Source organism: Tumidithrix elongata BACA0141, assembly GCF_036349135.1.
Classification (GTDB): Bacteria; Cyanobacteriota; Cyanobacteriia; order Pseudanabaenales; family Pseudanabaenaceae; genus Tumidithrix; species Tumidithrix elongata.
Map to the genome: position 1 here is coordinate 1 of NZ_JAZBJZ010000001.1, position 57,671 is coordinate 57,671.

General features: G+C 47.2%; 46 protein-coding genes (1 of these 46 running past the window's edge). 24 read left to right on the forward strand and 22 right to left on the reverse strand.

Features of this window, described 5'->3' with window-relative positions; genetic code table 11:
- Window positions 1–235 precede the first annotated feature (235 nt).
- The 5 genes from murB to V2H45_RS00025 all read right to left on the reverse strand — a co-directional run bounded on the left by murB (window position 236) and on the right by V2H45_RS00025 (window position 4,538).
- Window positions 236–1,159, reverse strand: coding sequence for a UDP-N-acetylmuramate dehydrogenase (murB, locus tag V2H45_RS00005; protein ID WP_330481541.1), 924 nt, complete (start codon window positions 1,157–1,159; stop codon window positions 236–238).
- 42 nt (window positions 1,160–1,201) lie between these two features.
- Window positions 1,202–2,584, reverse strand: coding sequence for a UDP-N-acetylmuramate--L-alanine ligase (gene murC, locus V2H45_RS00010; protein WP_330481542.1), 1,383 nt, complete (start codon window positions 2,582–2,584; stop codon window positions 1,202–1,204).
- Window positions 2,585–2,705: 121 nt separating this feature from the next.
- Window positions 2,706–3,401 (reverse strand): Crp/Fnr family transcriptional regulator, encoded by a 696-nt coding sequence (locus V2H45_RS00015; RefSeq protein ID WP_330481543.1) that lies wholly within the window; start codon window positions 3,399–3,401, stop codon window positions 2,706–2,708.
- Window position 3,402: 1 nt separating this feature from the next.
- Window positions 3,403–3,888, reverse strand: a complete 486-nt coding sequence (locus V2H45_RS00020) for a tellurite resistance TerB family protein (protein ID WP_330481544.1) — start codon at window positions 3,886–3,888, stop codon at window positions 3,403–3,405.
- A gap of 122 nt (window positions 3,889–4,010) precedes the next feature.
- Window positions 4,011–4,538 (reverse strand): hypothetical protein, encoded by a 528-nt coding sequence (locus V2H45_RS00025; protein ID WP_330481545.1) that lies wholly within the window; start codon window positions 4,536–4,538, stop codon window positions 4,011–4,013.
- 95 nt (window positions 4,539–4,633) lie between these two features.
- On the opposite strand from V2H45_RS00025, the gene tatA reads away from it, so the two are divergent.
- Window positions 4,634–4,858: a twin-arginine translocase TatA/TatE family subunit gene (gene tatA / locus V2H45_RS00030; protein WP_330481546.1), complete on the forward strand. Its 225-nt coding sequence runs from the start codon at window positions 4,634–4,636 to the stop codon at window positions 4,856–4,858.
- On the opposite strand, the gene tsaE is transcribed toward tatA, so the two are convergent.
- Window positions 4,824–5,438 carry a tRNA (adenosine(37)-N6)-threonylcarbamoyltransferase complex ATPase subunit type 1 TsaE gene (gene tsaE / locus V2H45_RS00035; protein ID WP_330481547.1) on the reverse strand — a complete coding sequence of 205 codons (615 nt, stop codon included), beginning with the start codon at window positions 5,436–5,438 and terminating at the stop codon, window positions 4,824–4,826. The genes tatA and tsaE overlap by 35 nt on opposite strands.
- A gap of 147 nt (window positions 5,439–5,585) precedes the next feature.
- On the opposite strand from tsaE, the gene moaC reads away from it, so the two are divergent.
- Complete coding sequence (gene moaC / locus V2H45_RS00040; RefSeq protein WP_330481548.1) at window positions 5,586–6,071, forward strand: cyclic pyranopterin monophosphate synthase MoaC; 486 nt, start codon at window positions 5,586–5,588, stop codon at window positions 6,069–6,071.
- Between the two features lie 75 nt (window positions 6,072–6,146).
- Here the strand turns inward: moaC and V2H45_RS00045 are convergent, their stop codons facing one another.
- The 5 genes from V2H45_RS00045 to V2H45_RS00065 all read right to left on the reverse strand — a co-directional run bounded on the left by V2H45_RS00045 (window position 6,147) and on the right by V2H45_RS00065 (window position 21,257).
- A complete protein-coding gene (locus V2H45_RS00045; RefSeq protein WP_330481549.1) occupies window positions 6,147–7,760 on the reverse strand; it encodes a DHA2 family efflux MFS transporter permease subunit in 1,614 nt (537 codons plus the stop codon).
- A 51-nt stretch (window positions 7,761–7,811) separates the two neighbouring features.
- On the reverse strand, window positions 7,812–9,254 hold the full coding sequence (locus V2H45_RS00050) for an HlyD family secretion protein (RefSeq protein ID WP_330481550.1): 1,443 nt from the start codon (window positions 9,252–9,254) through the stop codon (window positions 7,812–7,814).
- A gap of 81 nt (window positions 9,255–9,335) precedes the next feature.
- Window positions 9,336–9,977, reverse strand: a complete 642-nt coding sequence (locus V2H45_RS00055) for a TetR/AcrR family transcriptional regulator (RefSeq protein ID WP_330481551.1) — start codon at window positions 9,975–9,977, stop codon at window positions 9,336–9,338.
- A gap of 75 nt (window positions 9,978–10,052) precedes the next feature.
- A complete protein-coding gene (locus V2H45_RS00060; RefSeq protein ID WP_330481552.1) occupies window positions 10,053–10,784 on the reverse strand; it encodes a peptidylprolyl isomerase in 732 nt (243 codons plus the stop codon).
- Between the two features lie 216 nt (window positions 10,785–11,000).
- On the reverse strand, window positions 11,001–21,257 hold the full coding sequence (locus V2H45_RS00065; RefSeq protein WP_330481553.1) for an esterase-like activity of phytase family protein: 10,257 nt from the start codon (window positions 21,255–21,257) through the stop codon (window positions 11,001–11,003).
- Between the two features lie 1,070 nt (window positions 21,258–22,327).
- Between V2H45_RS00065 and V2H45_RS00070 the strand changes: the two genes are divergently transcribed.
- Both V2H45_RS00070 and V2H45_RS00075 read left to right on the forward strand, forming a co-directional pair.
- Entirely contained in the window at window positions 22,328–25,276 is a 2,949-nt protein-coding gene (locus V2H45_RS00070; RefSeq protein ID WP_330481554.1) for a peptidase domain-containing ABC transporter, read from the forward strand.
- A 73-nt stretch (window positions 25,277–25,349) separates the two neighbouring features.
- Window positions 25,350–26,945: an HlyD family efflux transporter periplasmic adaptor subunit gene (locus V2H45_RS00075; protein ID WP_330481555.1), complete on the forward strand. Its 1,596-nt coding sequence runs from the start codon at window positions 25,350–25,352 to the stop codon at window positions 26,943–26,945.
- Window positions 26,946–27,008: 63 nt separating this feature from the next.
- Here the strand turns inward: V2H45_RS00075 and scpB are convergent, their stop codons facing one another.
- Complete coding sequence (gene scpB, locus V2H45_RS00080) at window positions 27,009–27,485, reverse strand: SMC-Scp complex subunit ScpB (protein ID WP_330481556.1); 477 nt, start codon at window positions 27,483–27,485, stop codon at window positions 27,009–27,011.
- Window positions 27,486–27,535: 50 nt separating this feature from the next.
- Between scpB and V2H45_RS00085 the strand changes: the two genes are divergently transcribed.
- The 3 genes from V2H45_RS00085 to lhgO all read left to right on the forward strand — a co-directional run bounded on the left by V2H45_RS00085 (window position 27,536) and on the right by lhgO (window position 29,593).
- Window positions 27,536–27,793, forward strand: a complete 258-nt coding sequence (locus V2H45_RS00085; RefSeq protein WP_330481557.1) for a chlororespiratory reduction protein 7 — start codon at window positions 27,536–27,538, stop codon at window positions 27,791–27,793.
- Between the two features lie 121 nt (window positions 27,794–27,914).
- Window positions 27,915–28,370 carry a fasciclin domain-containing protein gene (locus V2H45_RS00090; protein ID WP_330481558.1) on the forward strand — a complete coding sequence of 152 codons (456 nt, stop codon included), beginning with the start codon at window positions 27,915–27,917 and terminating at the stop codon, window positions 28,368–28,370.
- A gap of 29 nt (window positions 28,371–28,399) precedes the next feature.
- Window positions 28,400–29,593, forward strand: coding sequence for an L-2-hydroxyglutarate oxidase (gene lhgO / locus V2H45_RS00095; protein ID WP_330481559.1), 1,194 nt, complete (start codon window positions 28,400–28,402; stop codon window positions 29,591–29,593).
- Between the two features lie 10 nt (window positions 29,594–29,603).
- Here lhgO and V2H45_RS00100 read toward each other — a convergent pair whose 3' ends face one another.
- Together V2H45_RS00100 and V2H45_RS00105 are read right to left on the reverse strand one after the other, a co-directional pair.
- Window positions 29,604–30,455 carry a DNA-formamidopyrimidine glycosylase gene (locus tag V2H45_RS00100; RefSeq protein WP_330481560.1) on the reverse strand — a complete coding sequence of 284 codons (852 nt, stop codon included), beginning with the start codon at window positions 30,453–30,455 and terminating at the stop codon, window positions 29,604–29,606.
- A 41-nt stretch (window positions 30,456–30,496) separates the two neighbouring features.
- Window positions 30,497–30,688: a photosystem I reaction center subunit IV gene (locus V2H45_RS00105; protein WP_330481561.1), complete on the reverse strand. Its 192-nt coding sequence runs from the start codon at window positions 30,686–30,688 to the stop codon at window positions 30,497–30,499.
- Window positions 30,689–30,880: 192 nt separating this feature from the next.
- Between V2H45_RS00105 and nth the strand changes: the two genes are divergently transcribed.
- A complete protein-coding gene (nth, locus tag V2H45_RS00110) occupies window positions 30,881–31,579 on the forward strand; it encodes an endonuclease III (RefSeq protein WP_330481562.1) in 699 nt (232 codons plus the stop codon).
- Window positions 31,580–31,743: 164 nt separating this feature from the next.
- Entirely contained in the window at window positions 31,744–32,205 is a 462-nt protein-coding gene (locus V2H45_RS00115) for a transcriptional repressor (RefSeq protein WP_330481563.1), read from the forward strand.
- Window positions 32,206–32,252: 47 nt separating this feature from the next.
- Here the strand turns inward: V2H45_RS00115 and V2H45_RS00120 are convergent, their stop codons facing one another.
- Genes V2H45_RS00120 through ileS form a run of 3 tightly spaced genes read right to left on the reverse strand, consistent with a single transcriptional unit; the run spans window position 32,253 to window position 36,985 of the window.
- Window positions 32,253–33,023, reverse strand: a complete 771-nt coding sequence (locus tag V2H45_RS00120) for a WecB/TagA/CpsF family glycosyltransferase (protein WP_330481564.1) — start codon at window positions 33,021–33,023, stop codon at window positions 32,253–32,255.
- On the reverse strand, window positions 33,020–34,078 hold the full coding sequence (locus V2H45_RS00125; protein ID WP_330481565.1) for a TAXI family TRAP transporter solute-binding subunit: 1,059 nt from the start codon (window positions 34,076–34,078) through the stop codon (window positions 33,020–33,022). The genes V2H45_RS00120 and V2H45_RS00125 overlap by 4 nt, the downstream gene beginning before the upstream one ends.
- 12 nt (window positions 34,079–34,090) lie before the next feature.
- Window positions 34,091–36,985 (reverse strand): isoleucine--tRNA ligase, encoded by a 2,895-nt coding sequence (gene ileS / locus V2H45_RS00130; protein WP_330481566.1) that lies wholly within the window; start codon window positions 36,983–36,985, stop codon window positions 34,091–34,093.
- Between the two features lie 424 nt (window positions 36,986–37,409).
- On the opposite strand from ileS, the gene gcvP reads away from it, so the two are divergent.
- The 4 genes from gcvP (at window position 37,410) to V2H45_RS00150 (ending at window position 45,211) form a co-directional block, all read left to right on the forward strand.
- Complete coding sequence (gene gcvP, locus V2H45_RS00135) at window positions 37,410–40,490, forward strand: aminomethyl-transferring glycine dehydrogenase (RefSeq protein WP_330481567.1); 3,081 nt, start codon at window positions 37,410–37,412, stop codon at window positions 40,488–40,490.
- 170 nt (window positions 40,491–40,660) lie between these two features.
- Window positions 40,661–42,688 carry a GspE/PulE family protein gene (locus tag V2H45_RS00140; protein WP_330481568.1) on the forward strand — a complete coding sequence of 676 codons (2,028 nt, stop codon included), beginning with the start codon at window positions 40,661–40,663 and terminating at the stop codon, window positions 42,686–42,688.
- Window positions 42,689–42,759: 71 nt separating this feature from the next.
- Window positions 42,760–43,911 (forward strand): type IV pilus twitching motility protein PilT, encoded by a 1,152-nt coding sequence (locus tag V2H45_RS00145; RefSeq protein ID WP_408648684.1) that lies wholly within the window; start codon window positions 42,760–42,762, stop codon window positions 43,909–43,911.
- Window positions 43,912–43,996: 85 nt separating this feature from the next.
- Entirely contained in the window at window positions 43,997–45,211 is a 1,215-nt protein-coding gene (locus tag V2H45_RS00150; protein WP_330481570.1) for a type II secretion system F family protein, read from the forward strand.
- Here the strand turns inward: V2H45_RS00150 and miaA are convergent.
- From miaA to rplI, 3 genes are read right to left on the reverse strand one after another with little or no spacing between them, the layout of a single operon-like run.
- Complete coding sequence (gene miaA / locus V2H45_RS00155; protein WP_330481571.1) at window positions 45,176–46,105, reverse strand: tRNA (adenosine(37)-N6)-dimethylallyltransferase MiaA; 930 nt, start codon at window positions 46,103–46,105, stop codon at window positions 45,176–45,178. The genes V2H45_RS00150 and miaA overlap by 36 nt on opposite strands.
- A 36-nt stretch (window positions 46,106–46,141) precedes the next feature.
- Complete coding sequence (locus V2H45_RS00160; protein ID WP_330481572.1) at window positions 46,142–46,267, reverse strand: hypothetical protein; 126 nt, start codon at window positions 46,265–46,267, stop codon at window positions 46,142–46,144.
- A gap of 8 nt (window positions 46,268–46,275) precedes the next feature.
- On the reverse strand, window positions 46,276–46,737 hold the full coding sequence (gene rplI, locus V2H45_RS00165; protein ID WP_330481573.1) for a 50S ribosomal protein L9: 462 nt from the start codon (window positions 46,735–46,737) through the stop codon (window positions 46,276–46,278).
- Window positions 46,738–46,954: 217 nt separating this feature from the next.
- Here rplI and V2H45_RS00170 point away from each other — a divergent pair, with 217 nt between their 5' ends.
- The 3 genes from V2H45_RS00170 to V2H45_RS00180 all read left to right on the forward strand — a co-directional run bounded on the left by V2H45_RS00170 (window position 46,955) and on the right by V2H45_RS00180 (window position 49,889).
- On the forward strand, window positions 46,955–48,040 hold the full coding sequence (locus V2H45_RS00170) for a FecR family protein (RefSeq protein ID WP_330481574.1): 1,086 nt from the start codon (window positions 46,955–46,957) through the stop codon (window positions 48,038–48,040).
- A 142-nt stretch (window positions 48,041–48,182) separates the two neighbouring features.
- On the forward strand, window positions 48,183–49,310 hold the full coding sequence (locus tag V2H45_RS00175; RefSeq protein WP_330481575.1) for a ligand-binding sensor domain-containing protein: 1,128 nt from the start codon (window positions 48,183–48,185) through the stop codon (window positions 49,308–49,310).
- A 66-nt stretch (window positions 49,311–49,376) separates the two neighbouring features.
- Entirely contained in the window at window positions 49,377–49,889 is a 513-nt protein-coding gene (locus V2H45_RS00180) for a Tic20 family protein (RefSeq protein WP_330481576.1), read from the forward strand.
- Between the two features lie 70 nt (window positions 49,890–49,959).
- Here V2H45_RS00180 and V2H45_RS00185 read toward each other — a convergent pair whose 3' ends face one another.
- Window positions 49,960–50,643: a hypothetical protein gene (locus V2H45_RS00185; protein WP_330481577.1), complete on the reverse strand. Its 684-nt coding sequence runs from the start codon at window positions 50,641–50,643 to the stop codon at window positions 49,960–49,962.
- A 150-nt stretch (window positions 50,644–50,793) separates the two neighbouring features.
- Here V2H45_RS00185 and V2H45_RS00190 point away from each other — a divergent pair, with 150 nt between their 5' ends.
- Window positions 50,794–52,473: a S8 family serine peptidase gene (locus V2H45_RS00190; RefSeq protein WP_330481578.1), complete on the forward strand. Its 1,680-nt coding sequence runs from the start codon at window positions 50,794–50,796 to the stop codon at window positions 52,471–52,473.
- A gap of 81 nt (window positions 52,474–52,554) precedes the next feature.
- Here the strand turns inward: V2H45_RS00190 and V2H45_RS00195 are convergent, their stop codons facing one another.
- On the reverse strand, window positions 52,555–53,067 hold the full coding sequence (locus tag V2H45_RS00195; RefSeq protein ID WP_408648685.1) for a hypothetical protein: 513 nt from the start codon (window positions 53,065–53,067) through the stop codon (window positions 52,555–52,557).
- Between the two features lie 518 nt (window positions 53,068–53,585).
- On the opposite strand from V2H45_RS00195, the gene V2H45_RS00200 reads away from it, so the two are divergent.
- The 7 genes from V2H45_RS00200 to atpA all read left to right on the forward strand — a co-directional run.
- Complete coding sequence (locus tag V2H45_RS00200; RefSeq protein WP_330481580.1) at window positions 53,586–54,026, forward strand: ATP synthase subunit I; 441 nt, start codon at window positions 53,586–53,588, stop codon at window positions 54,024–54,026.
- Between the two features lie 49 nt (window positions 54,027–54,075).
- Window positions 54,076–54,831: a F0F1 ATP synthase subunit A gene (gene atpB / locus V2H45_RS00205; RefSeq protein WP_330481581.1), complete on the forward strand. Its 756-nt coding sequence runs from the start codon at window positions 54,076–54,078 to the stop codon at window positions 54,829–54,831.
- An 85-nt stretch (window positions 54,832–54,916) separates the two neighbouring features.
- A complete protein-coding gene (gene atpE, locus V2H45_RS00210; protein ID WP_330481582.1) occupies window positions 54,917–55,165 on the forward strand; it encodes an ATP synthase F0 subunit C in 249 nt (82 codons plus the stop codon).
- A gap of 72 nt (window positions 55,166–55,237) precedes the next feature.
- Window positions 55,238–55,723, forward strand: coding sequence for a F0F1 ATP synthase subunit B' (locus V2H45_RS00215; protein WP_330481583.1), 486 nt, complete (start codon window positions 55,238–55,240; stop codon window positions 55,721–55,723).
- Between the two features lie 43 nt (window positions 55,724–55,766).
- Window positions 55,767–56,300, forward strand: a complete 534-nt coding sequence (locus tag V2H45_RS00220) for a F0F1 ATP synthase subunit B (protein WP_330481584.1) — start codon at window positions 55,767–55,769, stop codon at window positions 56,298–56,300.
- Window positions 56,301–56,330: 30 nt separating this feature from the next.
- Complete coding sequence (gene atpH / locus V2H45_RS00225) at window positions 56,331–56,888, forward strand: ATP synthase F1 subunit delta (RefSeq protein ID WP_330481585.1); 558 nt, start codon at window positions 56,331–56,333, stop codon at window positions 56,886–56,888.
- Window positions 56,889–56,969: 81 nt separating this feature from the next.
- A protein-coding gene (gene atpA / locus V2H45_RS00230; protein ID WP_330481586.1) for a F0F1 ATP synthase subunit alpha crosses the window boundary here: on the forward strand, window positions 56,970–57,671 show its start. The gene runs 816 nt beyond the window's last position; the window shows 702 of its 1,518 coding nt (coding positions 1–702); it begins with the start codon at window positions 56,970–56,972; the stop codon falls past the right edge of the window.

The following is a 57,671-nucleotide window of genomic DNA, read 5'->3' on the forward strand; positions in this document are numbered from 1 at the left end:
TGCAGAACTGATCCCACAGACTAACGCTTTCGCGTCTTTGTACTGTAGTGGTCATGTTGAATGATTCCTAATGAATTAAGTATTTATCTGGGCTTTTACCCTACCTACTAAGGTAGAGGATCTAAGGATTTTTGTAAATACATCCAATCAATCTATCTCTATCGGTCGATCCCCATCCGATTTGTCAAGTAGGGTAAATATATCAATAAAAATTTAAAGCCTGCGGAGATCGCGTTTAGAAATGCCCTAGCATCTTGACTTCAGTTTCTAGATCTACCGACCATTGCTGCTTTACCTTGGCTTTGACGTATTGAATTAATTGAAAAATATCATTGGCTGTAGCACCACCGCGATTAAGGATGAAATTGGCATGGAGTTGCGCCACTTGAGCGTTACCAATTTGATATCCCTTTAAACCCGCTTGCTCGATCAGTCTTGCCGCTGCATGGGGATAGGGATTTCGAAACACGCTGCCGCAACTCGGTAAGTTATAAGGTTGGGTTGTATGCCTATATTTAAGGTGGTCAGAGGTTACTGCTGTAACTTTTTCAGGATCGTAGCCAGGGGTAAGTTGAATCGTTGCCCCAGTGACAATTCGCATGATTTTACCCGCGATCGCATCTTGGTCGCTGTATTGCAATGACGAACTACGGTAGCTAAAGTTCAAATCATCGGGGGTGAGTTGCTCGATCTGCCCAGTCGTATCAACCGTCTCGGTGCCGATCACGCAGTCCGCTGCACAGCCACCCTGTGCCCCGGCATTCATAATCACTAAACCGCCCACCGTACCGGGAATGCCCACTGCCCACTCAAAACCTGCCCAGCCCTTTGCTGCCGCCTGCCAAGCCAGCCTTGCGACGGGTTCACCCGCCGCAGCGGTTAATTTCCCAGTTTCCTCGTCAAGCTCAAATCCTCTCAGGTAGCGCGTGCAAATCACTAAACCGGGTAAGCCGCGATCGCTGATCAAGAGGTTACTACCCGCACCAATCAGCGTAATGGGCAAATTCTTTTCCCTTGCCCAGACCAAACTTGCTGCCAGTTCCGCTGTGTTACGAGGTGAGATAAACCATTCGGCGGAACCACCGACGCGCATCGATGTCAGACTGGCTAGGGTTACATCGGCTGAGATTTTAAGATCGGTTGGCAAATCGGTAATCATACCCAGGGCTAAATTGATGGATTGGAGATAGGTTTGGGTGTTTTATTTTGAGGGACAGTAAGCCGCCATTGCTTGAATTGTGGGGGCAATGATTTGGTTGAGATTGCCTGCGCCCAGAAAAATTGCCAGATCGCCTGCTTTTAGATTTTTGACTAAAAAAGATTGGACTGCACTCAGGGAATCTTGATAATGCACATCAGGATGAAAAGTCGCGATCGCATCGGCTACTTCTCGCCCCGTGATATTGGTTTCATTGCGCTCGCCCGCCGCATAAATATCCGTGACGATAACGCGATCGGCATCCCCAAATGCCTGACTAAACTCAGTTAAAAACCTCGTGGTGCGGCTATAACGGTGCGGTTGAAAAATAGCTATAACCTTGCTTTGACTCTGCCGCTTTGCCGAAGCTAGCGTGGCAAGAATTTCACTGGGATGGTGCGCGTAGTCATCCACAAAGATAATGCCATCCTGTCTGCCTTTTACCTCAAACCGACGATTTGCCCCAATAAACTCTGGCAGTGCTGCCTCTATATCTGCCCACTCAATACCGACATAACGCGCCACCGCGATCGCGGCGAGGGCATTACTCAAATTATGCTGACCTAAAATTTGTAGCGAAATCTGACCGAGAGGCTTGCCTTTTTCTAAGACAACGGCTTTGGTATTGCCAGCTAGGTATTCCACCTCTGTCACCGTATAGTCTGCCTTTGGATCGGACAGGCTATAGGTAATATCCGATTGAATGTGCGATCGCACGTTGGGACAATCAAGACAACCGACTACAACCTGACATCGTTGGGCGAATTCTTGAAAAATCGCAATCACCTGCTCGACACTATCGTAATGATCGGGATGGTCGAGTTCGATATTTGTGATCACACCAACATGGGGCGCGAACTTAACCAGTGAGCCATCGGACTCATCGGCTTCAGCAACCAGATAGGCTCCCAGTCCTAGTCGGGCATTGCCTTGCCAAGCACCCACTTCTCCACCCACGATGATGGTTGGGTCGAGGTTGGCTTTTAAAAATAGATAGCTAACCAAACTGCTGGTCGTGGTTTTACCATGCGTGCCAGCGACAGCAATACTTTTATATCGACCGATCAGAGCAGCTAGTAAGTCCGAGCGATGTAAAATCGGCAATCCTAGCAAGGTCGCTGCTTGAAACTCAGGATTTTGCTGGCCGATCGCCGTCGAGCAAACCACTTGAGGCGGGTGTTTGGGATCGATGTTTTGAGCGTGATGTCCCTGAAAAATATTTACGCCTAGTTCCTGTAATTGTGCCGTGACTCGATTTGTATTTAAGTCTGATCCAGATACTGAAAAACCCTGTTTCACTAAGATATGAGCGATCGCAGACATCCCGATGCCACCAATACCAATAAAGTGAAACGGTCTACCGCTGAAATCAACTGGACTCAGCATTTATACTCCTCGTACACCAACAACGTGCTACATCATAACAAGAATTTTTACATACAGCCATTTTGCGGTTGATTTCACCCGCAGTGAGACGATGAATCAGTAAAAGCCTAGCGATAACAACCTAGACCATCAAAGCTTCTAAGCCTTTGGGATTAACAATGCAGAGTACATCCCGATGGGGATCGCGTTGAATTAAATTTTTGCGCTCTAGCTTTCCCAAAACCCTTGTGACGGTTTCTCTAGCTAGACCACTGAGGCTACTCAGCTCTCGATGGGGCAAGTTCGGGATTTCTAAAAAACCTGCGCTATCTCTAATGCCTTGACCTTCAGCCAGAAAGAGTAAGACATCGGCAACCCGTGAGGTACTGTCGGCTTCCCGCAACCGCAGACGACGATTTACCTGTCTCAGCCGTTTTGCCATTAACCGAGCCAGATGGATCCCTGCGATCGGTTCTGTCTCGATCAGACGCACAAAGTCAGAAGCAGGCAAACTACCAATCGTGGAGGGCGTTAGTGTGATTACATCTGTAGAACGGGGCACTTGATCGAGAGGAGCCATCTCACCAAACATTTCACCAAATCCCAGAATATTGAGGGTAACCTCTTTGCCATCAAGGTTATAGGTGCGAATTTTAACCCAACCACTCAAAATGAAATAGACGGAGTTGCCCCAATCATTTTCTAAGAGAATTACCTGATCGGCGGGATGAGATCTTGCCACCATTTGAGCTGTAGCACGGGCTGAAGCTGCCTCTGGTAAACCTAAAAAGAAAGGTGCAGAAAGAAGTTTTTGCTGAGAATCAGGAAAATCGGGCATACTAGCTACTGATTAAATTGTGCAATCTTGCCGCTAAGGCTTTAATGATGCCTGTAGAGTGAACTTCATCTGTAGGAATTACAGATGCCTCAATATCTGCCACATCATCGGCGGGTAAGTTCAACATCCGTACAAGCCTTTGGTATGCCGCAGCTTCGTCTAGATTAACTCTAGGTTCGTCAGGACGACGGCGACTTGCCTGAATGACCTGATAAGCAAGTCGAAGCACTAGTTTACGATCTTCGACTCGTTTAATTTGAGGAATTATTTCCTCTAAGGGCAGGTTTTGATCGAAATATTCTCGCAAACTTTGTTTTAAGGTGGGCTTTTCAGCCTCTGATTTCGCAAATAAAACCACAAACTCATCTAACATGAGTCTAATTTCATCAGGTTCTAACTGTCCATCTGCCCAAGCCATTGCTGCCACGGCACGGAGGATATCCATCTGGCGAGGGTTAATCGGAGGGGGTAATGGTTGGGTTGGCATAATACAGCTTTAACTCCTTAGAACCTGCAACTAAGTGAAATCATAAGCTAAACCGAGGTTGAAGATTCATTAAAGAATCTCTAACTTAAACAAAATATGTAATGTAGTCTACATCGAACAGGTTAGCTATTTTGTGTCAGCTTTTGCTGTAAAAGTGCTAGGTTTGCTGCATCTAGATTGATTTTCACATCTAGCCTTTGGCGATCGTCTCGGAATAAAATCACGGCATTACCATTCGGTGCGGTCACACAACCAAATTGAGGATTGTTTAGCTCGATCGCTTGGTAGACAATTTTCGGTAGGGTCAGCCGAATTTGATAGTTATTGCCTGACGCAGGAAATACATCTAGCTGTTGGTTAAATAGATCGAGCTCGAGTTTCGAGACAGTAATGTTACGTTCCTCTTCAGCCGTGGGCTTACGCCAGTAAAGCGTGATCCCTCGCAGTTGTGGTGTCTGGATCGCAAAGGTTTCATCAAATTTTTGCTGATCCCAACTAATGTCTTGGGGATTACTACTTGCAGGAATTGGACGTTGTTTCCAGATAATTTCTTGCCCTGCTAAATCTGACCACCACTGAGCAATGCGTGCCAGATTGGTTTCAGTGTCGGGGGAAGTACTACCAAGTGCCCAAGTAATGACTGACTCCATAGGAACAAAATAAAAACTAAGTTTACTAAATTCATTTTGCGTAGAGAATAGAGAGCATAGCAGATCTCAATGTTGCATGAAGAGGGGTATATCACATGTTTGGTATTGGCTGGCCAGAAGTTGCAGTGATTTCAGTGGTGGCGATCGCCATTTTTGGGGCGAAGAAATTACCAGAGCTTGGGCAAAGCTTAGGAAAAACCGTACAGGGGTTTCGAGAAGAGTTTAAGCAAAGCTCCGATAAAAAAGTAGAAACAGTTGAGCCATTAACGCGTTCTGCGGATGCGCTTAAGTCTGCTGCGTTGAAAGAGGATGTGGAGTAGCTAATGAGCTGACATATTGTTGAATTGGATCGTACTGACTGCCGCAAATTGTAAATGTCATCTGACGGCAGCTTTGCGGTTCGAGATCGATTTCAACATCTGTTTTAGCATCTTCCTCAGAATTGGTTAAGCTTGCTGGCTTTGTCTGGGGAACTGTCGCAGGCTCGATCGCTAGCTCAATTTTTATATAATGTTTGGGTAATTGGGGGAGTCGATTTGACCATTCGATCGCCACCACACCCAAGGGAAAATCATGACCGCGCCAATATTCTTGGAGGTGGAGATGGTGAATTTGTTCGCCCTCAAGACGGTAGAGATCGATATGATAAAGGGGGATACGCCCGCAGTCATATTCGTCGATGAGCGTGAATGTGGGGCTAGTAATCGGTATTTGAATGCCTAAACCTTTGCCTAGTGCCTGAACAAAAGTGGTTTTCCCGCTACCGAGATTGCCTTCTAGCAATAGGATTGTGCCAGGCTGGAGTAAGTTGGCAAGTTGCTGGGCGATCGCTTGGGTGGTTGCTAAGCGATCGATTTGAACTGTTTGGGGTGGGTTAAGTCGATCTGATGGTTTAGTCATACGGTAAGGTGGCAAAATAAGCAGGGGCAGAATAATTTACAAGTAGCTTTTTTGCCATTTTCTGAATTTTAGCTTTTTGCTTAGTTCTTTCACGTAGCTTTCTACCCTTGTCATGCTTATCTTGTCGCATTTAACGTACTTCTGTTTATGACATCTGCTCAAGCCCTCACACATCTCGACTCAACTGGTACTGCTCACATGGTTGATGTCTCTGACAAACCGCAAACCCTAAGACGCGCGATCGCGGTGTGTGAAATTTCTATGAAGACCACAACCCTCGATGCCATTCAGGCAGGAGATGTCAAAAAAGGGGACGTCTTAGGTACGGCGAGACTAGCAGGGATCATGGCTGCCAAGCATACTGCCACCTTAATTCCTCTCTGTCATCCTCTCCCCCTTACGGGCATTGATGTTCGCATTCTTTTAGATGAAAATATCCCAGGGTATCAAATTGAAGCAGAGGTAACGACCAAAGCGGAGACAGGGGTAGAAATGGAAGCGTTCACGGCTGCGACCGTTGCGGCTCTGACGATCTACGATATGGCAAAAGCGCTAGAAAAAACGATGGTGATTTCTAATGTCAGGCTCATCCATAAAAGTGGCGGCAAATCTGGAGATTTTGATTTTCAATGATTTTCAATCAGGACTTCTGGCTTTGACGCAAAAACGATGGGGTGCGGTTTCGCAGTTCGCCGCGATCGCTACGAACTAGTGGGCTACGGGAGCTTTGGCTCCAGATCTAGGCTTGCTTAAAAATAGAATCAAAGGCAGAGAACAGAGGAATACAATTCCCACAAAGTGAAAAATGTCAGCATAGGATAGAACGGCAGCTTGCTGATTGACTAGGTTCTCAAGACTTGCAAGGGCTTGCTGGTGAGCAGTGGTTGCATCTGAGCCACCCTGTTGGAATACGCCAGTGAGTAGGTCGAGGCGTTCGTTGGTCTCTAGGTTGTAAGGGCTAAGCTTAGCGAGCAATACTGATTTATGGAAAGCTTCCCGCTGGGCTAGTAGCGTTGTAAGGATGGCGATGCCGATACTCCCCCCAAGCTGACGCGTCAAATTGTAAAAGCCCGATCCCGATGAAACGGCTTCCTTGGGCAGCGAACCTAGGGTAGCTAAACTTAGGGGTAAAAACATCAGTACGGTCGTAGCGCCGCGCCAAATTAAAGGCATAAATAATTCTTCGGTTCCCGTTTGAGGCGTAATCGTTGCCAGTTGATTCATAACTAAAGTCGTTCCGATCGCCCCACTGGCAATTAATAGTCTCGGATCGATTTTGTTGGATAGCTTACCGAGGAGAATCATCACAGTTGCTGAGGCTAGCGCTCCTGGAGCCAAGAGCAAGCCCGTCTGGGTTGCAGTGAATCCCAGTACGCTCTGCGTAAACAGCGGTACGGCAAAGAGAGCCCCATAGAGACCCATGCCTAAAATGCCTGAGTAAAGACTGCCCGCAGCTAAGGAACGGTGACGTAATATCCGCAGATCGACTGCGGGTGCTTTGGTGGTCAATTCTCGCCAGATAAAGAGTGCCAGTCCTCCAACAGCAAACACTGCTAAGGTCACGATAAAACGCGATGAGAACCAATCGTCTTTTTCGCCTTCTTCTAAAAAAGTTTGCAGGCTTCCAACGGCAACCACTAAAAGACCAATTCCCCACCAGTCAACTTTTTGCTTAACCTGCTCTTTCTTACTGCGATTCTTGGGTAAAAATAACAATGCCATCGCGACTGCCAGAATACCAATGGGTAAATTGATAAAGAAGATCCAACGCCAACCCAAACCATCGGTTAAATATCCGCCTAGGGTAGGACCGATCGCAGGTCCTGCAATTACGCCAACGCCGAATACTGCCTGGGCTAAACCTTGTTCGGAGGGTGGGAAGGTTTCAAATAGGATGGCTTGGGCTTTTGCTAGCAGTCCTCCACCGCAAAGTCCTTGCAGAATTCGGCAGATGACGAGCATGGGGAGATTGACCGCAAAGCCACATAAAACCGATGCGATCGTAAATCCCACCATCGAGAAAACGAAGTAGGTCTTTTTGCCAAAGTAATCGCCTAGCCAAGCGGATAGGGGAATGAGAACGACGTTTGCGATCGCATATCCCGTAATCACCCAGCCAATCTCGCTGATGGTTGCCCCTAAACTAGATTGCATATCTTTGAGGGCAACATTGACAATACTGGTATCGATCACTTCGAGAATGGCACCGAGAGAAACGGTGAAAGCGATCGCCCACTTCAAAGGACCTTGGATGTATCCATTCTGGTCATCTGCCGGACGTTTAGCCGCTTTGCCAGACAACCGCTTAGAGTTTATAGCCATAGTCAATCGATAGGATTCTTAAGAGTAGGCGCAAGAATGGGGTTGACGCATTTAGCGATCGGTTTTCGTCGTATCCGCTGAAGTTTCAGCATCTACCGTGACCTTAACGCTCAGTCCTGCTCGCAATTTGTGTTGGGGATCGGCATCAGGGCGGAAGGCTAAACGCACAGGGAGCCACTGTATGACTTTGTTATAGTTGCCCGTAGCATTATCTGGAGGGAGTAAAGCAAAGCTAGCCCCCGTTGCAGGACTGATGCCAGCCACAGTCGCCCGAAATACTTCACCAGGATAGGCATCCACTTCGATTTCTGCGGTTTGACCCAGCCGTAAGTGTTGCAGTGCCGTCTCTTTAAAGTTCGCTTCCACATACACCTGCTCGGTTTGTAGCGGTACTACAGACATGAGGGCTTGCCCAGGCTGAACCTTTTGACCGACTTGAGCGGTCAGCTTTCCGACATAACCACTTACAGGCGCTTTAATGATGGTGTATTCCAATTGCTGCTGTGCTAGAGCAATATCAGCATTTGCCTGTGCTACTTGAGCTTGGGCTATCTGCTTTTGGTCTTGCTGTACGACCACATTCTGCCCTGCGACATCGGTCTCTGCGGCTTGTCCCTTCGTAACTTCTGCTTCTGCCTCTGCTTTTTGAAGTTGGGCTTGCGCGTTGCTTCTTTCCGCTTGAGCCTGCTCGACGATGCGATTGGCAGCCGCGAGATTTGCCCGAGCATTCTCATAGGCAGCCTTCACAGATTCGGTTTGTTGTGCTGAGACCGCACCTCCTTGGTAGAGATCTGTATATCGACGAAAATCCGCTTGCGCTTTGTTGACCTCCGTCTGGGCTTGGGCTACTTTTGCTTGGTTTGCTGCGATCGCAGCTTCTGCCTGATTTACATTTGCTTGGGCGGCACGAATAGAAGACTGACTGACAACCAGTTGTGCTTGTGCTTGCTGCACCTGCGTTGAATGGGTCTGACTCGTTAGCTGTACTGTATCTATTGCGCTTTGTACCTGTGCTTTGGCAGCTTGTAACTTGGCTTGTGCCTGCTGCAAATTTAAAGTTAAATCCTGATTTTCTAAGATAATCATCGGCTGTCCAGCTTTGACATAGTCACCGTCCTTGACCAAAACTTGCTGAACTGTCGCAGAGATTTTGCAGGAAATCGGCGAAAGATGACCTTGGATTTGGGCATTCTCAGTAATGATATGGGTTTGCTGAAATTGCCACCACCGCCATCCCCCAATGGAACTAATGCCAAGGGCGATCGCGCCAGCTATCCAAAATAAATTACGCCTATTTAGGAAACGAGACTTAGAATGAGTCGTATCATCAGCATCTCGATCTTTCTCTGCGTCTGAAGTAATGTCTGGCAGTACTTCGCTTTGGGGAATGGCTGTTTCTACTTCCGTGAGTTCAGAAGTCTTTTGATTTTTTGAGATTAGAAGTCGATCTGGCTTAGCTTCAATGTCTAAGTCAGGAGCCTGAGTCCGTTTCATTTTCTCTTTCCTACCTGAGATGGTTTGTCTGCGAATGAATGATTGTGTAAGGGATAATAAAGATGCTTTTATGGGAACTGCTTAGGTTGTGCTTTGAGAAGAACATGGATCTGAGTTCGCTACGCAGGGACTAATTCCACCTACGAATAAATCGACACAACCCTCAATATAGCGATCGCGACTATAGCCCCGTGGAATCGGAGAAATGTGCTGGCGCAGCATTCCTGAGAGCAGCATTCCAGTAAACGCATCGATCGCAAGGGCAAGGTCTAGATCGGAACGAACGCTGCCTTTCTCTACACCATTCCTTAGGTAAGCAATCAGCTTTTCGCGCAGGGGCATCATGGCTTCCTGCGTCACTCGCAGTGCCTCTTCAGGATGGCGTTTGGCTTCTCCAATAAACATTCTGACTAGGGCTTCGTGCTGTTCGAGGTGGTTACTGTAAATCTGGGCGTAGTGTAAAAGATCGAGGCGCAAGTCCTGCGTCCATTCGTCTTGATTGTTCAGAGCTTCTGCTTGTAATGCGGTAATGTACTCCACTACAGCTTTCAGCAATAGTTCTTTGCTCTGGAAATGACGGAATATGGTTAATTCGTTCACACCAGCCTGACGCGCAATCTCGCGGGTAGTTGCTCCAGCTATTCCTTCTGTGGCAAATACCTCTACGGCTGTTTTTAACACGCGATCGCGTGTCTTGGCAGGACTGTGTTTGGAACTATTCATTGCTTAGTATGTAAGTAACTACTTACATTATTGTAACTTACAATCCTGCTGTCAACCTATCTACAGGGATAGACCCTAATTAGGTGTTTGTGTTGGGGAATTGCCGATCGGGGTTGCACTGGGTTCCTGCAAAAATTCCTCAAACAGTTGATTGAGTAGAATTTGTTTGGTTTGCTCGTCAAATTGTGCAGGCAGAAATTTCTCTAGACGCAAAATTACAAACCATTCCTCTAACAGAAATGGAGGATGAACTTGTTGCGGACGGCTGTTACGGAGTTTCTCTGCCATAAGTGGATGCAGCTTACTGAGCGGTATAGGCCCAATCATCCCTCCTGTTTGGGTTTCTACCCCTTGCGAGTAGAGCGATGCAAGTTCGTGAAAGGATTGCTCTCCTGCTTGAATGCGAAAGAAGAGTTCTTGCAAAAGCTCGGGATTTTTGTGGCGAATCAAGGAGTAGACAGCTCGATCTAGGGTAGCTCTTCGATTCAAAAAGGTTGATTCTAGGCGATTTCCCCATGTTTGCTGCTTAAATTTTTCGACTTTAAATTCGCGCAGGGCGATCGCCTGGAGCAGTTGATCCGTGAGGTTGTAAATGCGACAATAATTCTGTAAGGCTTCCTGTGTCGTTAATTGATAGCGCTGCTGAAACTGTTGTAAGGCTAGGTTAATTTCTTCTGGACTGAGACTTAGGTTGGCGATCGCGCGATCGATGGCAGATTCTCGCTTAAAGGTAGGCAGCAAGCGATAAATCGCTAACTGCCCGAGAAATATGTCTGATTGTCCTGCGCTATTGTCTTGGGGCATCATGGGCTAAGAGAGATTAGGAATGTACAGGCTCTTGAAAAAGTTGGTTTTCCAAGGGTTCAACCTTTTGTCAGCAAGCTCTACCCATGTATTTTACATTCGTAAATGCAAGATCCCCGACTTTTTAGAAAAGTCGGGGATCGAAACCAGTTAATTTCTCAGTTCTAATAGGATTGTTAAAATCCGAGGAACTACAGGAATTAGGACTGCTATAGGACTTTAGCTAAACTGGAAGACCGTAGGAATTGAACCAGCTAGGACATTGTCGTTAATATTCCCAGCCGTGAACCCATTGACTCCATTCAAAGTTAGCAACAGCGAACCATTACCAAACCCAGCATTGCCAGCAACGCCATCACCTAGACGGAACTGCGTGTTTCCATTCACGGTTCGCACATCAACAGCAGCAATTCCATTGAACTGGAGGAGATCTCCGCCAAGCCCGCGAATGAATTGATTCACTGAGTCACTGCCATCGCCGAGGTTGTAGACGACCCGATCGACTGCGCCATCATTGAGCCCCAAGTTGAGCGTGTCATTGCCATTCCCTCCAACAAGCGTATCAGCTCCTAACCCACCTGTGAGCGTATCGTTGCCAAATCCACCACTGAGGATGTTGTTGCCGTTATTGCCTGTGATGACATTATTGACGCTATTGCCAGTACCGTTGATGTCTGAGGAGCCAGTTAACGTCAGATTCTCTAGGTTATCGACCAACGTCCAAGATACGCTTGCTTTTACGAGGTCTGTACCTTGGTTCAATCCTTCAACAATCGTGTCGCCCAAGTTATCGACGATGTAGGTATCGTTGCCCAGACCACCAATGAGAGTATCCACACCAACACCACCATCGAGCGTGTTGTTGCCGTTATTCCCCACGATCGTATTATCAAGATTATTACCAATGCCACTGATAGAACTGGTTCCTGTCAGCGTAAGGTTTTCTACATTGGCATCCAGCGTACGGGTGACGCTCGAGAGAATCGTATCCGTTCCTTCGTTTGCCAACTCGGTAACCACATCGCCTGTGTTATCGACGATATAGGTGTCATTACCAGCACCTCCTATGAGGGTATCAGCGCCAGAACCACCATTAAGGATGTTGTTACCACTGTTGCCAGCGATCGCATTTTTGAGACTGTTGCCAGTGCCGTTGATATCGCCAGTGCCCGTGAGGGTCAGATTCTCCAAGTTGCTACCTAAAGTCCAGTCAATGCTAGAGAGAACAGTATCCGTACCTGATGAATCAGTGATAGCATCGTTGATGTTATCGACGATATAGGTATCGTTGCCCGAACCACCATTTAAGCTGTCAGCCCCTAAACCCCCATCGAGGATATCGTTTCCAGATCCACCACTGAGCGTATTGTCGAGGTTGTTGCCAATCATGATGTTGTTCAGACTGTTACCCGTACCCGAAATAGCATTACCAGTCAGCGTTAGATTTTCTAGATTGTTGCCAAGCGTCCAATTGACGTTCGATTGAACCGTATCGATGCCTTCATTGGCTAGCTCCGTCACGAGGTCGCCTGTGGAATCAACGATATAGCGATCGTCACCCAGCCCACCTTTGAGCTTGTCATTCCCAGCACCCCCATCAAGGATATCGTTGCCGAATCCTCCGATGATTTCGTCAGCTTGACTGCTGCCCGTAGCAGCCAGACTACCAAGGAAGTTAGAGAAGTCAAAACTCTCGAAATTATTAATCGTGGTTCCACTGAGACCGAGTAGCCCTGCGAGTAGATCGACGCCAGTATCTGAGATATTGAGCGTGAGATTATCAGTGGATGTACCACCGAAGATCGTCAGCCGATCGCTGCCAGTACCACCATCGAGAATGTCGTTTTGTTGGAGGTTAAAGATATCGGCAATGACGCGATCGCTGCCATCTCCAGCAAGGATTTCATCGGGATAAGGGGTAGCAGCGAAAATGTTGTCGCCACTCGTGCCGTTTTGGGTGTTGTAGATATTCAGCGCGATCGCTTTACTGTCCGTCAAGGAACCACCGCTTCCGGTGTTACCTAGGTCGTTAACCGTGAGGTTAATCGTATCTGCACCAAGCCCGAGGATATTCGGATTGCCCTTGTAGGTAAGGGTTGCCAAGGCTGCGTTGATATCGGCGATCGCGCCGCTAAAGGTGATGTTGCTGCCAGTGGTAGTTCCTGTTGATCCAGTAGTAGCACCTAAAGTTAGAACACCCTTACCTGCTGTCAAAGTAACTTGAACTGTGGCATTGAGTGTTTCGCCTGCATCAATGTCGCTGATGCTAATCCCAGTAATCGGCTGACTCAAATTTCCGCTAACTTTACGGGTAAGAGATCCAGCCGTGAGGATTGGGGCATCATTCACGGCAGCGATCGCGAAGGATTGGGTTGCTGGTGTAATGCCACCTTTACCGTCGATGACGTTGTAGCTCAGATTAACTGTGCCGTTGAAGTTGGTGTTTGGTACAAAACTATAGGTGCCGTTTCCATTATTGGTAAGCGTGCCATTGGTTGCAGTGAGACCAGCCACAGACAGCACATCGTTATTGGCATCCGTGAACCCCGTGAGTAGGCTGGGTAAAGCGATCGTATAAGCAGTATCTTCTTTACCACCCACGAGGATTGCCTTAGAACCAGTTAGGACTGGTGCGCTATTGATGTCGTCGTTCGCAATGGTTAGAACTGCGGTGGGCTGCTTTGTACCCACTATTCCAGCGCTAGGATTAACCAAACTCAGGTTTACCGTCTCATCGCTTTCAGGATGAATATCTCCCACAATGGGGATCTGCACATCCTTGTATGTTTCGCCCGGAGCGAAAGTAACCGTAATAGGCTTGTTGTTGTAATCCACCGCCGAGTTATAGGTGTCGGGGTTAAAGAGCGCTTGTAATTGACCGCCTTCTACCAGTTCCCCAGTAATGGTGTAGTGGGCTTGCGTATCGACAAAGAACCAGCCTGGACCAAGAATATCTTGAGCGTCAATAATTCCCGAAGCTTCCTCGTCCTGAGTGAATGGTGCTGTTGGAGAAACCCCAATATCGCCGAAGCGAGCAGGATCGTGCTTAGCCAACATTTTCAAGCTATCGGTGGCAATGTCATACTGCCAGACTTTACCGTTGTGAGCGGCATTCCCAACATCTTCTAGGAGCAGAATGTGGCCGTATTTATCAACCGCCATATTGTCAAACATATTGCCACCCTCGGTACCATCGAGCAATAAGTCGATCGTGCCGCCTAGATCGGGGTTAGTGATATCGGTGAAATTTAAGCGCCAGAGACGACTGCGACCGACCTGAGTACCAACGCCATCAGCCACTTGGTCGAGACGATCAGTCGTGACAAAAAAGTACTGACTAGGATCGAGAGGATTCCACGCACCATCTTCAGGACGAGAGAAGGTGGTTGAAGCCATACCGCTTAGGGTGAAAGCAGTGCCACTTGTGATATTGGTAGCACGGGTAGTGGCGTTAGCAATCTCCACTGCGTTACCAGATACATTAATGAACTTGAGCGTGCCATTGGTCAGACCCGCTTTATCAATCTCAGTACCCGTATTTGTCTTCGTACCGACATAGACTGCGACAGCATTGTTCATAATGCCTGTGCCACCGTCATTATTTCCAATCACGATGGTCTTGTCTTGGGCGAAGGGATTGGCGAGGGCGTTTTCCCACGCACCAACACCAGTCAACCCAGAGCCGTTAGTAGAGAGGTCGAATTTGCCGAGGATATAAGTATCGCCTTTATGGGCACCTGTAGCGATCGTGGCTAGTTGATAGCCAGTAGCACCACCCTCTTCTCCATCCATGAAGATGCGCTCTTGCGTGCCGAGTCCAGTGGTAGGGTTATAGAAAGCTGTTACAGATGGGAGATCGGCAGAGCAAAAGCGATTAAAGTTAATCGTGCTCGTGGTGGTATTAGATTTTTGGTTAGCGGTGTCCCAGTTGTAAACGTTCTGAATCAGATCGCCGCCACTAACAACCGATAAATCGGATTTGTTAATCACCCAACTAGAAATGAAAGCGCCAGTACCGCCGTGAGCGCGAACAACGCCACTGGTACTGCCAAGTTCGTGGTTCATCAATAGGGTGAATGTACCATTCCCGTTGTCGAAGGTGCCTAGTCCATCGGGAATCCCAACCATTTTGTACCCGTTGATGGAGTCTCCTACTGTTAGGATGGAGGTCAAATTGACTCCCGATGTTACTGGAATCAAGTAAGGCGTTGCTGAACTGCTTACTCCTTTGGTTATGGCTTGAGTGGGAATTACACCGCCCGTTGCAGTCCCATCAGTCAAATTTAGCACTACTGAGTTTGTCCCTGATACATCTCCACGTCGGGTTACACGAACTGTTGCATTCGTGGAGACGTTTGGGTTGTTGCCCTCGGCGACACTGTAGTTGTTGGTACTAAAATCAAAGACAGGGGTGACATTCAGTGCACCTGCCTGAGTTTTGAATGAGTAAACGTAGCTAGGCAGCAATGTTGCTCCAGAAGTAGGGGGAGCAGAATCGATCGCTTGTTGCGTCCCATCTGTATATACATCCAGTTGAGTGCCGCTGCCGTTTTGCGTCACGCTGAAGTCGTTATCAGTGGCAATCAGGAGCGCGAAGGAACCATCCGCCAGTTGAGGACCGATCGCCAAGCCTTCAATTTTCTCTGGCACAGTCTGACCCGCAGCTTTAAGCTCACCTGCGATATCTAAGAACGCAGTCTTGCTGACAGGAGTAACACCAGCAGGGAGCGTGTTAGTGCCTGCTAAAGAAATTCCGCTAACATTGGTGGCTCCCGTCAGATCGATCTTGTAAACTAACTTCGAGCCGATCGGGAGGTTGCTCGCTGGATCGACGCCAATACCTCGATTATCTCGTTCCAGTACAAGCAGTTCGTTACTATTGATAGCAACAAGGGAGCTAACACCAATGTTGCGCCCTTGAGCAGTTGTCCCAAAATCGTTGGAAGATCCTGGAATGCGATTGTTAATATCGACCAGAGATTCTAACTGATAAATGTATTGAGCATCGCTCAAACCAGTTGCAACGTCATAGCGGACAATACGTACGTTACGGCTGCTACGCCCTGGGTTACTGCCACCAGATCCCTCTTCTTGCAAAGGATCTTGGAAGACAGCAAATAGTTTTGTGCCATCGGGACTGATTGCTAATCCTTCATAACCTCGGTTATCTTGGCGACCCGTAGTAGAGGAGACATCGCCTGCATAGTATGGAGCACCATTTACTTTAGGCAATACATTCGCAGGTGGTGTGAAGGCTCGAACAAATTTCCCAGTTGGCTCAAATTCATAAATGGATGGGCCATACTCATCGGAAACAAAGAAATTACCATTCGCTCCGACAACAAATCCTTCTGGATCTTGGCTTGAAGCTAGAAGGCTGCCATTGCCGCCATCGGGAAGTAGCTTAGAGTTAAGTCCATTGAAGGGAGTATCGATGGTGTAGGTGACCCCATTTAGGGTAGTACCTGCGGGGATATAGAAGGGAATAGTTTGCACTACTTGGAAGTTGGAAGCAGCCCCAGTTGTTGGGTCAACAGTCAAGGAGATCTTTTCGACTCTAGTTTGGTAAGGGATTGTGCCACCCCCAGGACCGCGATCTGCCAATCCATAATAGAAACCCGTACGATAGTCGTAGAAGAAATCAGATCCAAAACCACCTAAACGATTGATATTGGCTCCGCCATTTCCACCATTGGTTGGGAACAAATCGGTTGCATTGCCAGCCACTGTAATGGTGCTCACTAGGCTAGCTCCGTTAACCACAGCACCCAAAACAGTGTCCGCTCTCTCATTTAGGTTTTGGATTCGCAAATCCTGTGAAGCTGCAGTATCAGCAACGGAATAGGCTGTCTGCGGCGTACTGTAGAAAGCTTGCAGAAAGTCTTGGAACGCCTTCTGTTCGCCAAGGGTATTAGCAGGTACATTTGCAACAGCAGTGAAGTCTAAAGACTTATCAATCGGAGCTGACAGAGTACCATCGTTAAGTAGATAGCGGAAATTATCGGCATTTGCCTTAATCGGGTAGCCATCGCCTCCGTTTGCCGTGAAGTTCAGAACCGCAACGCTAATCTTTGCTGGTGCGCCTGCGAGCGCTACCCCATTGTCCGCGACTTTAGCGACAAGGTTGCCGTCGAGATCGTAGATCGCAACATCCTGTACTTTTTGCCCCGTTGCCTTTGAGGGATCGTATGAAAAGCGAACCCCGCCGATCTGCGCATAGCCACCATTACCAGGAGCAAGCCCAGCTGCATAGTTCAGAATATTCAGCAGTCCCTGAGGGGTCGTGTCGAATACCATCAGCTTGTTATCAAAGCGAAGCGCGTTTTCAATATCGAGCTGCGAGATCGCTCCTGCTGGCTTGTTAGCTGTTGGATTCGCTTCTGGTGCAACCTTAGCAAAGGTCACTTCGTCGATCGAGCCGATTGAGGCGCGGATACCACCGCCATTCTTTAGCGAGGCGAGAACAGCACCATTGCCTAAAGCTTGCTTGGCTTTGAACAAGTTAGCGTCGGCGGTAATGTCGCCAAGGTTGACTTCCTGCGCTCGACCGAAAGCGCGATCGCCTTCCAGATAAACGTTGGTGTAGCCAAAGATGTTGCTGTCCTTGGAGATAATTACATTGTTAATTGCCTGTGTGATGGCATTGACATTAGAGCCGATCGCACTACTGGCGACGATCTGAGCTGCTGTCTGTGTCGTACCATAGGCAGCCTGAAGGTTAGCCTCAGTTGACGCATAGGCTCCATTAATTATTGGATTGAGATTGGGAAGAATAATCTCGCCATTCGCATTGAAATCCACTACGAGGCGACCGAGATAGGAATATTCGGTATCAGTAGTAACAATCAAAGTTGGCTTACCGTCAGATCCAGCAGTGACAATGGGGTAGGTATCGACGAAGTTGGCGGAATGACCGTTAAAGCCAACAGCCGTATCATTTGCATCGCCCAAGCGCTCATGTCCACCACCAGCAACCATCACATCGATGCCAGAAACCAAGGGAGCAAGGGCTTTGTTGCGATCAATGGTGTCTAGCTGATCCACCATCACGATCTTGTTAATGCCAAGTGCTTTGAGCGCATCCACTGAAGCTTGAATATATGCCGCGACCTCCTGCAAATCATCGGTAGATGGGATGCCATCGTCCTTCGGTACAGTGCCATTCGGCGAGGTCTTACTCAACAGATCGTAGGTGGTAGCGCCAACGATACCGATCTTCTCTCCGCCTTGAGTTACTACGGTATAGGGCGCAATCTTACCCTTGATTGTGGAAGCTTCTTTGCCAGCGAATGCGTTCGTTGCCGTACCACCGAGCGAGGCATCGGCTAGACCTCGTAACGAGCTGTCAGCACTGAAGTTTAAATTGGATGTAATCAGAGGGAACTGCGCACCAGTCCAAGCTCCTGAGGGTGCGATCGCACTTTGCAAAACTGGCGAACCAAGATCGAACTCATGATTGCCTAGTGCTGAAACATCAGTTCCAAAAGCGTTCATGATCGCAATGTCAGGACGACCGAGTGCTGTGCTGCCGATGCCAGGCACTACATTTAGCGAAGGGTCGGAGCCGCCAACCAACCAAGGTCCAGGAATATAGCTATCGCCTTCACCAATGACTAAAGTATTGCTGTATTGGTCATCAAATTTGTCGATCAGCGCACCCATGATTGGTGCAGTTTCAACGCCAAGTAAGCCACTCTCACCATAGTAGTGAAGCAGTTGCAGGGTATAGGAAGCTTGATTGGGAGATGGGAGATTGAACCTTGCCACGCTCGGATCGTGGTCACTAACTTGATCGGCAAACTCAGAGTTAATATGTACGACATCAAAACCATCGAGTTTGCTACTGAGATTGTTGCTCACCAAAATCTGATCTAGCGCTTGGGCATTACCTTGAAAGTTATAGGTATAGCGCTCGTTGGCTGGCAGGGTTTCGATTAGAGTATTCAATCCACCACTTTCTAGAGTACTGAGAGGATTAGAGAACTCAAAATCATTTAAGTCACCTGCCACAACGATATTGGCATTCGGATTGGTTGCGAGCAAACCTTGCACGTAATCTTTGACGATGGTGGCTTGTTGGTTGCGTTGTACTTCGCTATTTAATGTCGGTGGTTGATTAGGTCCAAATAGAGGTTGATCGCCGCCTTTAGAGTTGAAGTGGTTGCCAATGACAGTCACTTCCTGTTGGTTAAAGACAAATTTGCCTACGAGAGGTTTACGGCTACTAGCGAAGGCATCACCATCAGCAAGGTTGGCATCGGTCAAGCGTTGCAATGAACCTTCAACAAAACTGACGCGATTGGGGTTAAATAGGAAAGCTACGCGGATGTTGCCCCCAGGCTCACCACCATCTTGATTGTTGACTGGGTTAATTTGGCGATATTCGTAAGTAGGCCCGCCAGTGGCTGCGATCGCGTTAATCAGCGTTTGCAAGGTTACACTTGCATCAACCGTACCATCGTTAGTTGCGCCGTTATTATCTTGAATCTCTTCGAGATTAATGATGTCTGGCGACTTCATGTTGGAAACAATCGCACTTGCCAAGGCATTAAATGTTGTGTCGCTAGGATCGAGGTTTTCCACATTGAAAGTTGCCACCGTCAATTGTGTGGCACTGCTCGTTAGGTTGGTGACCTCTTTTTGTAAAGTTGATGGTTGCATCACCGCTGGCGCAGTTGAAACCAAAACTTCGTAGTTGTTGAAATCGTAGTTAACGACACCAGTAACGGAGCTAAGCTGAGCGCCGACATTCACATCGGGCAATACAAGGGAATTGTTCAGATCGTCGATCTGGATTCTTTCAGGATTGAAATCACTGGATGTAATCAGGCTGCCACCTTTGCTGGTGAGACTGGTAGCATTGGTTCCATTGTCTGCTAACACCCAAATTTCTTCTGATGTTACTGATGGTACTGATGTTACAAATTTTGCCGTGGGTGAAGTAGTAACGGGATTATTCACTTGCACCAGCATTCCTTCTAGACTTTCGTAGAAGTCGATGCCATCTTGAGTGGGGTCGAAGATCCCATTATTCTCCACATTGGTAGCATCATTTTCAATCACTGATGTGGGAATTACTCGCCCGCCATTTCCTAGAACAGTCGGTGCGATCGCTGTCGTAGGTGGATTTGTCCAAGCCGAAACACTTAGAGCTTGAACGCCACTGTTGTTGACAATTTCGGTAACGGTTAGGTTATTGGCACTGCCACCTGGACGGAATTCGGAAACTGTGCCGCTCACTAATACTGCTTCGCCAACTGTTCGTGCGCCTAGAATTGCGGCGTTGGTTGTAAACACGAAAATTCCTTCAGAGGTCGCATCGTTGGCATCAGGCGTAGGGTCTTGGATGTAGAAGCCATTTGAGGCGATCGCGGTAACAATCCCTTGCACGTTTTGCACAGCCTGACCGTTCAGGGGTGAAAGGTGGGTAGCCCCTTGAATATCGTGAATGCGAACGGTGGGAGCGACCACAACATCATTGTCGGCGATCGTGATATTTAAAGCGGTAGTGCTACCTAAAATAATTCCTGAAGATGGATTGCTGATGCTTAATGTGGCAGTTTCTGTACCTTCAACTAAAACATCATCCACAACTGTAAAGGTCACAGAACCTGTGGTAGCACCATTCGCGATCGTGATGACATTATTACTTAGCGTATAGTCACCTGTAGTAATACCAAGCCCATTCACAGCAACGGTAACGCTTTGATCGCCAGTAACTGCACTAGAAGCAGTGGCAGTGACGGTAACAATAGTTAAGTTTTCTTCCGAACCCGTATTAGAGCTAACAGAGAGGTTCACATTCGGCGTTGTAATGCCGCCTGCGATCGGGATACTGCCAGTGGGCAACGTTGTTAAGTTGCTAAATGTCCAGTTGGCGGAATTATTAATTGCTGCTAGCCATTGCTCTTTTGTGCTAGTGCTCAGGGCATTCAAGTTAAATGCTGCGTAAGTTGCCGTATTGTTGAATAGAACTGCGGTGTTACCAGCCTGCGACAATCCTGGAATAACGTTCCCTGTCCCACTATCTGTAGCATTCTCGAAAGTACCCGTGTCATCAATTTGAAACAACGCGGTGATGCCAGCGTTGAGCGGATTAGTCGGGTTGCTTGATTGAAATGCTGCGATTTGCTCTGCGCTTTGGCTGAGAGATAAATCGTTGTAAGAGCCTGAAGAGGTGGTGCCGATCGCTCCTGATTTCGTCCAAGTAAAGTTCGCTGAGGTGTCAGTGCTTCGAATGACAGTGCCAGCAGCAATATCATTCACGGCAGTAAATCGGATCAAGTTTTCATTGCCATCGCCATCCGTTGCCGACGAACCTCTAAATCCCGTTCCAGTCCATCCATTATCTGTAAAGTAAATAACTGTTCCTGCATCAATGGGTGCTAGGTTGACGAAAGAAAAAGAGTCGGGACTACCATTTGTGATGTAGCCAACGATCGCAATATCTCCTGGAGTCAGAATTGAAGGTGCCATGGTTAAATAATTCTCACTAGCTTGTTTTGATACGTATCCGATAACTTGAAGCCAATAACATCAGAACCTCGCTCAAAGTGCTGGGGTGATTCTTAGAACTGTTCTTTGAGGTTTGGCTGAATACATTCCCACGACAAAAAATCCCCAAGATATAGGGAAATAATTTCACCTGAGATTAAGGGAAAAAAATATTTAGTTCTTTGTTCAGATCCAAGACTTCATAAAGCCCGATCGCTATCTCAGCGCGTCCACCTTCCTGAATCCCATAAAATTTGCTCACATTAGCCTATAGGAAAACTTCGTAGGTCTGGGTTAAGAGAAGAGAGGAATTTTGGTTAAGAGAAAGATAAATCTTTTGGGCTTACAAATTCATGTGTGAATTTACAAGCTCTTTAAAATTTCAAGTCAGTAGAACATTGAGGTTTTAGAAGCTTTGAATAAAATATTTGTCTCGTAATGCTTCAAAACGATCGCTACTCACTTCACCAGCCAGCAATCGCCGAACGTCCCATTTCAATCAGCGATCGCCCATCGTTCTATAAGAGAAAATTACTCTTCAATTTCTGAACTCAAAGAGCGATCGCCTATATCTACGTTCTTCTACAATAAAGTCTGTAGTTCCTGAATAAGATTTAGATCCCCGACTTTTTAGGTAAACTTGCAGATTTTTTTGACTCAATTAGAAAAAGTTGGGGATCTGAGCGCTAACTCTATTCTGGTTCTCAAGCATGATTCTCTTCCCCTAAGACCTCAGTCTTTAAAGTTTGTAAATTTCTTATTTCCCCGAGCCCTTTGTCATAATATATTCAGGAAAGTCAGGGCAACACGTGTCTCACGTCATCACAAAGTTGGGATCTAGATCGCAGAGATAGCTCTTCAAAACATAGGATCTAGGTCTTAAAATTTCCCGAAATATTGATTTGGGTTTGCAGCAAAATGTGCGGGGTATGGTAAGTTTTTAGCGCAATCCTAGGAGAACCTGAATCCTGATTGCTGACTGAGACGTTTCTTGTTTGTATGCTTTGGTTTTAACCTTGACTTCGATGCCCTATTCATAGCGTTAATTTTGCATGACTACCAACACCGATGCTATTCAGGACTTTCTCGATCGCATCCCAGCGTTTCAGAACCTCGATCGCATTGTTTTGAGAGAACTGAGGGAACGCTTACAGCCGCTACGCTATCGCATGGGGCAGGTGATCTTACGTCGCGAAACCATGCCAGCCCAAGTTCTGTTTTTATGGGAAGGTCAGGCAAGACTGATCGCTCAAGTACCCAAAACCACATTCCCGACCACCTTAGAAATTCTCAAGCCCGGGGCGGCGATCGGCTGGGCAAGTTTGATCCGTAATGTGCCCTGCGATACTGCGATCGCTTCAGTGGAAAGTACTTGTTTAGCACTAGATGCGGATGATTTTGAAAAATTTTGCGATCGCGATCCAGCCTTTAAGGCAGCTTTTACCAACCAAGTTTCTGCTTCTGAGGTCTTCGATCTCTTGGCATTAGAAATGGATCGACGCGCCCAAGCGCCTAGCAATTTTCCCCAACTTGCCCGCGAGGCTCTGCAAGATGCTGCCACGATTACTTTCTCATCGGGTAGAAACACCTTTACGAAACTCGATCCAGATTTTATTTGGCTCGTCAGTGGCGGACAAAATCTTACGCTTCCCGTTGGAACCAAACTCCATGCCAAAAATGATTTCATCGATATCGCATCAGGAGGTTCGCTACGTTTAATTGGTTTGCGCGATACCTTTGTTGCCACCGCTGAGATCGTAGAAGATTTACCGCCACTCCCCACCGCACTCGATATCCCTTACGCGCCCGATCGGCAACAGTGGGCAGATCGGGGCGATCGCCAAGCCCAAGATTACCCCCATATTCACGGTAGAGGCCCTGTCGATGCTTCGGCGGCCTGCTTTGAGATGCTGGCAAAGTACTGGCACATGCCCTTTAATCGCCATGCGATCAAACGCGCGATCGCCAATCAATACGAGCGCTCTGGCAAAATCTCTTTACAACTATGTGGCACGATCGCCGAACTGATGGGCTTGAACGGACAGTTGGTGGCAATTCCTGCCAGCGCCATTAGCCAAGTTCCTACGCCTGCCCTGTTGTCTTGGCATGATACCTTTGCAGTGCTCTATACAACTAGCGATCGCGAACAGGTGTTAGGCATTCCCGAACAGGGGATTGTCGTGAAGAAAACGGCTCAGTTTGCCGATCTTTGGGGAGAGTCAGGACAAATTCTATTACTCCAGCCCACCAAGGACACCCCCAAACAGAAATTCGGAATATCTTGGTTCTTGCCTTCGCTCAAACGCTATCGCAATCCTTTACTTACGGTTCTGTTTGCCTCTTTCTTCGTGCAACTGTTGGGTTTGGCAAATCCGCTGATCACGCAGGTGATTATTGACAAGGTGATTATCCAAAATGCACCCGCTACGCTCAACACCTTGGGCGTTCTTCTACTGACAGTGGCTGTGTTTGAAGCTGTGATTAGTGCCCTGCGCACCTATCTATTTGTGAATACCACCAATCGCATCGATCTAACCCTAGGTTCAGAAACCATCGATCACTTAGTTAGACTGCCTTTGCGCTATTTTGAGAAACGTTCTGTAGGGGAACTCTCTAGCCGCATTGGCGAACTTGAGAATATTCGTCAGTTCCTCACAGGTACGGCGCTCACTGTCGTTCTTGATGCTGTCTTCTCTGTCGTCTACATCGTTGTGATGATCTGTTATAGCTGGCTCTTAACATTGGTAGCATTGGGAACTGTGCCAATTTTTGGGCTGCTTACCTTTATCGTTGCACCGATCGTGCGATCGCAACTTCGTAGCAAGGCAGAACGTAATGCCGCCACGCAGTCCTATCTGGTCGAAGTGGTTTCGGGGATTCAAACGGTTAAAGCCCAAAGTATCGAACTACAATCGCGCTGGGAATGGCAACGTCGCTATGCACGCTACATTTCCGATGGATTTAAAACGGTGGTCACTTCCACGACAGCGGGTTCGATGAATCAGTTCTTAAATCAGTTCTCTAACCTGTTGTTGTTATGGGTCGGTGCATTTCTGGTACTAGATAACAAGCTCTCACTGGGACAGCTCATCGCCTTCCGCATCATTGCGGGCTATACGACTTCCCCCCTGCTACGTCTGATTCAGCTCTGGCAAAACTTCCAAGAGACCGCCCTCTCGCTCGAACGACTCAGCGATATTATCAACCATCCCCAAGAACAGGAAGAAGCGGGTCGTCGCAATATTCCCATGCCTGCCATTCAAGGGGCTGTGCGTTATGAGAGTGTGAACTTCCGCTTCAATCCTAATGGCAACTTGCAGCTCAATAATGTCAACTTAGAAGTTCCTGCGGGTAAGTTTGTCGGTGTGGTTGGAACCAGTGGTGCAGGTAAGAGCACGCTTACGAAGTTACTATCGCGGCTCTATGACCCCGAAGCAGGCAGGATTCTGATCGATGAATATGACATTGGCAAAGTCGAACTTTACTCTTTGCGCCGCCAGATTGGCGTAGTCTTACAGGATACCTTGCTGTTTGATGGTACGGTGCAGCAAAATATTGCCTTGACTAATCCCGATGCTACCCCCGAAGAAATCATTGCAGCAGCGCGAACTGCTTGTGCCCACGATTTCATCATGCAGTTACCTCAGGGTTACGAATCACGGGTGGGAGAACGCGGCTCTTCTCTTTCGGGCGGACAAAGACAGCGAATTGCGATCGCGCGGACAGTTTTGCAAAAGCCACAACTACTCATTCTCGATGAAGCCACTAGCGCGCTGGATTACAATACCGAGCGTCAAGTCTGCTTAAATTTGGCGGATGAGTTTCGAGGGCGGACGGTTTTCTTTATCACCCACCGTCTAGCTACGATTCATAGTGCTGACTCGATCGTGGTGATGGATAGCGGACGTATTGCCGAGCAAGGAACCCATCACGAACTGATGGCTATGCAGGAACGCTATTACTGCTTATATCGCCAGCAGGAGGCAGCAGGGGAATCGTAAACCAGATTCATTCAAGGCTCCATTCAAGGCTCAGTGATTTGTGTAAATTCGGTTTAGTGAAGGTAAATAAGATATGTTCGAGCGCAAAAAAGATAAGCGAAGTAACAATCGCGATCGCAGTCAAGCACAGAAGATAGAAGCGGGTATATCTCAAGACTTGACTGTTGGTCATGAGAATGTGGCAAAGCTTTCAGAAACGATCCCCCCCGAGAAACTGCCTGCTGCGACGAAAAAGAGCTTCGATCAGCCCTTGGCATTGAGTCAATCGCCTAAGTGGATTCAAACGATTTTATGGACATTACTCGGTTCCGTGACAGTGGGGCTAGTTTGGGCTTCGGTCGCCAAGATCGAAGAATCCATTCCCGCCCAGGGGAAATTGGAGCCGCAGGGTGCAGTCAAAGAAGTGCGAGCGCCCTCCAATGGTGTACTTAAGGAGGTTTTAGTTCAGGATGGGCAGCGCGTGAAGGAAGGGGACGTCCTGTTAAGGATTGACTCGACCGCCGCCAAAGCTCAGCTTGAATCCCTACAAAAGTTGCGCAAAAACCTGCAACAGGAGAACCAGTTCTATCAGGATGTCCTTAATGGGAAGCGATCGCCAATCGATCCTTCTAAAGCAAAGGCTGTGCCTGCGGAGTTTTTTGCCCTCGCTCGCAGCCGTGAAGCGCTGGTGTCTGAAATGCAACTTTATCGGATGCAGGTGAATGGTGGAGAGGCAAATTTGACGGACGACCAGCAGGATCGACTGAGTGCTTCTAGAGCCGAGCTAAGTTCGCGATCGCAGGCTGCGGATGCCAGTATTGCCCAGTCGATCGAACAGTTAAACCAAACTCGCATTAATCGCACTGGTCGTCAGAATTCGCTAGCGATCGACAAAAAAATTCTTGATGGTCTTGAAGGACTTGCCAAGGAGGGGGGGATTTCACAAATTCAATATCTCAACCAAAAGAAACAGGTACAGACCACGGAATCAGAGATTCGCCAATTAGCGCAGGAGGAAATGCGGCTTAAAGCAGCGATCGTAGAAGGACAGGCACGTTTGAACAATACCTTTGATACCACGCGCAAGGAGTTAACGAGCCAAATTGCCGACAATACCAAACGAATTGCGGAAATCGATAGCCAGTTCACTAAAGCTCTGGTGGAAAACAGCAAACGGCTTGCCGAAATCGAAGGACAAATCAGTCAAGCTGAAGTAGCTCTCAAATATCAAGAATTGCGTGCCCCTGCATCGGGTACGGTATTTGAACTGAAAGCGGGTCTAGGCTATGTTGCAAATTCAAACGCCAGCGAAATCGTTCTCAAAATCGTGCCTGACGACATGTTAATTGCGAAAGTGTTTATCACCAACCAAGATATCGGGTTTGTTAAAGAGAATATGCCTGTGGATGTGCGCATTGATTCGTTCCCTTTTAGCGAATTTGGCGATGTTAAAGGGAAATTAATCTGGATTGGTTCCGATGCGCTGCCACCCGACCAAACCCACCCCACCTATCGTTTCCCTGCCAAGGTACAGATCGAGCGACAAACTCTGAATGTCAACGGTCGCGAAATTCACTTGCAGTCTGGGATGTCTCTGACGGCAAATATTAAAATCCGCGATCGCACGATCATTAGCCTCTTTACTGACTTCTTTGTCAAAAATACGGAAAGCCTCAAGTTTGTGCGCTAGAGATTTGAATTGGTGATTCGCCAATTCAAATCTGAATGGCAACTTACGCTTTCGATCGCGATCTCAGACTAGCTTAGACAGATCGTCAATTTCAAAATATTGGTGAAATTTTTCCGTTACTTGCAGCCAGTACGATCGCCCATCGGATTGACGGCGTTTGCGGACAAACCCCTGCTCGACTAGCTCTTGGATTTGGGGATATGCCCCTGAGCCGCGCAATTCCACCAGTTCGGATTGGGTAATTGGGTTTTTGAGCGCGATCGCGGCCAAAGTCCTTAACGCTCCCCGCCCTAAATCGCTGGGAACCAGTTTTTGCACGAGATCGGCAAACTCTTCGCGCAAGCGCAAAGAGAACCCAGTATCGGTTTCGGCAATTTCTAACGCGCTATTGCGATGGGCATATTCAGCGATTAAATCGATCAAGCCTTCTTCGGCAGTAGATTGATCGCAGGCTAAGATTTCCGCGATCTCGGCGATCGTAATGGCTTGCCCTTTGAGATAAAGGATCGCTTCAATTTTTTGGGAGACTAACTCTGACATGGCAAGATTGTACATAACGACGGCAGTTATGAGCGAAGGAGATTGAAATCGTGCCCAGTAGCATCATGTATTACGAGGATAATTATGTTGTGTTAGCACCCAGCATGACCGAACAGTTTATGACGGCATCTGAGCTAGAGAACTGCTTGCGCGGTTTGCTCGCAGATATACAGGATAATTTACCGTTAGACTTACAAAAAATTCCAGCGATCGACGATCAAGTGCAACGCTTACTCAAAACTGCCTGCGAACTTGACTGTGGCGATGCGGGGACATGGCAGTGGTATGCCGTGCGACTAGAAAAATAGAATTTTGAACCTTGACATTCCCTATGGTTAACCTATAGGAATTTCTATGGATTGCAGCAACTCGGCACAGCAACCATAGTTTACGATTCTTAAAGATGTTTTTATAAAACTTGAGATTCCTATGGCTGATATTGTCGATATTGCGGTCGGTGCAGGTGCATTTAAAACCTTAGTCACTGCTGTCCAAGCAGCAAATTTAGTCGATGCACTCAAGAGCCCTGGTCCATTCACGGTGTTTGCACCCAATGATGACGCCTTTGCCAAACTCCCTGGGGGAACCATTACAACCCTAGTGCAAAATATTCCCCAATTAACGCGAATCCTCACCTTTCACGTTGTCTCTGGCAAATATACGAGAGCCGATCTAGCAAAACTAGATAAAGTGACTTCTTTAGAAGGAACCACCATTGACTTGCAAGTCTCTGATACTGTATTTGAAGTCAATAATGCTACGGTAGTGGCAGCGGATATTGAGGCAGATAATGGCATCATTCATGTGATTGACACTGTCATTCTCATGCGTCCTTTCTATTTTGAGGGCTATATGACCGCTGGCTATGCTGGAATGAAGTCTTAGGCCGATCGAATCACGATCGGAGGGGCACAATGTACGACTTTGCGATCGTTGGTGGCGGAATTGTGGGATTGGCGACAGCGATGGCACTCTGTCAGCGATATCCCCAAGCAAAATTGCTCCTGCTCGAAAAAGAAAGCCAGTGGGCATTTCATCAAACTGGGAATAATAGTGGGGTCATTCATTCAGGCATTTACTATCGCCCCGGCAGTTTTAAAGCCAAGTTTTGCCATGATGGTTGCAGGTCTATGGTGGCATTTTGCCGCGAACATGGCATTGCCCATGAGGTCTGTGGCAAAGTCATTGTTGCGACACAAGCAAACGAACTGCTTCAGCTAGACAACCTATTCCAGCGTGGCTTAGCCAATGGGCTGCAAATCGCTAAAATCAGTGCTGAGGAAGTCAAAGAAATTGAGCCCCATGTCCAATGTTTGGCAGGAATTCGCGTTTTCTCAACGGGAATTGTGAGCTATAGGCAGGTGTGTCAAAAATACGCCGAAATCGTCCGCGATCGCGGTGGCGAACTTTTGCTCAATACGAAAGTCGAAAAAATCACGCCCACATCAGATGGGCAAATCTTAGAAACCGATCGCGGCACATTCTCAACACGCTTGCTAATCAACTGCGGTGGGCTGCAAAGCGATCGCCTTGCCAAACTTGGCAATGTCGATCCACAGGCGCAGATTGTCCCATTTCGCGGCGAATATTACGAACTCAAACCCGAAAAACGCGATCTGGTCAAAACCCTGATCTATCCTGTGCCCAATCCCAACTTTCCATTTTTGGGCGTCCATTTTACCAAAATGATTGATGGCAGCGTCCACGCAGGCCCCAATGCCGTGCTGAGTCTCAAGCGCGAAGGATACAAGAAAACCGATTTCGATCTCAAAGATATGGCGGAAATTTTCTCCTATCCTGGATTTTGGAAACTTGCAGCCAAACATGCCAACGAGGGCATCCAAGAAATTATCCGTTCGTTTAGCAAAGCGGCATTTGTACGCAGCCTCCAGCAACTAATTCCCGCCGTGCAAGCCGATGATTTAGTCCCCACCCATGCAGGTGTGCGGGCGCAGGCACTCCAACCCAACGGTCAACTTGTCGATGATTTCTTAATTGTCAAAGGGCAACATTCTGTCCATGTTTGCAATGCCCCCTCCCCCGCTGCTACCTCATCCTTAGAAATTGGCAAAGCGATCGCTGCGGAAGTTAACCTAATGCTGTCTTAAATTGGGCAGATTATGTAGTTGCTGCCAGTAAAGGCTGGCACTGGGGACAAAAATGCGAAGAACGCCCAGCTAGTTTGATGCGCTCGATCGCGGTTTGACAGACCCTACAGGGTTGTCCTGTGCGACGAAATACCCAAGCCGTATCGATGTAGTTGCCTTTATCACCACCCAGATCGCGGAAATCACTGAATGTAGTTCCCCCTTTGGCGATTCCTGCTCGCAGCACTTGGATAATTGCTTGGTGCAATGCGATCAGATTTGCCTCATTCAAACTACTAGCGGGCTGGCGCGGATGAATTTTGCTCAAGAACAAACATTCATCTGCATAGATATTGCCAATCCCTGCCACGATCGCTTGGTCGAGTAGAGCATTTTTAATCGGACGATCTCGACCCTGTAAGCGTTGGGCTAGATACTCAGGGGTGAACTGCGGGTCGAAAGGCTCTATGCCCAAATTTTGCAGACCCGTGATGATGGTTTCGAGGGCTGTGTCTTGGGGAACCCACCACATTTGCCCAAAGGTACGCTGATCGTCAAAGCGCAATTCCTTTTCGCCATCAAAGAATAACCTTACGCGCGTGTGTTTGTGCACCTCTGTCGTCGCATCGCACCAGCGCAGGCTACCTGTCATGCGTAAATGTACGCCCAACCAACTCTGATTGCTCAATTCCCCTAGCAGGTATTTGCCCCGTCGATGCCATTCGACAAACGCAGCTTCGGCAAGGGCAGACAAAAAATCAGTCGGCAGATTCGGATAGGCAACTGTGCGTGGTAATAGCACTTCACCTCCTCGAATCTGCCGACCAAGTGTATTTTGATTTAAACCGAGTCGAACGGTTTCAACCTCTGGTAACTCAGGCATCGTAAAACTACTAACTGTATAAACAGCTAATAGCTTAACGTTTATGAAACTTCTTCAACTTCGTCAATTGCAAAGTTGTTGGTAGCAACACCAGAATAGTTAACTTTTTCAAAGCGAACGATTACGGGGTAGATGATGCCACTCTTGTCGATCGAAGCTACGGTACCGAGATCGCGATACCAGTAAGATTCTTTGCGAAGGATACGCACTTTAGAGCCGCGTTGAATTGCCATAGAGTCTTCCTTGTTAAACTAGGTTGAATTCTAAAAATAAATAAGAACAATTATTGCAATCTAGGTTACTGCGATGCGATCGCCTCTGTCTATTTCCTGTTCGTTAAGTTTTATGTAACACCGATTCAGTATCATGGGTAAAAACACCTTCAGAATCCTTGAAATTCAACTTAATTCCATACTTTTGAAACCATGGGGATTATCAAAAAGCGATCTGCTGCGAAAGTCCGTGCCAATGAAATTTTGATTCGGCTAAAGCGGTTATATCCCGATGCCACCTGCACGCTTACCTATGACACCCCAGTCCAGTTACTCGTGGCAGTAATTCTCTCGGCTCAATGTACCGACGAACGGGTAAATAAAGTTACACCTGAGCTATTTCGGCGTTTTCCCGATGCCCAAGCGCTTGCTGCCGCCGATATCGAAGAGTTGACCGAGTTGGTGCGCTCCACGGGGTTTTATCGCAACAAAGCCAAGAATATCAAAGCCACGGCTTCGATTCTAGTCGAGCAGTTTGGTTCCGAAGTTCCCAAACGCATGGAAGAAATCATTACCCTCCCTGGGGCAGCGCGTAAAACTGCCAATGTCGTGCTTGCCCACGCCTACGGCATCAATGCGGGAGTGACGGTGGATACCCATGTCAAACGGCTAACCAAACGATTGGGACTAACCAAGCATGACGACCCGCTCAAAGTCGAACGAGATTTGATTAGTCTCTTGCCCCAAGAGGATTGGGAAAATTGGTCAATTCGCCTGATTTATCACGGTCGTGCCGTTTGCAATGCTCGTAATCCTGCCTGCGATCGCTGCGAACTAGCCGATCTATGCCCCTCCGATCAGTCTGCGATCCTGACCGTCCCGCCTTTAAAACGGGTATCTGCTCTTGCGTAAACATACAAAACTGCGATCGGCGGCGTAATCTGAAGTGAATTGTTTTTATTGCTTATGCGATCGCGGCACTAGTTCTGTGAATTCGCCCTTCTGGTGCGCCTCTTTGGGGTACTGAAGTTGAAATTATGTTATTCTCAAGAAGCTATCGTTATTGATAATGACCTATGTCTCCCGATCAGACAGCTTACTCGCCAGAAGCACTAAAAGCGGAACTCAACGCGAAAGGGTGGCGCATGACTCCGCAACGAGAAGTGATTTTGAGCACTTTTCAGAATCTGCCAGAGGGAGAGCATTTGAGTGCTGAAGATCTGTTTTATCGGTTGCAAGAACAGGGCGAAAATATCAGTTTGTCAACCATTTATAGAACGGTGAAACTGATGGCACGCATGGGGATTTTGCGAGAGCTAGAGTTAACCGAAGACCACAAGCACTACGAGCTCAATCAGCCCCGACCTCATCATCACCATCATTTAGTTTGTATGAAGACCAACCGCGTTATTGAGTTTAAAAACGACCAGATTTTAACAATTAGTCAGAAAGTTGCCGATAAATACGGGTTTAAGGTTCTAGATTGCCAACTTACAATTATTGGTGTGAGCCCAGAGGGGCAGCGATCGATTTTTTAAGGAGCAACTCGCAGATATCCCGAAAATATAACGTTCAGACCTTCTTTTTAGTGCTTGCCCCGCAACAGTTGCCATGCAAAGAGAATCACGAATAGCGGATTGTTGAGCAAATACCTACGCCAGAGGCGTTGTGGTTCTTGAGCAAAGCGATAGAGCCATTCTAGACCGAGACGCATGATCCAGCGTGGGGCTTGCGATACCTGCCCGCTATGAAAATCGAAGGCTGCACCCACACCCACCATGACGGCATCTAATTTCCCCTGCACCTGTGCCATCCAAAATTCCTGCTTCGGGCATCCCAAGGCTACGAAGACGACAGCCGCACCAGATTCTTTGATTAGCGTCAGCTCGGATTCTAAGACTTCTACATCCTTTTGGTAGGGAGGAGCATAGCTACCCGCGATCGCTAACTGTGGGAATTGTACTTTTAAGTTCCGTTCTAATTTCTCTAAAGTCTCTGTTTTGCTGCCATAGAGATAAACTGATAAGCCTTCTTTTGCAGCGCGATCGCACCATGCCAGCATCAAGTCTGGCCCATAGACCCTCGGCTGATTCCGCACGCCTAACAGCCGCAATCCCCATACCAGAGGCATTCCATCGGGTGTAACCAGAATGGCACGATTGACCACCTCGCGATAGGTTCGATCCCAAAAGGCAGTCATCACCACATGCACGTTTGCCGCCACAATATAGCAGGAGGTTTTACTCTGTGCTAGGCTCAAGATGCGATCGCAAGCATCTTCATAGCTGGTTGCGTGAATCTCCACACCAATGATGGGGAAGGATTTGGAATTCTGGTTTGCGGATAGTAGATTCAATTCCCTGACTGCGTTTCATGGATGAATTTGATCACTCCCAAATGGTAGGGAGCCTTGCCTGAGATATCAATTTTTGCTTGCTCTATACTGAGGAACTTCCAAAAAGGATCTTGCTGCCTCAGATCGGCGGCTTTGGGATAAATGAGCTTGGCGAGTTCGTATACCATTTGCGGTTCGAGATCGCTACGCACGACGAGGAAAGCAAACACAGAAATTGCAGAAGTTTCTGCTTGCTGCCAAGGATAGGTTTTTGCGGCAATGTAAACAGGGGCATAGAGACTGAAACCTGCCTGTGTCTGTTCTAAGGGCACAAAGTCATCATTCGAGAGAGACAGCAATTGCAGGTTATTACTATCTTCGGCTGAAAGCTCTAACAGCAAAGGCACACCCTTAGAAGCGGTAAAAAAAGCTGCATCTAATTCCCCACGATTCACTTTTTGAATCGATTCCCTCACATCCATAAATTGAATGTTTTGACTGGCTAGTTCAGCTTTTAAGCCCATCACAGAATAAATCGCTTTGGCGCTGACAGCGGTTCCCGATTCTTGAGGGCCGAAACTCACCCTTTTGCCTTGCAGATCCTTTAGACTTTGAATCCCCGATCGCTTATTCACAATAATGTGAATCACTTCATTGGTGGCAGGGGCAAAGATGCGAATTTTACCGATTACATTGGTACCATTGGCGCGATCGGATTCTTCCTGCAATGCCGCTACATCCATTTGAATGAAAGCAAGATCGGCTTTGCCCTCGGCGATCGCTTGCAGATTTTGCAACGAACCCGCCGATTCTTTGACTCTCAGCTGTAAACCCGATCGCTTCAGCAATTCGTTTAACTCGATCGCGGCTTTATAGTAACTTCCTTGCTTGCTGCCTGTGAGCGTAATGAACTGGCGTTTGGGAATATTTTTGCCATGCACTGCTGGCGATGGAGAAAAGTCAAAGGACAACGATGGGGAAGCGATCGCCTCCCTCAGACCAACCGCCATCCCACCCAGCACACCGCTAAACAGCAGTGCTGTCAGTCTCACACCCACCAGCAAGTCTTGCTTCATAAGTTCACAACCTCAAAAATTTCCAGCTAGAGCATCGACACAACGTTCGCAGAGGTGAGGATGTTCGCTCGATTCACCAATGTGGGTGGAATAATTCCAGCAACGTGGACATTTCTCCCCATCGGCATTGACAACGGCAATTCTCACGCCCTCGGCATCATTAGTGTAGATCGCTTGCTCGGGCAAATCATTGACCAATTCTACCTGCGAGGCAATGAAGAGATAGCGCAACTCCTTACCAAGAGACAGTAAATTAGAGCGCATCAGGGTGTCTGAGACCTCTAACAGCACCTTTGCTTCTAGCGAAGAACCGATTGCTTTGGCATTCCGTGCCTGTTCCATCACCTTATTCACTTCCGTGCGAATATCCCGTAAAGACTGCCACTTCGCCGCCAGTTGGGGATTGTTCCACTGTTCCTCGGTTTGAATCCAACCTGCTTGGAATACCGACTTGTGCGATACCGTATAGGGCATGTGCTGCCAGATATCCTCAGCGGTGTGACATAAAACGGGGGCGATCGCTTTGGCAATCGTGTCTAGGCATAAAGCCAAAACCGTTTGGCAACTCCGACGGCGCGGCGAACTCGACGCACTGATATAGAGGCGATCTTTGGCAATATCCAAATAGAAATTGGACAAATCGACCGTACAGAAATTTTGAATGGTTTGAAAGAAGCGGAAAAACTGGAAGCTATCAAAGGCAGCCGTGATTTCATGGACGACTTCACTGAGACGATGCAAAATGTAGCGATCGGCTTCAGGCAATTGGTCGAAGGGAACGGCATCTTTAGCAGGATCGAAATCGTTCAAATTGCTCAGCAAAAAGCGAGCCGTGTTCCGAATTTTGCGCGACACGTCTCCCATTTGGTTCAAAATCGTCTTGCCGACAGGAACATCACCGCTATAATCTACGCTGGCTACCCACAGTCGCAACACATCTGCACCATAGGCTGGCTCTTGTTTGAGATTCTTGCCGCCGTTAATTACAACCATCGGGTCAATACCATTTCCCTCAGACTTGCTCATCTTGCGACCATTCTCATCAACGGTGAAGCCGTGTGTGAGTACCGTCTTGTAAGGAGCCTTGCCGTTGGTTGCCACACTCGTGAGCAGCGAAGATTGGAACCAGCCACGATGTTGGTCGGAGCCTTCTAAATACAGATCGGCAGGATAGCCCAATTCGTAGGGGACTAAACCACCACCCAATACTGCCGCCCAAGAGGAACCCGAATCAAACCAGACATCCATCGTGTCTGTACCTTTGCGATAGTTCGCAGCGCGATCTCGATATTCTGGGGGTAAAAGCTCTGCTACGCTCAGCTCCCACCAAGCATCGGAACCCCTTTCAGCAATAATGGTTTGAATGTGGGCGATCGTTTCGGGTGTGAGCAAAACTTCGCCCGTTTCGATATGATAAAAGGCTGGAATGGGAACGCCCCAACTGCGCTGGCGCGAAATACACCAGTCCGATCGCTCTTGCACCATTGAAGTAATGCGATTTTTCCCCATCGCAGGAATCCATTTCACGCCCTCGATCGCTTCTAATGCTGCCTCGCGAAATCCTTCTACGGAGGCAAACCACTGCTCTGTAGCTCTGACAATTACAGGCTTTTTGGTGCGCCAATCGTAGGGATATTTATGAGCATAGGCTTCTTCTTTAATCAGAACTCCCTTTTCAGTTAAAGCTTCAATGACAGCGGTATTCCCTTCTTTGAGGACGTTCAAGCCTGCGAATTGCCCAGCCTCAGCGGTAAAGATCCCGTAGTCATCCACGGGCGAGAGAATGCTCAACCCATACTTATTCCCGATCGCAAAGTCATCTTGACCGTGACCAGGGGCAGTGTGCACCAGACCCGTTCCTGATTCGGCAGTGACGTGATCGCCGAGTAGGATTGGACTGTCGCGATCGAAGATGGGATGGGTCGCGATCGTATGTTCTAAAATTTCACCTGAGAAGCTTGCCAGTACTGTTAAGGTTTGCTCGAATGTGGCGGCAAGTTTGGCAACGAGTTCCGTAGCGACAATATAGTTTTGATCGCCACGATCGCCACTACTGGTGACGATGCTGTAACTCAAATGGGGATTCGCACTAATTGCCAAATTGGCTGGAATCGTCCAAGGCGTTGTCGTCCAGATCAGGGCAGAGAGTGGGGTCTTGGCAAGTTCTTGATTGGTATTTAGAACAGATTGGAGCGCATCGCTGGGATTCTTTACCGAGAATGCCACATAGATGCTGCGCGACGTATGGTTTTCAGGATATTCCAACTCAGCTTCAGCCAGGGCAGTTTGCGAACTCGGCGACCAGTACACGGGTTTTAAACCGCGATAAATGTAGCCATTCAAAACCATTTTGGCAAACACAGAGATCTGAGCGGCTTCGTAGGCGGGCTTGAGCGTGTAATAGGCATTCTCATAGTCGCCCCAAATTCCCCACCGCTTAAATCCTGTGGTTTGGGCGGCGATCGTTTCTAGGGCAAAGTCTCGGGCGCGATGTCTGAGCTGAAGCGGTGTCAGGGTTTTGCGCTCTTCTGCCTTGATGTTTTGAATCACCTTTAACTCAATTGGTAACCCATGACAGTCCCAACCCAACACATAACGGGCTTTGCGACCGCGCATGAGTTGATAGCGATTAATGATGTCTTTGAGAATTTTATTGAGGGCATGACCCATGTGCAATACGCCATTGGCGTAGGGCGGCCCATCGTGCAGGATGAAGTTTTCACCCTGATTGTGGTTGGTGAGATTGTCATAAATGCCTTGATCTTGCCAAAATTTCTGAATCTCTGGCTCTTTTTCGATCGCATTGGCACGCATCGAAAATTCTGTTTGCGGTAAATTTACAGTGTCCTTATACTCAGGTACTGCACTGGACTTATTGTCTGAAGTTTCGGTTGGCACAGAGTTCATTGTTAGATAGCAGTTCGATCGCAATTATTCGGGATTTACAGCTATTATGCCGCAGACTGCATCGGATAGGTTAGTCTTGCTGTGTTTCTATAGCTTCCCCTGCTTGGGATAAAAGGTGTCTTCTAAAAAGTAACGCTCTGTAGGGGTGGTCATAGTCTTAGGCTAGCTAGCTTAACCAGATTGAATGGGTATGTTACTAACATAATGTTTTGGAAATGTTTCGATCGCGAAAAAGTTTTTTGTGGCGATCGCCTTGACTTTCGAGCGCTAAATTCGTTTGTTAGATTTCTTAACATTCGGTAATAATGTAGAGTATGCGACAACAAACACTTATGGCTTGTCGTGTAATGACTGAGAGCAAAGCCTGAAAGCTTCTAATTGTCCAATTCCTCTAAATCAAGCCAGACAAACAACACAGCTAGCCATGTTAGAATCCTCATCCACCGCAGCAGCCGATCTCGATCTCGCCCAAGCATTGCAGCCATTACAGGAGCCAGAGATTCTAACCACACCCTCACACTGGCATGAACCTATTTCTGACCCAATTCAAGCCTGTCTGAGCGACGATCTGTTTGCCCCTACAGACTCGTTTATTCACAGACACATTGGCTCTAATGCCACAGAGATTCAGGAAATGCTGTCGAGCATTGGCTGTGAAAATCTTAACGATCTGATTGATAAAACCGTTCCCCAATCCATTCGCATCAAGCAGCCATTGCAATTGGGTGAAGCGCGAGGCGAGTATGAGTTATTGCAGTCCTTAAAAGCGATCGCATCTAAAAATCAAGTCTTTCGCTCCTTTATTGGCATGGGCTATTCCAATTGCATTACCCCCCCTGTAATTCAGCGCAACATTTTAGAGAATCCCGGCTGGTATACCCAATACACGCCCTACCAAGCTGAAATTGCTCAAGGCAGACTGGAGGCTTTGCTCAACTTCCAAACCACAATTATCGACTTGACGGGAATGGAAATTGCGAATGCTTCGCTTTTGGACGAGGGAACTGCGGCTGCCGAAGCCATGACTATGATTTATGGATTGCAATCGAGTAAATCGAAAAGCGATCGCTTCTTCGTATCAGAGGCTTGTCATCCTCAAACGATCGCTGTGGTTGCGACCCGTGCGAAGCCTTTAGGGATTGAAGTGATTGTAGGCAACCATGCCTCCTTTGATTTCTCTGCGAATTCCGAGCGAACCGTATTCGGGGCGTTACTGCAATATCCTGCCAGTGATGGGCAGATTTACGATTACGGCGAGTGCATTGCCAAAATTCATGAGGCTGGTGGCTTAGCGATCGTCGCTGCCGATATTCTCAGTTTGACTCTCTTGAAACCACCGGGAGAGTTTGGGGCAGATGTAGTAGTGGGCAGTACCCAAAGATTCGGAGTACCCTTGGGTTATGGCGGGCCGCATGCGGCTTACTTCGCAACCAGAGAAACCTACAAACGACAAGTTCCTGGTCGCATGGTGGGGGTGTCTAAGGATGTGCACGGTCAGCCTGCACTGCGACTAGCACTTCAGACCCGCGAACAACATATTCGCCGTGACAAAGCTACGAGTAATATCTGTACTGCACAAGTTCTCTTAGCAGTAATGGCAAGTATGTATGCCGTCTATCACGGTGCAGAGGGTTTAAAGAGAATTGCATCGCGGGTGCATTCCTTGGCGGTAGTTCTCGCTTTGGGATTAAAACGGTTAGGATATGCGATCGCTACCGATAACTTCTTTGATACTGTTCGGATTAATCTAGCTCCCGATTCCGATCGGGAATCTCTTCAGAATATTCTCAAGGCGGCTGAGAACGCACAAATCAATTTGCGCGTCCTGAATTCCCAAGCGATCGCCATCAGCCTAGATGAAACTACAACCCTCAAGGATGTACGGGATCTTTGGCAGGTTTTCGCACCGACTTTAGATCGCGAATCCTTCACGACGCTTCTAAATCTCGAAAACCTCCAATTAGAGGCTAAAAGTTTAGGGGTTCTATCTCAATCCTTCGTTCGCACCAGTGGCTATCTCACCCATCCCGTTTTTAATAGCTATCATTCCGAAACAGAGTTATTGCGATATATCCATCGCCTGCAAGCCAAAGATCTATCGCTCACCACATCGATGATTCCTTTAGGCTCCTGCACGATGAAGTTAAATGCGACATCGGAAATGCTTCCCGTCACTTGGTCAGAGTTTGCCAACCTCCATCCCTTCGCTCCCCTAGCTCAAACACAGGGCTATCAGATTCTATTCCAGCAACTAGAAGCTTGGCTGGCTGAAATCACGGGCTTTGCAGGAGTCTCTCTTCAACCCAATGCTGGCTCTCAAGGGGAATATGCAGGCTTGTTGGCGATTCGTCAATATCACGAGCATCGCGGCGAAAGCCATCGGCGCGTGTGCTTGATTCCGCAATCTGCTCACGGCACCAACCCCGCCAGTGCTGTGATGACAGGCATGAAGGTCGTGGCGATCGCCTGTGACGGTATGGGCAATATTGACGTGGCAGATCTGAAGGCAAAAGCCGCAACCCACGGTCGCGAACTAGCTGCATTGATGATCACCTATCCCTCTACCCACGGTGTATTTGAAGAAGCGATCGCCGAAATCTGCGACATCGTGCATAGCTACGGCGGACAGGTATATATGGATGGAGCCAATATGAACGCGCAAGTGGGTCTCTGCCGTCCTGGCGATATCGGTGCCGATGTTTGCCATTTAAATTTACATAAGACCTTCTGCATTCCCCACGGTGGCGGCGGCCCTGGCATGGGGCCTATCTGTGTGGCCTCCCATTTGGTTCCTTTTTTACCAAATACCTTACACAATCCAGATTTGCAAATCTCAGATCCAGCAGCAATCAATGTAGGGGCTGTCGCGGCTGCACCTTGGGGTAGTGCGAGCATTCTCACGATTTCTTGGGTATATATCGCGCTCATGGGTGCAAAGGGCTTAAAACTTGCCACCGAAATCGCCATTCTCAATGCTAACTACATCGCCCACCGCCTAGCCCCTTACTATCCCGTTCTTTATAAGGGCGATCGAGGCTTTGTTGCCCATGAATGTATTTTGGATCTGCGCGAGTTCAAAACCACAGCAGGAATCGAGGTGGATGACATCGCCAAACGCTTAATTGACTACGGGTTCCACGCGCCTACGGTGTCTTGGCCCGTAGCAGGCACTATCATGGTAGAACCCACCGAAAGCGAATCCAAACAGGAACTCGATCGCTTCTGCGATGCCATGATTGCCATTCATGCTGAGATTACAGCGATCGCTACAGGAACCGCAGATCGCCAAGACAACGTACTCAAAAATGCGCCCCATACTGCCGAGAGTTTGCTGGCTGACAACTGGCAACATCCCTATTCCCGCCAGAGCGCTGCCTACCCTGCACCTTGGACAAAAGAGCATAAATTTTGGGCTGCGGTGGGACGGATTGATAATGCCTACGGCGATCGTAATTTTGTCTGCTCCTGTTTACCCATGGAGGCCTATGCTGACGTAAATTCCTAAGTGCAAATAGCAGCTAGCCATGAGCATTCATACTTGATTGCTAGCTTTGTGGATAAATGTAAAGATCTCTCCACTGAATATGCTATCTTTCCCCCAGAAAGTTAAGCAAAAGGCTATGATTTTATCAAAATGCCTCTGGGTAGCTTACTCCTAATTAACTTAACGAGCCTATGAATACTTCAGATCAAAATATACCCAACGCTGCTTCAGCCGCCACCAAAACTAGGGCAAAAGCACTTGCAAAACGAGGGGGAAGGACACCATTTGAAAGCAGGTTGATTCAGGCAGGACACGCTACAACAGATCAGTTCGATCGCGCCATTAAAGACAGCCAAGACGAGCAGATACCTTTTTTAACGGCTTTAGAGCGTTTGATTGGACAATCACTTTCGCCAGACATTACCCGTTACTATAAACGGCAACAGCTTTTTGAACTGAGAGTACTCCATGGCATCGAGCCCATCGATCCCGAAGTAGAAGTTGACAAATTTGATATTCCCACCCTCAGTGGTTTGATTGATGCCAATGTAATCACAATTCAAGTCTGTCGGGAATGCGAGATCCTTCCCCTAGTAAAAACAGAATCGACGCTAACCGTTGCGGTAGTCGCCCCTGAGAGCTATAAAGTTCAGAGCGAACTTACCCGCCTCTCTAAAGGACTAACGATTGCCAAACGCGTGATCGCTAGAGAAGATTATCAACGCATTTTTGATGACATCCTCCAATTTCAAGTCAATAAGAGCGCTAAGGGTGAGGGTGCAATTAGTGACGAAGATTTGCAGGTTAAAGATGATGTCTTTGGTGATGACTCCCTCACCGATGCAGGGGATGCCGATGATGAACTCTCGGTGGGCGGCGAAAACTCAGCGCCAATTATCAGCTTGGTAGACAAAATCTTGGTAAAAGCTCTCAAAGAAGGTGTTTCTGATATTCACATCGAGCCACAAGAAAAAGATCTGCGCATCCGCTTCCGTAAAGACGGTATTCTGCGCGAATCTTACTTTTTAAGTGAAGGCAAGCGGCTACCAAAAAGTATTATCAATGCCGTGATCTCCCGTTTTAAAATCGTTTCCAACCTCAATATTGCTGAAAAACGGCAACCACAGGATGGCAAGCTCAAGCGTAACTTCCAAGGTCGTCGGGTAGATTTTCGGGTTAGTACTTGCCCAACCCAAAATGGCGAAAAAGTTGTTTTACGGATTCTTGACAACTCCAACACGCAACTGGGTCTAGATAAGCTGATTACAGATCCCGAGAGTTTAAAGCTCATGCAGGATATGGCAAGACGACCCTTTGGACTGATTTTGGTTACAGGTCCAACGGGTTCTGGGAAAACCACAACGCTATACTCCACCCTCGCGGAATGTAACGATCCAGGGGTAAACATCAGTACGGCAGAAGACCCCGTGGAATATAACCTACCGGGTCTCACCCAATGTCAAGTCATTCGGGAAAAAGGCATGAACTTTGCCAGTATCTTAAGATCCTTTCTGCGTCAAGACCCTGATGTCATTCTAGTTGGGGAAACGCGAGATCAAGAAACCGCAAAAACTGCGATTGAAGCGGCGTTGACGGGACACCTCGTACTAACGACCCTACATACCAACGATGCGCCCAGTGCGATCGCCCGCCTTGACGAAATGGGTATTGAGCCATTCATGACCAGTACAGCTTTAATTGGCGTACTGGCGCAACGCTTGCTTAGAAAGGTTTGTGACAATTGTCGCATCCCCTACCAACCCACTCAAACCGATCTAGATGCCTTTGGTCTGCCCCGTAGCGATCTAGACAGTACTTTCTATCGTGCTAATGCGATTAATCGTGACGCAATTCTACCAGGTCAGCGCGTTTGCCCTAAATGTAATGGCTCTGGCTATAAAGGTCGCGTCGGTGCGTATGAAATCATGAAGATGACAGAAAGCCTACAGAGTGCGATCAATAAAGGAGCGACTACGGATCTGATTAAAGAGATTGCCGTTAGAGAAGGAATGAAAACGTTGATGGCGTACAGTTTCGATCTAGTCCGACAAGGCTTGACCACTTTAGAAGAAGTCCTGCGTGTTACCTACACCGACAAAGGGCGAGAAGCAGAAGAACGGGCAAAGCGCAACAAAGGGTTGGAGTGTGAAACTTGTAACGCTCAGCTAAAACCCGAAATTCTGGAATGCCCTTACTGTACGACACCCAGAATTGTTTGACCTCAATTATGTTTTGTTTCTCACTTATGGCATAAACTAGCTCAACCATTTGAGGATAGATAACTATGGTAATGGACTACATCATCGAAGACCTCATGGAGGAAGTGGTCGAGCGCAAAGGCTCCGATCTACATATCTCTGCGGGGTTGCCACCCTATATCCGCATTAGCGGACATCTCACACCAACAGATAGAGATCCTCTGACCCCAGAGGAATGTCAACGCCTGATTTTTGCCATGCTCAACAACAATCAGCGCAAAAACCTAGAGCAAAATTGGGAGTTAGATTGCTCTTATGGGGTAAAGGGGCTGGCAAGATTTCGGGTCAATGTTTACAAAGATCGGGGTACCTACGCTGCTTGTCTAAGAGCCTTGTCATCAAAAATTCCAGACATGGAAGATTTGAACCTCCCACCAATTGTGAAGGAACTGTCAGAAAAGCCAAGGGGATTAATCTTAGTTACAGGTCCTACGGGTTCTGGGAAAAGTACGACCCTAGCGGCGATGATCCAAACCATTAACAAAACAAGAGCGGAGCATATCTTAACCGTAGAGGATCCGATCGAGTTTGTGTATGAGTCGGTCAAAAGTGTAATTCATCAACGTCAGGTGGGTGAAGACACTAAGAGTTTTGCTAATGCTCTTAAAGGTGCTCTGAGAGAAGATCCTGATGTTATTCTCGTTGGTGAAATGCGCGACCTTGAAACGATTCAGCTCGCTGTAACCGCCGCAGAAACAGGACACTTGGTATTTGGCACGTTACATACCAGTTCTGCTTCCCAAACCGTCGATCGCATTGTCGATGTATTTCCGCCCGAGCAGCAAGGACAAATTCGCGTACAGCTCTCGAACTCGCTGGTTGCCGTGCTGAGCCAAACCCTTGTTCCCCGGCACAACCCACAGCCTGGGCAATTTGGACGGGTGATGGCGCAGGAAATCATGATTGTTACCCCCGCGATTTCTAACCTGATTCGTGAAGGTAAAACCGCTCAGATGTATGGGTTTATTCAAACGGGTGGTAAAGAATCGATGCAGACCCTAGAGTCAGTATTAGCAAAACTCTATCTAGATGGTGACATTACCTTTGAGGCTGCCGTGTCTAAAACTTCACGACCAGAGGAGTTACTGCGGATTGTAGGGCCCAATCCTGCTCCAGTTGCCAAGCGCAAAGGTGGAACCTACGATCCCAAAGATATGGTTCGATCTCGTTCGATTAGTGGATAGTTGCCGACAAAATTGGCTGTGTGTTGGGTGACCGTTGCAGATAAATATTTTGGATAACGAAAGAATTAGGTAAAGAGGTAAAGCCATGCCCAAATTTCAAGGTAATCTCAAAGACTCAAGAGGTAAAGCTGTTCAGCAAGTAATGGTTGCTGAATCTGTCAAAGAAGCTCGTGATGTCTGGCGACAGAAAGGATTTGTGATCGCGGACATTAAGGAAGTCAAGGGTGGCTTTGATTTTCAAAAATTCCAAGTATCAATGAAGAAAGTCACGACAAAAGACTTAGCTTTGTTTTCACGACAATTATCGACACTAGTAAACGCGGGTGTATCTATGGTGCGTGGGTTGGGGGTTATGACCGACCAATGTGCCAACCCTAAACTCAAGCTTGCTTTAAGCGAAGTCTTAGATGATGTACAACAGGGGACGAATTTCTCTGATGCCCTCCGCAAGCACCCTAAGGTGTTCGATCGCCTTTACTGCGCCATGGTACAGGCAGGTGAGGCAGGCGGTGTTTTAGACGATGTTTTATCAAGATTGGCACAGCTTTTAGAAGATGCGGCGCGTTTGACCAACCAGATTAAGTCAGCTATGACCTATCCCGTTGTGGTTTGCTCGATCGCCGTAGCCATCTTTATCGGTATGTGTAAGTTCATCATTCCAGTGTTTAGCGGTGTGTTTAAGCAACTGGGTGGTGAGCTTCCTGCATTTACCCAAATGTTGGTCAATGTCAGTAATTTCTTAAATAGCTGGACATTTTGGCTGTTACCTGCGGGATTTATCGGATTTATGTTTGCCTATAAGCAGTTTTATGCGACACCCTTTGGCAAGCTCTATATGGACGGCGTGTTCTTGAAACTACCCTTGTTTGGCGATCTCGTGGTCAAGACTGCGGTAGCACGCTTCTCTCGTACTTTTGGCTCTTTATCTAGAGCGGGTGTACCAATTTTGAGTGCTTTAGAAATCACCTCGGAAACAGCAGGAAATCTAGTGATTTCCAATGCGATCGATCAAGCTCGAACGGCCGTTCGTGAAGGGGGACAAATTTCTCCGGCTTTAGAAAAAACGGAGGTTTTCCCTGTGATGGCAATTCAAATGATTAGCATCGGTGAGGAAACGGGTGAAATCGACAAAATGTTGATGAAAGTGGCAGACTTTTATGAAAATGAAGTCGAAGAAGCGGTCAAAGCACTAACTAGTTTGATGGAACCCATTATGATCTGCGTTTTGGGTGGCATGGTTGGTTCGATTATTGTGGGGATGTACCTACCGATCTTCTCGATCATGGAGCAAATTAAGTAGTTCCAGCAATTCATCAAGACCACTGCCGCTTTGGAGCCAGTGAATGGGGCGATCGCCATGCCCCGAACCTCGAAACCAAGTTCTCTGACGTTTCCCAAATTGATAGGTGCGATCTACCGTTAACTGTTTTGCGGTAGCTAGATCTGTTTTATCTGCTAAATAATCTGCCATTTCTGCGTAGCCCAAGGTGCTTAGAAGTGGCAGATTTTCTGTATAGCGATGTTGAAGTTGTCGAATTTCATCTAGCCACCCCCTCAAGAGCATCTGTTCGATGCGATCGCCGATCCATTGGCGATAGATCTCAGGCTCAGGTGTGTGTAGACCAATTTGCCAGATCGGGTAATCAGGGGGATTTTCTCGTTGCTGCTCGGATAATGGGATGCCCGTTACATAAAAAACCTCCAGCGATCGCATGGTACGAACGCAATCGTGGGGATGAATTTTAGCAGCACCCTGGGGATCGACCTGTTTGAGCATGGCATAGCAGGAATTTTGACCTAACTGCTCGAGTTGCGATCGCAGTTCTGGATGGGGAGATACCTTAGGAATTTGCAGCCCAGAAGCGATCGCCTTGATATAAAGCCCTGTACCACCCGTGAGGATAGGGGTAATGCCACAAGCGTGAAACCCTGCAATGAGAGTCTGTGCCTGTTGTTGGTACTCAGCCAATGTAAAGGTACTGTCTGGCTCGGCTATATCGATTAAGTAATGGGGAACGCCTTGCCGTTCGGCCATCGTGGGTTTTGCTGTGCCAATGTCAAAATGTCGATAAATTTGGCGAGAGTCCGCACTTAAAATGGGCAGATTTCGTGATTTTGCTAAAGCGATCGCTAAGCCAGTTTTTCCAGTCGCCGTAGCACCCAAAATAACGATTAGTCCTGGCGATTTGGGCATCTTAACGTTTTTCAGATCTCACAATCGATCGAATATCTACGTCTCTGTTTCTCGTTTGAGCTTTAGAGCTAAAGCAGGGCGAACTCGCCCCTTAGCTTCTTGCCCCACTTTACACATTAGGAATACATCAGGAGAAACATAGGAGCGATCGCGTGCAAACACAACAGCAATTATTCAGGGACAACCTGAAGGTTAATCGTGGCAGTTACCTCAGCATGGAGCTTAATGGAAACTTCATAGCTGCCTGTTTGTTTGATGTCAGGGACTGTAATATCGCGGCGATCGATTTCGAGCATTGATTTTGCGGCGATCAACTGCGCAATCTCGCGGTCTGTCACCGTGCCAAAAATAGCATTCCCTTCACCGACTTGTTTTTTGATTACAAAGCCACCAATGGTAGCAAGCGCAACTTTACGGCTTTCTGCTTCTTCGCGAATAGCCAGCAAGCGTTGGCGTTCTTTTTCTTTACGTCTTTCTACTTCTTTGACCACGCCTACCGTGGCACGTACCGCTAAACCTTTAGGTAAAAGATAGTTTTGAGCATAGCCTGGAGCCACAGCTACCAACTCTCCCAACTTTCCTAACTTGGTTACGTCTTTTGTCAACATTACCTGAACGTCACTTTTTGCCATTTTTTTGAATTACATCCCTTTTGCAGTTAAGTTACCCATGCCCTAAGATCGTTTTTTAACCTACCAAAATCCTAAAATAAGATTAAAATAGGTTCTAAGATCGAAGTCAGAATTTCTAGTATATCTAAAAACTTTGCTACACAAAACTCAAATGCGATGCTGTCAGCTATCTAAGACATCCTTGCGACTCGTGTCATTGTTTTGTTTATCTCTTGGTTTGGTCGCCATACCAGGTTGTTTTGCACCACCTCCTTCCAAACCATTTAGTTCAGAGATCGTACCAACCGATAAGCTCGCCGAAATCAGTGAAATCCGTGACTTCTCAGTGCGGGTGCGCTTTCTGAATAGCAGTGAAGATAGACCCGCTAGCGTAGGCACAACCCTAAAAGCAGGAGAAACTGTTCGTACCGAGGGTACTTCACGCGCTCAGATTGTGCTAAATAGTGGCGTGATTGTAAGGGTTGATGGCGATACAAACTTAACAATTAACCCCAAAAATCAACTCAACCTAGATAAAGGTCGTTTACTCGCTTGGGTAGCTTCTAGCCAAAATTTAACTGCTGAGGTTCAAACCCCTTTTGGCTCAGTGTCTAGCAGCGATGGGACATTTTATGTCAATGTCCCAAAAGAATCCTCCAAGCAGAGACAGATCCTTGCACTCAATGGCACAGTGACGGTAAAGCTAGCCCGCTCATCTGACACCGTTACCCTCAAAGCTGGTGAAGAATTGATCGTTATGCCAGATGGCAATGCCTCTATCCCCAAGCCCTTAGCAAAAGAAGATATAGAGAAACGCTTAGCTGGAAATCCTTTAATCTTTGGTTTCAATACACGTTTGGCGAGTCAAGCCGATATTGAGTCAACATTTAAGATTTCTAGTGGCATTAAGGAAGCTGAGGCAGTCAAATTTAAACGTTCGGATATCTCCAAAATCAAGCCTGAGTTGAACCCATCAGCTAAATCAACTGGCTCTAATCGAGATGCAGACCGAAACGATACGACAGCTAGTCGTAATGATTCCCAAAATTCAAATTCCCAAAACACGACAAAGCCTACTCAGGAACCTACAACAGCAGCCAGAGATCCTTCTCCTCCTTCAAGTTCAGTACCTTCAACCTCCCCCCCTGTGGCTACACCCGTTACCAATCCTGTAACTAGGACTCCTACCGATCCCCCCCCCTCGGCAACCGTACAACCTCTAGATCCACCACCTCTACCAATTCAACCTGAGATCGTACCGATACCTCAGCCAGTTACGCCAGTTGTGCCTGTTGCTCCGTCCTCAGACCCCAAACGACCTTAACGAAATCGCTCACTGAAAAATAGACTTTTCGCAAACTGTCAGCTATTATCTAGCTGCCTCGGGCTAGGTATATAAATCTAGGCATTTGACGATCGGTTTGGGCTATAAATTTTCAGTGCGGTGAGGATGTTAAGAAAAGCGTATGTCAAGTAATCATTCAGTTCGTGAATCCACAAGATGGCGTGACTTAATCGGCTCAAATCCTCTTCTTAAGCCACGAGGTCGGCATAAGGGAGGAAATCGCAACGATCGCCCAGTGTTTTCTGGTTTGCGCAGTGGTCTATTGAGCTTAGCTATGCTTGGCATCTTAGTTGGGCAGGCGATCGCCCCCGTTGATATTTTCCCAGCACAATCACAACCTGTGGTGAATAACCGCACCCCTAGCCGCGCTACGGATGGTCGGGTTAGCTCTTTGTTGATTGATAACTATGGCAGGCTATGGGTTGGTACTTGGCGTGGGTTGATCGAAGTTAATCCCAGTAACGGCAAAACGCTGTTTGTGGTGAATTTGCCTAGTCCAGTCGTGACGACAATGTTGCTTGATGATTACGGCAAACTTTGGGTGGGGACAGCATCAGGCTTGTTTCAAGTGCAACCGGCTACGGGTAAGGTCGAAAACGTTGCGATTAATCTGCCTTCAAACCGTATCTTGAGTTTAGCGATCGATCGGGCTGGGTTTATTTGGGTAGGCACAGAACAAGGGATCGTACGTATTAGCCCCACTAGCGCTGAGACCTATGCCCGTTTGCCGAATATTCCAGGAATAGCTGCCAATGTAATGCAAATCGATCATGCAGGGCAGCTATGGGTGGGGACACTGGAAGGAATCATCAAAATTAATCCAGGGACGGCTGAGATTACAGCCCGAATTCCCTATGTGGCAGGGCAAATTGTGCAAGCTATGACGATCGATCCCGAAGGGCTAATCTGGGCAGGCACACCCCGTAATGTGATCTTGGTAAATCCTGCCACCAATAAAGCGATCGCCCGTATTAATAGCGTTACGGGACGAGACATTTTGGCATTAGCCAGTGACAAAAAAGGTGAATTGTGGGTGGGTACGCGCGATGGCTTAATGCGGGTTGATACGGACAATGGTGAAATTACCGCAACGATTCAAAATTTACCATCCAGTGAGATTAATACTCTCTTACTCAGCGATCGGCAATTGTGGATCGGTACGAGATTTGGTTTGGCAAAGCTAAATGCCGATGTAAAGATCTTTGACAGTCGTACCAGTAATGCCAAAGTGATTTATGCAACACCTTAATGCTCAAAAGGTAAGTTAGGTTAAAATCTCAAGATAAACCATCACAACTTATCAAGGGTTAAACCTATGGCATTACGCGGATCTGTAGCACCTTTAGATAGATTATATGGTTGCTTACCTTATCTTTTGCCGATGTCAGCAGCCGTATTCTACGGTGCCTTTCTATTTGTTCAGTTTCCTCCCCTAGCCACAGTCTTTTTGCCTTTGCTTTGGTTAAAGCTTTGGTTGGGTTTTCCAATTATTCCGCAAGTAATCTCACTGGACTTCGTTGTTTTTATTTGCCTCTATATTTTTGTGGTCAGAAATGAGCGGGTAAATCATTTTGTGCGCTTCAACGCCATGCAAGCTTTGCTATTAGGAATTGTGTTAGTCCTAATTCAAATTCTGGTCAGTTTACTGCAACCTGCTTTGCCATCTGCAAGTTCGCAGGCTCTCATATTTGCAGTTCAAATTTTTGCCAACACAATTTTTGTTGGCATGATGGCAGCCTGCGGCTTCTCAATCTTCCAATCAATTCGAGGCTTATACGCAGAGATGCCAATTGTTTCAGAGGCTGCTTACTACCAAGTGCGTTTTTAATAGTTATCAGCTTTCAGTGGTCAGCTTATCGTGTCAATTCCAAAAACTACTGATAGCCAATCCCCAACAACTAAAGATTAAACTCTAGAACAAAGCCGACTCTACTGTCGTTAAAAATGGGCGATCGCCGCCATTCGATCTTGCTACCAAGACGGATCTGTTTGGTCAGAGCATAACTCGCAGATAGGGATGTAATGCTCAATTCAACGTTGCTACCAGGAGCTGTGAATGTTTGACCTAGACGCAGATCGGCACTATGGGGAGACAGCACTAAAATTCCTTGCAAGCCCAAATCTACCCCTGAAATCGTGGGGCGATCGGTCACGTTAAGTTGTCGAAAACCAACCTGTGGCGCAATATTGAAATAAGACCCCAGCGGCAGAATGTAGTAGCGCAAATTGGCATCAAAGCCACTTTCTTTGCCACTAAATTCAGACTGATAGCTGGCGCTTGCGGCTAACCTTGTCTGCCCCACCAATAGATTGTCAATTCCCACATCCACGCCTAAATTATTGTCGCGGGAAGTAATGCCTACTCGAAGTGTTGGATCGAAGCTAGGACTGTTGTAGATGTCATCCAAAAGATCGGGTGGATTGGTTAGCCATCGCCGTAAGACAGGGCTACTATCGATCACTTCTTGGTTGACTTTTAGATCTGAAGCTGACTTAGAGATTGGAGTTTCAGCGGATGCTTGGCTACAAATGCTAAGGTAGGAAAACGCAAAAATGCAAAACTGGCAGGTTATCAGTTTCATCTTCTGCCGTTGAAGTTTTGTTTGTTTTTTGGTCAGAGTTTTTGTCTGGAAAAATGAACTTAAAGGTTTAACCATTGAGAATTCTTTTCTGAGTGGGACTGCCTAAATGAGAACATCCACAAGCGTTATTCTAAGAGATTAATCAGAAAAATGTGTAGGGCATATTGGTTTGTCAGCAGTATGATTTTGACTGTGGCTTTGTTACCAAAATTTTTGCCACCCAATGCCCAAACAGCACTAGCCCTAGACCGATCAGTCGGCACTCCAGGAATTGATGCCCGCAAACTCCACGTTGCGCCCTATAACCTTACAGGCAAAGATATCTGTATCGGTCAAATCGAACTCAGCCGTCCGGGGCAGTTTGCCGTAGACAAGATCGTTAATCGACTCATTCAACTCGATCGCGTGGCGATCGAACCCTTTGAGGTTTTTTTCCGAGATGGTAAGCCTGTCCCCAATCGTAATCTAGACGATCACTCCGCTCAAGTAGCAGCGGTAATGATTAGCCGCAACAAAATTCATCAAGGGGTTGCCCCTCAGGCTAAGCTTTTGTCATCAGCCTACGCACAACGTCGCCGCGATGGTCAACCAGAGGCAGTCTTAGCATCACAACATGTGGCTCGACAATGTAATGGCAATGTCAGGGCATTAAATTTTAGCTTTGGCGAACCCCTCAACGAAGATCCGCGCCCAAAACCCAAGCTCGATGGCAATGCTCTGCTAACCCTAAGCCTCGATTGGCTGGCAATTACCTATAACACCTTACCAGTTGTAGCAGGAAATCAAGGTAAAGGGGGAATTCCGATTCCGACTGATTTATATAATGGCATTGTGGTGGGGTTTACCCGCGAACGTGATGGGGTCTATAGTCAGCTCGATCGCGGCAATTTAATTGATGAACCGTTTATCGATCGCAACGGTAATGGCAGATATGACGTTGGCGAATATTTTACTGATTTAAATAAGGATGGCAAATGGACGCCCGGTGTAGAGAGCCCCACGGATGGACGGCGATCGCTTTCTTTATTAGCACCGGGCAATAATGTCATGCTGCCCGACCTCAAGGGCAAATTTATCTCCGCCAACGGTACCAGTTTTGCCTCTCCCCATGTAGTTGGCACCATTGCGCTTTTGCATGAATATGCCGATCGCCAAATCCTCAACGGGCAATGGGGCATAGATGCCCGTCGTCATGAAGTTATCAAAGCAGTACTGATTAACTCCGCTGACAAAATCAAAGATACGGGGGATGGCAAAGCCTTGGGAATGTCGAAGACGATCTTAGATACCTATGGTAAAACTTGGCTCGACTCCGAAGCCTATCGCAGTCGGGATATCCCCTTAAGCTTGCACCTAGGCGCAGGACAGTTAAATGCTGCCCGTGCCATTCAACAATTTCAAGCAGGACAACAGTCCCCTGGTATGGTCAGTACGATCGGTTGGGACAGCCATGTGGTTGAAGCCACACAGTATCAAGAATATATCTTTGCAGAACCCCTGATGGCTGATAGCTTTGTAGCCATTACGCTAACGTGGGATCGACTCGTCAGTTTAAATGATAAAAATGGCAATCGACTCTTTGAAATCGGCGAGAGTTTTAAGAATGGTGGTATCAACAACCTAGAGCTTTACTTAATGCGCGAGCAGGATAACGATATCTCTCAAAATGTTTGGTCATCAATCAGTAAAATTGACAACCTCCAACATATTTTCATTAAAGTCCCCAGCGCAGGAAGGTATAAAATTCGAGTTGTATTTAGTACACCACAAAACAATGACCCCATACAGAGATATGGACTTGCATGGTGGACTGCGCCTGTTAAACGCTGATTAATTATATACAAACAAAACTCTCAGGGGTTTTAGTCTGAGAGTTCTGAGAGTTTTGTTGAGGAAATTATAATACCTAGACTAGTTTGTCGCAGCAGGGGTACGAGGATACTGCATATCCACAAACCCTAGCTCAAATAGTTGTTGGTATGCCTGTTGCCCCAACTCGCGTGTGGGAGCTTGACTGCGGATCAGTTGAATTAACAAGGGCACGGCTAATTCAGGCTGATTGTTGGCACGATAGACAACAGCCAGTTGATAAGTGGCTTTGTCCCGTAGTTGAGCTGTTTGCAAGGCTTTTTGACGATGGCTATCAGAAATACGATTGTCAATTCCTGCAAAGCTTGTGGTTAGATCTTGATAAAAATTAGAAAGCTGGTTAAATACCTGCCGTGCGTCTTGCAACTTTGTGATTGCCAATGTGTAGTTTTGTTGGTTAACTGCGACAGATGACTCAGCCATTAAACGCTCGCCCCCTGGGATACTAAAAACACTGTTATCGAGTGAGTTAGGCTTAGGGGCAACAACTTCAACGGGCTTTGCCTGCGCAACTTTTGTGACCAAATTGCCGGTAGTTTGAGCGATCGCTGCCATCGGAAATAACGCCAACAATGCAAACGAAGATAAAAAGACAGAGTGAAGCGATCGCTGGAAATTTCGCCCAATAGTTTGGTCGGAGTTACGGTTTATTGGTTGAGTGGGGCAAGGCTTAACGGCAAAAATTGACATGGTTGCGAGGTTACGAAAGGTTAAGTTGCATAGGCTGATTAAATCAAGCCCTTAGTAGAAAGCTCATCTAAAACTTTGGATATCGTATCACTCTCAACTGACTCATGTATCTGCCAAAAGTTTTTAATCTATACCTTTCTATGATTTTTTGCCCCAACGACCAAAATTAATTATCAAGTTCGATCGGATAGATAAAGAAAGTGTGACAAATTGCGTAATAATTTTAATAACTGTGTATGTAAACACATTTGTGATTCGCCTGCTCTCTTTTTCTGAGTTCTATTACTCAGTAAAAAGGGGTAAATAAGGAGTGCAAAGCTTCCTAAAACGAAAGCCAATCATGAATTTTTTGTGTAAGCGTCTAGTGTAACCCAACATCAACTGTGAAGATCATTCCTGCCAACGGAAGAGAACCAAGTGAACCAGCAACAGCCAGTTCATCTGTATCGTCTATAGATTCGATGGAGGAATACGAGCAACTTAAGTTGAAACTATTCATCTTAACCATCGGTTTTTCAGCTTTTATTAGCTTGGTGATTGGGGTTGTCTACGGGTGGAATGTCTCTCTAAATTACTTGTTGGGTGCGTGCACTGGTGTGGTTTACTTAAGGATGTTAGCTAGAGGTGTTGACCGACTAGACCCTCAAAACAGACGTCTCGGTTATACAAGATTCGCTGTTTTTGTAATTCTAATCGTCATTGCTTCGCGCTTGAAACAACTGCAAATATTGCCTGCGTTTCTTGGCTTTATCACCTACAAGGCTTCGCTTTTAGTGATTCTTGCTCAGGATCTCACCCGCGAGTTCCGTTCTCCTAAGATTTGACCGAATCAAATCAAATCAATTTGTCCCACTGGGGCTATATCTGTTGAACATGATTAATCCATTACTTTTCCGCGCTCACACAACAAATCTAGCTGCTTTAGAAGTTGGTAAGCACTTTTACTGGCAAATTGGCGGACTAGAAATACATGGTCAGGTGTTGCTGGTTAGCTGGATTGTAATTGGTGTGCTGCTTATAGCCTCTGCGATCGCCACCAGTAACATCCAACGCATCCCCGCAAAGTTCCAAAACTTTATGGAATATGTCCTAGAGTTTATTCAAGGGATTGCGAAAGACCAAATCGGTGAAAAACATTATCGAGAATGGATGCCCTTCATTGGAAGTTTGTTTCTGTTCATTTTTGTTTCCAACTGGTTGGGAGCATTAGTGCCTTGGAAACTCATCCACCTTCCAGAGGGTGAACTGGCTGCGCCCACGAGTGACATCAACACCACAGTTGCTTTGGCTCTTTTAGTTTCTGTAGCCTACTTTTATGCAGGACTGAGCAACAAAGGACTGGGTTATTTTTCCAGATATGTGGTCGCATCACCATTCCTTTTACCCATCTGGGTTCTAGAAGATTTCACAAGACCTCTTTCCCTAAGCTTCCGTCTGTTCGGTAATATTTTGGCAGATGAGCTAGTGGTTGGAGTATTCGTCCTATTGGTTCCCTTGTTTGTCCCACTGATTGTCATGGCTCTAGGACTGTTTACCAGTGCCGTACAAGCCTTGATTTTTGCTACCTTAGCAGCGGTGTACATCGGGGAAGCGATCGAAGGTCACGGTGAAGAAGAGCATGAGCATTGACTCAGTTGAATTCGGAATCTTACCGATTTCATGAAACACAAACCTCAAATTACATTTACACAAACATAGAAAGGAAGAAATCATCATGGACCCCATTGTTGCCGCCGCATCTGTGATCGCCGCCAGTCTTGCCATTGGTTTGGCCGCAGTTGGCCCTGGTATTGGTCAAGGTACAGCAGCAAGCCGCGCTGTAGAAGGGATTGCCCGTCAGCCTGAAGCTGAAGGCAAAATTCGTGGCACATTGCTATTGAGCTTCGCATTTATGGAATCTTTGACCATCTATGGTCTTGTAGTAGCATTGGTGCTGCTGTTCGCTAATCCTTTTGCCGGTTAAGTGTATTAGCTATTAGCTCTGAGGCTAATAGCTAATGCAATTGCGCTAAGTTGCTACCTAGACTGAATTCTCATGACATACTGGACATTTTTACTAGCAGTTGAATCTGCTGAAACTAGCGGTGGATTATTCAATTTCGATGCCACATTGCCGCTCATGGCAGTGCAGTTCTTACTGCTGGTTGCTGTTCTCAATGCCATCTTTTTTAAACCATTAACTAAGGCAATTGACGATCGCAGCGACTATGTGCGAGACAACATCGCGGAGGCAAAGGAGCGACTAGAAAAGGCAAATACTTTGGCTCACCAATACGAGCAAGAGGTTGCTGCAACTCGTAAATCTGCTCAAGCTATGATTTTGGCAGCTCAGGCTGATGCAGCGAAAATTCGCGCTCAGCAAATTGCCAAAGCTTTGGAAGAATCTCAAGCCAAGGTAGCAAGCGCCAAAGCTGAGATCGAAGCCCAAAAGCGCGATGCTGAAGCTTCTTTAAATGCTCAGGTCGAATCACTTAGCCGCCAAATCTTGCAAAAACTATTAGGAAACTTGGTAAGTAGCTAGTAACGCACGAACTGCTTAGTCATTTTCAATCGATAAATAACTTATGGACATTCGTTTATTCCTACTTGCTAGCGAGGCAGGTGAGGCATCAGGTTTTGGTCTAAACAGCAATATTCTAGAAACCAATGCGATCAATATTTTGATCCTTCTAGGGGTTCTAATTTATGCTGGAAAAGGCTTTTTAGGCAAAGCTCTCTCCCAACGTCTAGAAACGATTGAGTCGGCAATTAAAGATGCTGACAAGCGCAAGCAAGTGGCGATCGAGCAGCTCGCTGATCAACAGGAAAAGCTAGCACAGGCTCAGGCAGAATGCGATCGCCTGCGTCAGCAAGCTGAAGTAGATGCCAAAGCAGCAGGTGCGGCAATTTTAGCAACTGTAGATGCTGACATCGAACGCTTGAGAGAATCTGCCGATCAAGAGATTGCAACTGAGCAAGAGCGCGTGTTGATTCAACTAAGACAACGGGTTGCCGAGCAAGCTTTGGCTGGTGTGAGAGCGTATTTTGGGCGTGGACTAGAAGACTCCGTTCAGAGAGAGTTAGTTGACCGCAGTATTTCACTTTTGGGATCTAAGTAAAAGATCTGAATGTAGGAGTTAGATAATTTCATGAAAGCTAGTTCTGTAAGCCAAACTCTTGTCGAACCCTATGCCGAGGCTCTGATGTCTTTGGCAAAGGATCAAAGTTTGGTTGAGCCATTTGGTAATGATGTGCAGCAAATTCTTGAGACTTTGCGTTCATCAAATGAACTGAGGCAACTGCTGGAAGTCCCTTTAATTAAAAATAATGTCAAAAAGAGCGTGATTGCTGAGGTGTTTGGATCGCGTATCCATCCCTTTTTGCAAAGCTTTTTAATGGTGTTGGTCGATCGGCGACGCATTACTTTTTTAGAGCCGATTTGTTTGCAGTTTCAAGCATTGCTGAGAGAGATGAATCAAGTCGCTTTTGCTGAGATTATCTCGGCGGTGGCATTGACTGAGGCGCAACAAGCAACCCTAGAACAAAAAGTTCTTGACGTAACCAGTGCCCGCAGCGTTCAACTTTCGATCGTGGTGAATCCAGATTTGATCGGTGGGGTAATCATCAAAATTGGCTCACAAGTCATTGATGCCAGTATTAGAGGACAACTGCGTCGCCTTTCTAGTAGCTTGATGGCTGGGGTTTAAACCTTCCTTATTGCCAAGAAAGCAAACTGCGAATCGCTGATTGCCAAATAACAAACAAATAAACACAAACAACTGACAACTATGGTTAGCATCAGACCTGACGAAATAAGCAATATTATTAAGCAGCAAATCGAACAGTACAACCAAGAACTGCAAGTTTCTAACGTTGGTACTGTGTTGCAAGTGGGTGATGGCATCGCTCGCGTTTATGGACTAGAGAAGTGCATGTCCAGCGAGTTGCTCGAATTTGAAGATGGTACCGTTGGTATCGCCTTAAACCTTGAAGAGGACAACGTTGGGGTTGTGCTCATGGGTGATGGACGTGGCATTGCTGAAGGAAGTTCAGTCAAGTCCACAGGTAGAATTGCTCAGGTTCCTGTCGGAAACGCCTTTATTGGTCGTGTTGTGGATTCCTTGGCACGTCCCATCGATGGTAAGGGCGACATTAAGAACGACGGATTCCAACTGCTTGAGTCTCCTGCTCCTGGTATTATTGCGCGTAAGTCAGTGTTTGAGCCTCTCCAAACGGGGATTACGGCTATTGATGCCATGATTCCTGTAGGTCGCGGACAACGGGAATTAATCATTGGCGATCGCCAAACAGGTAAAACCTCTGTTGCCGTTGACACGATCATCAACCAAAAGGGTGAAGATTGTATTTGCGTTTATGTAGCGATCGGGCAAAAAGCTTCAACCGTAGCCAATGTCGTTAACGTACTACGCGAAAGCGGTGCGATGGAATATACGATCGTGGTTGCTTCCAATGCCAACGATCCAGCAACG

Excerpts from the sequence above, each read along its gene's own strand:
- murB (WP_330481541.1), bottom strand. The coding sequence starts at position 1,159 with ATGATTACCGATTTGCCAACCGATCTTAAAATCTCAGCCGATGTAACC.
- murC (WP_330481542.1), bottom strand. The coding sequence starts at position 2,584 with ATGCTGAGTCCAGTTGATTTCAGCGGTAGACCGTTTCACTTTATTGGT.
- V2H45_RS00015 (WP_330481543.1), bottom strand. The coding sequence starts at position 3,401 with ATGCCCGATTTTCCTGATTCTCAGCAAAAACTTCTTTCTGCACCTTTC.
- V2H45_RS00020 (WP_330481544.1), bottom strand. The coding sequence starts at position 3,888 with ATGCCAACCCAACCATTACCCCCTCCGATTAACCCTCGCCAGATGGAT.
- V2H45_RS00025 (WP_330481545.1), bottom strand. The coding sequence starts at position 4,538 with ATGGAGTCAGTCATTACTTGGGCACTTGGTAGTACTTCCCCCGACACT.
- tatA (WP_330481546.1), top strand. The coding sequence starts at position 4,634 with ATGTTTGGTATTGGCTGGCCAGAAGTTGCAGTGATTTCAGTGGTGGCG.
- tsaE (WP_330481547.1), bottom strand. The coding sequence starts at position 5,438 with ATGACTAAACCATCAGATCGACTTAACCCACCCCAAACAGTTCAAATC.
- moaC (WP_330481548.1), top strand. The coding sequence starts at position 5,586 with ATGACATCTGCTCAAGCCCTCACACATCTCGACTCAACTGGTACTGCT.
- V2H45_RS00045 (WP_330481549.1), bottom strand. The coding sequence starts at position 7,760 with ATGGCTATAAACTCTAAGCGGTTGTCTGGCAAAGCGGCTAAACGTCCG.
- V2H45_RS00050 (WP_330481550.1), bottom strand. The coding sequence starts at position 9,254 with ATGAAACGGACTCAGGCTCCTGACTTAGACATTGAAGCTAAGCCAGAT.
- V2H45_RS00055 (WP_330481551.1), bottom strand. The coding sequence starts at position 9,977 with ATGAATAGTTCCAAACACAGTCCTGCCAAGACACGCGATCGCGTGTTA.
- V2H45_RS00060 (WP_330481552.1), bottom strand. The coding sequence starts at position 10,784 with ATGATGCCCCAAGACAATAGCGCAGGACAATCAGACATATTTCTCGGG.
- V2H45_RS00065 (WP_330481553.1), bottom strand. The coding sequence starts at position 21,257 with ATGGCACCTTCAATTCTGACTCCAGGAGATATTGCGATCGTTGGCTAC.
- V2H45_RS00070 (WP_330481554.1), top strand. The coding sequence starts at position 22,328 with ATGACTACCAACACCGATGCTATTCAGGACTTTCTCGATCGCATCCCA.
- V2H45_RS00075 (WP_330481555.1), top strand. The coding sequence starts at position 25,350 with ATGTTCGAGCGCAAAAAAGATAAGCGAAGTAACAATCGCGATCGCAGT.
- scpB (WP_330481556.1), bottom strand. The coding sequence starts at position 27,485 with ATGTCAGAGTTAGTCTCCCAAAAAATTGAAGCGATCCTTTATCTCAAA.
- V2H45_RS00090 (WP_330481558.1), top strand. The coding sequence starts at position 27,915 with ATGGCTGATATTGTCGATATTGCGGTCGGTGCAGGTGCATTTAAAACC.
- lhgO (WP_330481559.1), top strand. The coding sequence starts at position 28,400 with ATGTACGACTTTGCGATCGTTGGTGGCGGAATTGTGGGATTGGCGACA.
- V2H45_RS00100 (WP_330481560.1), bottom strand. The coding sequence starts at position 30,455 with ATGCCTGAGTTACCAGAGGTTGAAACCGTTCGACTCGGTTTAAATCAA.
- V2H45_RS00105 (WP_330481561.1), bottom strand. The coding sequence starts at position 30,688 with ATGGCAATTCAACGCGGCTCTAAAGTGCGTATCCTTCGCAAAGAATCT.
- nth (WP_330481562.1), top strand. The coding sequence starts at position 30,881 with ATGGGGATTATCAAAAAGCGATCTGCTGCGAAAGTCCGTGCCAATGAA.
- V2H45_RS00115 (WP_330481563.1), top strand. The coding sequence starts at position 31,744 with ATGTCTCCCGATCAGACAGCTTACTCGCCAGAAGCACTAAAAGCGGAA.
- V2H45_RS00125 (WP_330481565.1), bottom strand. The coding sequence starts at position 34,078 with ATGAAGCAAGACTTGCTGGTGGGTGTGAGACTGACAGCACTGCTGTTT.
- ileS (WP_330481566.1), bottom strand. The coding sequence starts at position 36,985 with ATGAACTCTGTGCCAACCGAAACTTCAGACAATAAGTCCAGTGCAGTA.
- gcvP (WP_330481567.1), top strand. The coding sequence starts at position 37,410 with ATGTTAGAATCCTCATCCACCGCAGCAGCCGATCTCGATCTCGCCCAA.
- V2H45_RS00140 (WP_330481568.1), top strand. The coding sequence starts at position 40,661 with ATGAATACTTCAGATCAAAATATACCCAACGCTGCTTCAGCCGCCACC.
- V2H45_RS00145 (WP_408648684.1), top strand. The coding sequence starts at position 42,760 with ATGGACTACATCATCGAAGACCTCATGGAGGAAGTGGTCGAGCGCAAA.
- V2H45_RS00150 (WP_330481570.1), top strand. The coding sequence starts at position 43,997 with ATGCCCAAATTTCAAGGTAATCTCAAAGACTCAAGAGGTAAAGCTGTT.
- miaA (WP_330481571.1), bottom strand. The coding sequence starts at position 46,105 with ATGCCCAAATCGCCAGGACTAATCGTTATTTTGGGTGCTACGGCGACT.
- rplI (WP_330481573.1), bottom strand. The coding sequence starts at position 46,737 with ATGGCAAAAAGTGACGTTCAGGTAATGTTGACAAAAGACGTAACCAAG.
- V2H45_RS00175 (WP_330481575.1), top strand. The coding sequence starts at position 48,183 with ATGTCAAGTAATCATTCAGTTCGTGAATCCACAAGATGGCGTGACTTA.
- V2H45_RS00180 (WP_330481576.1), top strand. The coding sequence starts at position 49,377 with ATGGCATTACGCGGATCTGTAGCACCTTTAGATAGATTATATGGTTGC.
- V2H45_RS00185 (WP_330481577.1), bottom strand. The coding sequence starts at position 50,643 with ATGAAACTGATAACCTGCCAGTTTTGCATTTTTGCGTTTTCCTACCTT.
- V2H45_RS00190 (WP_330481578.1), top strand. The coding sequence starts at position 50,794 with ATGTGTAGGGCATATTGGTTTGTCAGCAGTATGATTTTGACTGTGGCT.
- V2H45_RS00195 (WP_408648685.1), bottom strand. The coding sequence starts at position 53,067 with ATGGCAGCGATCGCTCAAACTACCGGCAATTTGGTCACAAAAGTTGCG.
- atpB (WP_330481581.1), top strand. The coding sequence starts at position 54,076 with ATGATTAATCCATTACTTTTCCGCGCTCACACAACAAATCTAGCTGCT.
- atpE (WP_330481582.1), top strand. The coding sequence starts at position 54,917 with ATGGACCCCATTGTTGCCGCCGCATCTGTGATCGCCGCCAGTCTTGCC.
- V2H45_RS00215 (WP_330481583.1), top strand. The coding sequence starts at position 55,238 with ATGACATACTGGACATTTTTACTAGCAGTTGAATCTGCTGAAACTAGC.
- V2H45_RS00220 (WP_330481584.1), top strand. The coding sequence starts at position 55,767 with ATGGACATTCGTTTATTCCTACTTGCTAGCGAGGCAGGTGAGGCATCA.
- atpH (WP_330481585.1), top strand. The coding sequence starts at position 56,331 with ATGAAAGCTAGTTCTGTAAGCCAAACTCTTGTCGAACCCTATGCCGAG.